This is a genomic window from Sulfuricurvum sp. (assembly GCF_049587615.1).
Taxonomy (GTDB): Bacteria; Campylobacterota; Campylobacteria; order Campylobacterales; family Sulfurimonadaceae; genus Sulfuricurvum.
In genome coordinates, this window is the sequence record NZ_JBAVEF010000016.1 from 1 (window position 1) to 57671 (window position 57671).

Annotated in this window: 60 protein-coding genes and 2 tRNA genes (1 of these 62 running past the window's edge); 43 read left to right on the plus strand and 19 right to left on the minus strand. The window is 45.9% G+C overall.

Annotation, left to right across the window (positions count from 1 at the left end; translation table 11 throughout):
* The coding region (locus WB308_RS02490) for a histidine kinase dimerization/phospho-acceptor domain-containing protein (protein WP_424188656.1) at nucleotides 1-564 on the minus strand (564 nt) is incomplete at its 3' end.
* Nucleotides 561-2837, minus strand: coding sequence for a PAS domain-containing protein (locus tag WB308_RS02495; RefSeq protein WP_424188658.1), 2277 nt, complete (start codon nucleotides 2835-2837; stop codon nucleotides 561-563). The genes WB308_RS02495 and WB308_RS02490, both read right to left, overlap by 4 nt.
* A 394-nt stretch (nucleotides 2838-3231) precedes the next feature.
* On the opposite strand from WB308_RS02495, the gene WB308_RS02500 reads away from it, so the two are divergent.
* A complete protein-coding gene (locus WB308_RS02500; RefSeq protein WP_424188660.1) occupies nucleotides 3232-5205 on the plus strand; it encodes an EAL domain-containing protein in 1974 nt (657 codons plus the stop codon).
* Here the strand turns inward: WB308_RS02500 and WB308_RS02505 are convergent.
* From WB308_RS02505 to WB308_RS02520, 4 genes are all read right to left on the minus strand, one after another.
* Complete coding sequence (locus tag WB308_RS02505; protein WP_424188662.1) at nucleotides 5186-5341, minus strand: hypothetical protein; 156 nt, start codon at nucleotides 5339-5341, stop codon at nucleotides 5186-5188. The genes WB308_RS02500 and WB308_RS02505 overlap by 20 nt on opposite strands.
* An 89-nt stretch (nucleotides 5342-5430) precedes the next feature.
* On the minus strand, nucleotides 5431-6879 hold the full coding sequence (locus tag WB308_RS02510) for a sensor domain-containing diguanylate cyclase (RefSeq protein WP_424188664.1): 1449 nt from the start codon (nucleotides 6877-6879) through the stop codon (nucleotides 5431-5433).
* 139 nt (nucleotides 6880-7018) lie between these two features.
* Nucleotides 7019-7093 (minus strand) — tRNA-Glu (locus WB308_RS02515).
* 21 nt (nucleotides 7094-7114) lie between these two features.
* A tRNA-Lys gene (locus tag WB308_RS02520) sits at nucleotides 7115-7190 on the minus strand.
* 204 nt (nucleotides 7191-7394) lie between these two features.
* On the opposite strand from WB308_RS02520, the gene WB308_RS02525 reads away from it, so the two are divergent.
* From WB308_RS02525 to WB308_RS02535, 3 genes are read left to right on the plus strand one after another with little or no spacing between them, the layout of a single operon-like run.
* The gene (locus WB308_RS02525; RefSeq protein WP_424188666.1) at nucleotides 7395-7784 is read left to right on the plus strand and encodes a thioredoxin family protein; all 390 of its coding nucleotides are present in this window, start codon (nucleotides 7395-7397) and stop codon (nucleotides 7782-7784) included.
* Nucleotides 7781-8383 (plus strand): pentapeptide repeat-containing protein, encoded by a 603-nt coding sequence (locus tag WB308_RS02530; protein ID WP_424188668.1) that lies wholly within the window; start codon nucleotides 7781-7783, stop codon nucleotides 8381-8383. The genes WB308_RS02525 and WB308_RS02530 overlap by 4 nt, the downstream gene beginning before the upstream one ends.
* Before the next feature lie 6 nt (nucleotides 8384-8389).
* Nucleotides 8390-8749, plus strand: a complete 360-nt coding sequence (locus WB308_RS02535) for a DUF3147 family protein (protein WP_424188670.1) — start codon at nucleotides 8390-8392, stop codon at nucleotides 8747-8749.
* A 51-nt stretch (nucleotides 8750-8800) separates the two neighbouring features.
* On the opposite strand, the gene WB308_RS02540 is transcribed toward WB308_RS02535, so the two are convergent.
* From WB308_RS02540 to WB308_RS02555, 4 genes are read right to left on the minus strand one after another with little or no spacing between them, the layout of a single operon-like run.
* Nucleotides 8801-10042, minus strand: coding sequence for an OprD family outer membrane porin (locus tag WB308_RS02540; protein ID WP_424188671.1), 1242 nt, complete (start codon nucleotides 10040-10042; stop codon nucleotides 8801-8803).
* A 3-nt stretch (nucleotides 10043-10045) separates the two neighbouring features.
* On the minus strand, nucleotides 10046-10438 hold the full coding sequence (locus WB308_RS02545) for a thioredoxin family protein (RefSeq protein ID WP_424188673.1): 393 nt from the start codon (nucleotides 10436-10438) through the stop codon (nucleotides 10046-10048).
* On the minus strand, nucleotides 10435-12219 hold the full coding sequence (gene dsbD, locus WB308_RS02550) for a protein-disulfide reductase DsbD (RefSeq protein ID WP_424188675.1): 1785 nt from the start codon (nucleotides 12217-12219) through the stop codon (nucleotides 10435-10437). Before dsbD ends, WB308_RS02545 begins: the two co-directional genes overlap by 4 nt.
* 41 nt (nucleotides 12220-12260) lie before the next feature.
* Complete coding sequence (locus tag WB308_RS02555) at nucleotides 12261-12722, minus strand: DsrE family protein (protein ID WP_424188677.1); 462 nt, start codon at nucleotides 12720-12722, stop codon at nucleotides 12261-12263.
* A 184-nt stretch (nucleotides 12723-12906) separates the two neighbouring features.
* Between WB308_RS02555 and WB308_RS02560 the strand changes: the two genes are divergently transcribed.
* From WB308_RS02560 to WB308_RS02600, 9 genes are all read left to right on the plus strand, one after another.
* Nucleotides 12907-13284 carry an ArsR/SmtB family transcription factor gene (locus WB308_RS02560; protein WP_424188679.1) on the plus strand — a complete coding sequence of 126 codons (378 nt, stop codon included), beginning with the start codon at nucleotides 12907-12909 and terminating at the stop codon, nucleotides 13282-13284.
* Nucleotides 13285-13306: 22 nt separating this feature from the next.
* Entirely contained in the window at nucleotides 13307-14218 is a 912-nt protein-coding gene (locus WB308_RS02565; RefSeq protein ID WP_424188681.1) for a vWA domain-containing protein, read from the plus strand.
* Nucleotides 14215-15738, plus strand: a complete 1524-nt coding sequence (locus tag WB308_RS02570) for a vWA domain-containing protein (RefSeq protein ID WP_424188683.1) — start codon at nucleotides 14215-14217, stop codon at nucleotides 15736-15738. The genes WB308_RS02565 and WB308_RS02570 overlap by 4 nt, the downstream gene beginning before the upstream one ends.
* Nucleotides 15719-16834: a hypothetical protein gene (locus tag WB308_RS02575; protein WP_424188685.1), complete on the plus strand. Its 1116-nt coding sequence runs from the start codon at nucleotides 15719-15721 to the stop codon at nucleotides 16832-16834. Before WB308_RS02570 ends, WB308_RS02575 begins: the two co-directional genes overlap by 20 nt.
* Entirely contained in the window at nucleotides 16831-17778 is a 948-nt protein-coding gene (locus tag WB308_RS02580; RefSeq protein WP_424188687.1) for an AAA family ATPase, read from the plus strand. Before WB308_RS02575 ends, WB308_RS02580 begins: the two co-directional genes overlap by 4 nt.
* Nucleotides 17778-18611: a DUF58 domain-containing protein gene (locus tag WB308_RS02585; protein ID WP_424188689.1), complete on the plus strand. Its 834-nt coding sequence runs from the start codon at nucleotides 17778-17780 to the stop codon at nucleotides 18609-18611. Before WB308_RS02580 ends, WB308_RS02585 begins: the two co-directional genes overlap by 1 nt.
* 124 nt (nucleotides 18612-18735) lie before the next feature.
* A complete protein-coding gene (locus WB308_RS02590; RefSeq protein ID WP_424188691.1) occupies nucleotides 18736-19134 on the plus strand; it encodes a hypothetical protein in 399 nt (132 codons plus the stop codon).
* On the plus strand, nucleotides 19127-19867 hold the full coding sequence (locus WB308_RS02595) for a hypothetical protein (RefSeq protein ID WP_424188692.1): 741 nt from the start codon (nucleotides 19127-19129) through the stop codon (nucleotides 19865-19867). Before WB308_RS02590 ends, WB308_RS02595 begins: the two co-directional genes overlap by 8 nt.
* The gene (locus tag WB308_RS02600) at nucleotides 19864-21006 is read left to right on the plus strand and encodes a hypothetical protein (RefSeq protein ID WP_424188694.1); all 1143 of its coding nucleotides are present in this window, start codon (nucleotides 19864-19866) and stop codon (nucleotides 21004-21006) included. The genes WB308_RS02595 and WB308_RS02600 overlap by 4 nt, the downstream gene beginning before the upstream one ends.
* Here the strand turns inward: WB308_RS02600 and WB308_RS02605 are convergent, their stop codons facing one another.
* A complete protein-coding gene (locus WB308_RS02605) occupies nucleotides 21007-21843 on the minus strand; it encodes a prephenate dehydrogenase (RefSeq protein WP_424188696.1) in 837 nt (278 codons plus the stop codon). It abuts the gene before it with no gap.
* A 193-nt stretch (nucleotides 21844-22036) separates the two neighbouring features.
* On the opposite strand from WB308_RS02605, the gene bamA reads away from it, so the two are divergent.
* The gene (bamA, locus tag WB308_RS02610) at nucleotides 22037-24283 is read left to right on the plus strand and encodes an outer membrane protein assembly factor BamA (RefSeq protein WP_424188698.1); all 2247 of its coding nucleotides are present in this window, start codon (nucleotides 22037-22039) and stop codon (nucleotides 24281-24283) included.
* Nucleotides 24284-24394: 111 nt separating this feature from the next.
* On the opposite strand, the gene WB308_RS02615 is transcribed toward bamA, so the two are convergent.
* The 8 genes from WB308_RS02615 to plsY all read right to left on the minus strand — a co-directional run bounded on the left by WB308_RS02615 (nucleotide 24395) and on the right by plsY (nucleotide 30922).
* On the minus strand, nucleotides 24395-25342 hold the full coding sequence (locus WB308_RS02615) for a DUF808 domain-containing protein (RefSeq protein ID WP_424188700.1): 948 nt from the start codon (nucleotides 25340-25342) through the stop codon (nucleotides 24395-24397).
* A gap of 3 nt (nucleotides 25343-25345) precedes the next feature.
* Nucleotides 25346-26818 (minus strand): Ppx/GppA family phosphatase, encoded by a 1473-nt coding sequence (locus WB308_RS02620; protein ID WP_424188702.1) that lies wholly within the window; start codon nucleotides 26816-26818, stop codon nucleotides 25346-25348.
* A complete protein-coding gene (locus WB308_RS02625) occupies nucleotides 26819-27073 on the minus strand; it encodes a YfhL family 4Fe-4S dicluster ferredoxin (protein ID WP_013459298.1) in 255 nt (84 codons plus the stop codon).
* 81 nt (nucleotides 27074-27154) lie between these two features.
* The gene (locus tag WB308_RS02630; RefSeq protein WP_424188705.1) at nucleotides 27155-28456 is read right to left on the minus strand and encodes a sensor histidine kinase; all 1302 of its coding nucleotides are present in this window, start codon (nucleotides 28454-28456) and stop codon (nucleotides 27155-27157) included.
* Nucleotides 28435-29106: a homeostatic response regulator transcription factor HsrA gene (gene hsrA / locus WB308_RS02635; RefSeq protein WP_422557396.1), complete on the minus strand. Its 672-nt coding sequence runs from the start codon at nucleotides 29104-29106 to the stop codon at nucleotides 28435-28437. The genes WB308_RS02630 and hsrA overlap by 22 nt, the downstream gene beginning before the upstream one ends.
* 156 nt (nucleotides 29107-29262) lie before the next feature.
* Entirely contained in the window at nucleotides 29263-29904 is a 642-nt protein-coding gene (locus WB308_RS02640; protein WP_424188708.1) for an OmpA family protein, read from the minus strand.
* Nucleotides 29905-29984: 80 nt separating this feature from the next.
* Nucleotides 29985-30311 carry a dihydroneopterin aldolase gene (locus tag WB308_RS02645; protein WP_424188710.1) on the minus strand — a complete coding sequence of 109 codons (327 nt, stop codon included), beginning with the start codon at nucleotides 30309-30311 and terminating at the stop codon, nucleotides 29985-29987.
* On the minus strand, nucleotides 30308-30922 hold the full coding sequence (plsY, locus tag WB308_RS02650; protein ID WP_424188712.1) for a glycerol-3-phosphate 1-O-acyltransferase PlsY: 615 nt from the start codon (nucleotides 30920-30922) through the stop codon (nucleotides 30308-30310). The genes WB308_RS02645 and plsY overlap by 4 nt, the downstream gene beginning before the upstream one ends.
* A 154-nt stretch (nucleotides 30923-31076) precedes the next feature.
* Between plsY and nadA the strand changes: the two genes are divergently transcribed.
* The 29 genes from nadA to WB308_RS02795 form a co-directional block, all read left to right on the plus strand.
* Nucleotides 31077-32069 carry a quinolinate synthase NadA gene (nadA, locus tag WB308_RS02655; protein ID WP_424188714.1) on the plus strand — a complete coding sequence of 331 codons (993 nt, stop codon included), beginning with the start codon at nucleotides 31077-31079 and terminating at the stop codon, nucleotides 32067-32069.
* Nucleotides 32066-32881, plus strand: a complete 816-nt coding sequence (gene nadC / locus WB308_RS02660) for a carboxylating nicotinate-nucleotide diphosphorylase (RefSeq protein WP_424188716.1) — start codon at nucleotides 32066-32068, stop codon at nucleotides 32879-32881. The genes nadA and nadC overlap by 4 nt, the downstream gene beginning before the upstream one ends.
* Before the next feature lie 114 nt (nucleotides 32882-32995).
* Nucleotides 32996-34063: a flagellar biosynthesis protein FlhB gene (gene flhB / locus WB308_RS02665; protein WP_424188718.1), complete on the plus strand. Its 1068-nt coding sequence runs from the start codon at nucleotides 32996-32998 to the stop codon at nucleotides 34061-34063.
* A complete protein-coding gene (locus WB308_RS02670) occupies nucleotides 34063-35190 on the plus strand; it encodes a cache domain-containing protein (protein ID WP_424188720.1) in 1128 nt (375 codons plus the stop codon). Before flhB ends, WB308_RS02670 begins: the two co-directional genes overlap by 1 nt.
* Nucleotides 35187-35840 (plus strand): response regulator transcription factor, encoded by a 654-nt coding sequence (locus WB308_RS02675; protein ID WP_424188722.1) that lies wholly within the window; start codon nucleotides 35187-35189, stop codon nucleotides 35838-35840. The genes WB308_RS02670 and WB308_RS02675 overlap by 4 nt, the downstream gene beginning before the upstream one ends.
* On the plus strand, nucleotides 35830-36996 hold the full coding sequence (locus tag WB308_RS02680) for a sensor histidine kinase (protein ID WP_424188725.1): 1167 nt from the start codon (nucleotides 35830-35832) through the stop codon (nucleotides 36994-36996). The genes WB308_RS02675 and WB308_RS02680 overlap by 11 nt, the downstream gene beginning before the upstream one ends.
* A 75-nt stretch (nucleotides 36997-37071) precedes the next feature.
* A complete protein-coding gene (soxX, locus tag WB308_RS02685; RefSeq protein ID WP_424188727.1) occupies nucleotides 37072-37593 on the plus strand; it encodes a sulfur oxidation c-type cytochrome SoxX in 522 nt (173 codons plus the stop codon).
* 16 nt (nucleotides 37594-37609) lie between these two features.
* A complete protein-coding gene (gene soxY / locus WB308_RS02690; RefSeq protein WP_424188729.1) occupies nucleotides 37610-38080 on the plus strand; it encodes a thiosulfate oxidation carrier protein SoxY in 471 nt (156 codons plus the stop codon).
* 110 nt (nucleotides 38081-38190) lie between these two features.
* On the plus strand, nucleotides 38191-38517 hold the full coding sequence (gene soxZ / locus WB308_RS02695) for a thiosulfate oxidation carrier complex protein SoxZ (RefSeq protein ID WP_424188731.1): 327 nt from the start codon (nucleotides 38191-38193) through the stop codon (nucleotides 38515-38517).
* Nucleotides 38518-38520: 3 nt separating this feature from the next.
* Nucleotides 38521-39294 carry a sulfur oxidation c-type cytochrome SoxA gene (gene soxA, locus WB308_RS02700; protein WP_424188733.1) on the plus strand — a complete coding sequence of 258 codons (774 nt, stop codon included), beginning with the start codon at nucleotides 38521-38523 and terminating at the stop codon, nucleotides 39292-39294.
* A gap of 10 nt (nucleotides 39295-39304) precedes the next feature.
* Entirely contained in the window at nucleotides 39305-41071 is a 1767-nt protein-coding gene (soxB, locus tag WB308_RS02705) for a thiosulfohydrolase SoxB (protein ID WP_424188735.1), read from the plus strand.
* A gap of 37 nt (nucleotides 41072-41108) precedes the next feature.
* Nucleotides 41109-42593, plus strand: coding sequence for an OprD family outer membrane porin (locus tag WB308_RS02710; protein WP_424188737.1), 1485 nt, complete (start codon nucleotides 41109-41111; stop codon nucleotides 42591-42593).
* A gap of 10 nt (nucleotides 42594-42603) precedes the next feature.
* Entirely contained in the window at nucleotides 42604-43509 is a 906-nt protein-coding gene (locus tag WB308_RS02715; RefSeq protein WP_424188739.1) for an MBL fold metallo-hydrolase, read from the plus strand.
* Entirely contained in the window at nucleotides 43509-43946 is a 438-nt protein-coding gene (locus tag WB308_RS02720; protein WP_424188741.1) for a DsrE family protein, read from the plus strand. The genes WB308_RS02715 and WB308_RS02720 overlap by 1 nt, the downstream gene beginning before the upstream one ends.
* A gap of 9 nt (nucleotides 43947-43955) precedes the next feature.
* Nucleotides 43956-44855, plus strand: a complete 900-nt coding sequence (locus WB308_RS02725) for a DUF302 domain-containing protein (protein WP_424188743.1) — start codon at nucleotides 43956-43958, stop codon at nucleotides 44853-44855.
* 110 nt (nucleotides 44856-44965) lie between these two features.
* Entirely contained in the window at nucleotides 44966-45898 is a 933-nt protein-coding gene (locus WB308_RS02730; RefSeq protein ID WP_424188745.1) for a DHH family phosphoesterase, read from the plus strand.
* On the plus strand, nucleotides 45895-47265 hold the full coding sequence (locus WB308_RS02735; protein WP_424188747.1) for a M23 family metallopeptidase: 1371 nt from the start codon (nucleotides 45895-45897) through the stop codon (nucleotides 47263-47265). The genes WB308_RS02730 and WB308_RS02735 overlap by 4 nt, the downstream gene beginning before the upstream one ends.
* Nucleotides 47266-47312: 47 nt before the next feature.
* On the plus strand, nucleotides 47313-48197 hold the full coding sequence (gene lpxC / locus WB308_RS02740) for a UDP-3-O-acyl-N-acetylglucosamine deacetylase (RefSeq protein WP_424188749.1): 885 nt from the start codon (nucleotides 47313-47315) through the stop codon (nucleotides 48195-48197).
* The gene (locus tag WB308_RS02745) at nucleotides 48190-48642 is read left to right on the plus strand and encodes a hypothetical protein (RefSeq protein ID WP_424188751.1); all 453 of its coding nucleotides are present in this window, start codon (nucleotides 48190-48192) and stop codon (nucleotides 48640-48642) included. Before lpxC ends, WB308_RS02745 begins: the two co-directional genes overlap by 8 nt.
* A 9-nt stretch (nucleotides 48643-48651) precedes the next feature.
* Nucleotides 48652-49533 (plus strand): homoserine kinase, encoded by an 882-nt coding sequence (thrB, locus tag WB308_RS02750; protein WP_424188753.1) that lies wholly within the window; start codon nucleotides 48652-48654, stop codon nucleotides 49531-49533.
* 109 nt (nucleotides 49534-49642) lie between these two features.
* Nucleotides 49643-49897: a DUF448 domain-containing protein gene (locus WB308_RS02755; protein ID WP_424188755.1), complete on the plus strand. Its 255-nt coding sequence runs from the start codon at nucleotides 49643-49645 to the stop codon at nucleotides 49895-49897.
* Nucleotides 49887-52424 (plus strand): translation initiation factor IF-2, encoded by a 2538-nt coding sequence (gene infB, locus WB308_RS02760; RefSeq protein ID WP_424188757.1) that lies wholly within the window; start codon nucleotides 49887-49889, stop codon nucleotides 52422-52424. Before WB308_RS02755 ends, infB begins: the two co-directional genes overlap by 11 nt.
* The gene (gene rbfA / locus WB308_RS02765; RefSeq protein WP_424188758.1) at nucleotides 52421-52786 is read left to right on the plus strand and encodes a 30S ribosome-binding factor RbfA; all 366 of its coding nucleotides are present in this window, start codon (nucleotides 52421-52423) and stop codon (nucleotides 52784-52786) included. The genes infB and rbfA overlap by 4 nt, the downstream gene beginning before the upstream one ends.
* Entirely contained in the window at nucleotides 52776-53207 is a 432-nt protein-coding gene (locus WB308_RS02770; protein ID WP_424188760.1) for a ribosome maturation factor RimP, read from the plus strand. The genes rbfA and WB308_RS02770 overlap by 11 nt, the downstream gene beginning before the upstream one ends.
* The gene (gene ribD / locus WB308_RS02775) at nucleotides 53207-54214 is read left to right on the plus strand and encodes a bifunctional diaminohydroxyphosphoribosylaminopyrimidine deaminase/5-amino-6-(5-phosphoribosylamino)uracil reductase RibD (protein WP_424188762.1); all 1008 of its coding nucleotides are present in this window, start codon (nucleotides 53207-53209) and stop codon (nucleotides 54212-54214) included. Before WB308_RS02770 ends, ribD begins: the two co-directional genes overlap by 1 nt.
* A 7-nt stretch (nucleotides 54215-54221) precedes the next feature.
* Nucleotides 54222-54932: a bifunctional demethylmenaquinone methyltransferase/2-methoxy-6-polyprenyl-1,4-benzoquinol methylase UbiE gene (gene ubiE / locus WB308_RS02780; protein WP_424189031.1), complete on the plus strand. Its 711-nt coding sequence runs from the start codon at nucleotides 54222-54224 to the stop codon at nucleotides 54930-54932.
* Between the two features lie 98 nt (nucleotides 54933-55030).
* Nucleotides 55031-56293 (plus strand): exodeoxyribonuclease VII large subunit, encoded by a 1263-nt coding sequence (xseA, locus tag WB308_RS02785; protein ID WP_424188764.1) that lies wholly within the window; start codon nucleotides 55031-55033, stop codon nucleotides 56291-56293.
* A 66-nt stretch (nucleotides 56294-56359) separates the two neighbouring features.
* Nucleotides 56360-57073, plus strand: coding sequence for a hypothetical protein (locus WB308_RS02790; protein WP_424188766.1), 714 nt, complete (start codon nucleotides 56360-56362; stop codon nucleotides 57071-57073).
* 73 nt (nucleotides 57074-57146) lie between these two features.
* A protein-coding gene (locus WB308_RS02795) for a hypothetical protein (RefSeq protein ID WP_424188768.1) crosses the window boundary here: on the plus strand, nucleotides 57147-57671 show its 5' portion. It continues 486 nt past the right edge of the window; only the first 525 of its 1011 coding nucleotides appear in the window; its start codon is at nucleotides 57147-57149; the stop codon falls past the right edge of the window.

Consider the following 57671-nt stretch of genomic DNA (forward strand, 5'->3'; position numbering starts at 1 on the left):
TGCGACACCTACGGCTTCCGGTTGCGGCGGCTTGGTACGGACCGAATCGAGCAGATCGGAGACGATCCTCTCGGAACCGGTTATCTCGCTCTTGATGATATCGAGATATTCCTTGACGCTTTCATCAACATCAGGGAGGACGGTTTGGAGAAAATAGACAGCGTTGCTCATCACCCCCAAAGGATTACGCAGCTCATGCCCCACACTGCCGGCTACCTGTCCCAGTACCGAGAGCTTCTCTTTGCGTACCAGCTCTTCCTCTATTCGCCGTAGGTCAGCAGCCGTTTGCAGCGAAAGCGCTATCGTCAGCCACACAAATATGGCTCCGAATAAAAATATACCGGGGATGATGAGTTCGTACCACTCGCTTTGTTGGCCCCAAAATACTACTATGTAGCCAAAATAACCCGCGATGAAGATAAAAATAAGTCCACTCATAACAAGCCACTTTTTGCGCAACGCTCCGACTGGGAGCATCGCTATCAGTCGGAGCAGCGGAATAAGAGTTGCCACTTGAATAACCAAACCGATTAGGACGAGCGATGCAGAGAGTTGGGAAATCATGGTAGGATCTCCGCTGAGGGAAGCGTGAGCGTAAATACGGTTCCCTTGCCCACTTCGCTCTCTACCTTGATTGTCCCCCCGTTGGCCTCGGTCATGTTTTTTACGACTACGAGCCCCAGTCCGATACCGCGGGCTTTGGTGGTGAACAGCGGCTGAAACAGCTTGTCCAGATGCTCCGGCGTTATGCCGATCCCGCTGTCGTGCACGCTGAGGGTGATTTTCTTGGTCACTTCGTCTGATAGTGCACGGATATCCAGCGTCCCCCCCTCCGGCATCGCCTCAATGCCGTTGCTGATCAGGTTGCGGAGCACCTGATGGATTTGCTGGGCATCCACCCATAAAGGGGGGAGTGTTTCAGGGATTTCGAGTTTGACTGTGACGGTGGAAGGGATAGTGAGTTTGCCCAATATCTGCTCAATCAATTCCCGCACCCCCGCTGTCTCAGTGTACGGCGGATTGGTGTGCGCCGAATCCAGAAGATCGGAGATGATCCGCTCGGAACCGGCTATTTCGTTCTTGATAATCTTCAGGTAGTCCTTGACTTTCTCATCGGCATCGGGGAGGACAGATTGGAGGAAATAGACGGCGTTGTTCATGACTCCCAGCGGATTGCGCAGCTCTTGCCCCATACTGACGGCTACCTGCCCCAGTATCGCCATTTTTTCCTTGCGCACCAATTCCTCCTGCGCCTCCAGCAGCTGCAGCGTCCGTTCTTTTACTTTCGCATCAAGGTTTTCGTTCAGCTGCCGGATGTTCTCTTCCGTTTGCTTGTGTACAGTGATGTCCTGCCACATCCCCACCATATAAATCGGTGTGCCGTCCTCAGGCCGTATCAGCTTTATGGAATCTTGTATCCAGACGTAGGTTCCATCAGCGTTCAGCCAGCGGTATTCATAGGTGTGCGTCCCTTGTTCAAACAGAAGAGCTATCTCGGCACCCACTTTAGGAGCATCATCGGGGTGGATGTGCGTGAACCATAAATCGGTTTTTTCCATGAAATCTTTGGGCTCATACCCCGTAAAAGCGACAACATTAGAGGAGATATACATCACCGCAAAATCTCCTTCCGCCAAACAGCGGTAAACTGCGATCGGCAGCGAATTTAGCAGGAGCGATAATTGTTCGTTAGCGTCTTTGAGTTTCTCTTCTGCCGCCTTTTCTTCGGTGATGTCCTGCACGGTTCCCAACATCTTGATCGGCTGACCCTCTTCATTACGGGTGATCTTGCCATGTTCATGGACATGCCGCACTGTGCCATCGGGGAGCAGAATACGGTGGTTGATGTTGTAGGGATGTCCTTCAAGGGCCTCGCGAATAGCGGTTTCTATGGATTGCCGGTCTTCGGGATGGACCGATTGCATAAAAGATTCATAGGTGGCGTCAAATTGCTGCGGGGTGAAGCCGAAGATGCGGTAGATTTCATCCGACCAACTTAACGTGTTGTTGCGTATATCCCATTCCCAGTTACCGAGGTGGGCAATGCTATGTGCTTCGGTCAGTCTGTCGGTGCGCAGCGTAATCTCTTCTTGCAGGTGTTCCCGATACCGTTCTAGCTCTCCATCGCGAGACTGGATTTGGGCCAGCATGGTGTTAAACCCGTCTGCCAGCGTCCCTATCTCATCGTTGCTGTGCAGTGTTGAGCGGAGGGTAAAGTCATTATCCCGCGATACCCTCTTCATGACTCCGATCAGGGAGTGCAGTGGATTAGTAATGGCCGGAAGCAAGCGAAAAATCATCATGACTGCCGCCAAAAATGCCCCTGCGGCAGCGCTCAAGGTTACGAGGATATTCCATCCCAACTGCACGTACACCGGGGCCATACTGGCACGGACATGGATCATGCCGATATACTCTTGGTTTAATACAACGGGAATGACGATTTCGATGTAGCGGGCTGTGTGAATATGGCGTTTTTTCTTTTCTGCATGATGATGGTGGATCGGCATCGTCAGTCCCGGACGCAGATAGAGGGCAAAATCTTTTCCTTGTTTATCGAGTATCCCTGCAAACTCGATGTTATCGATATTTGCGAAGGCCTTCACAATTTTCTCTGCTTTTGCATGGTCATTGGATACGATTGCCTCCGTACTGTTGGCCGCGATAATGGAGGCTTGGACGGAAACGCTCTCCACCAGGTCTTCGCGCAGCATAAACCAATGAATGAAGGTCGATAGCAGTATGGCAAACACCATAGCCGATCCGGTGGCGAGGAAGGCGATGAATATAAATTTTTGGCGGATGGAGGAATCGTTGAACCACGCCGGAAATCTCATTTTAACTCTCCCTCTTGTACCACGATACCCGCCACTAAAAAAAGTATTGACGATAAAAATAATATCTTATCCATTTAATGAAATCCTCAATATTACAATAATTGATTGTAGCATAGGTTTTTATGAATTGATGTGATATAGGGTTAGCATTGTTGTAAAAATGGGTTATTGCGGAACAGCTATTCGCTCTGGTAAAGTGAAAAAACGGTTTTGCCTCGAGCTGAAGTAACGCAAGGGGAATATCACATTTTTTAAGATATCTTTCACCGCCTCTTTGATATGATCAATTCGGTTAATATAAATTTTTTTATTCATAAGTATTTAATAATCAAATGCCTTTTACCCACCCGTTTCTGTTTCCATGAATTTCATTTAATAAGGTAGTTGTATCACGATGTCCCAGAAAACAACTTACACGAAAATCGCAGCGAAGATCATTTTTATCACCATGTTTTTTACCCTTCTTGCCGCATATATCTACGGCGAATACATGAAAAGGGATGCCATTTCAAATCTCGCCCATGTGGATGCTAAAAAAACGAGTATGCTTGTCTTTGAAGCCCTTTATTCCGCGATGCAAAGAGGGTGGAATAAAGATGATCTGGAAGAGATCATCACCCGATTGAACCATGTTGACGAACATATGAAAGTGAATGTCTACCGAAGCGAAGCCGTCGTTCAGCTTTTCGGAGAAATTCAGAAGGATAAAGTCGCCAGAGAGACGAATAAAGATATTGCCAGGGCGATAAAAGGGGAAGAGGTACTCAATATTTCCGATTCTAAATTCATAGAGTATTATTATCCGGTAGTAGCAAAAGAGAGTTGTTTGAAATGTCATACCAATGTTTCTTCAGGGGATGTTCTGGGGGTTATCGACGTTTCGTACCCGATTGATGATTTGAAGGTTTCTCTGACCGAGATGATTAATTTTTTCATCCTGTTTATTATTATCTCTTCGATTATTGTCTATTTGGCCATATTTATTGAACTCAATCAGTATCTGATCAAACCGATTAAAAATTTCTCTAACGTGATTAAAAATATAACGGCTTCCCGTGATATGAAAAAGCGGGTGGAGGTCAATGACAACATTGAAGAGATCGATTCGATCAAAGATGTATTTAACAGTATGCTCGATTCCATAGAACACCAATTCTATTTTGACAGTTTGACGGGGCTGGAAAACAGAAGAATGCTGACTGAAAAGCTTGAAGAGGGGAAAAATGTATTTTTGATGATCATCAACATCGACGCCTTTCAAGAGATAAATGACCTCTATGGAGACCAGTCCGGGGACTTCATTTTGAAAGAGTTTGCCCTCTTTTTGGAAGAGATTATCCCCAATAAAGAGGGGCTCTATCGCCTCCATTCGGATGAATTTGCCCATGTATGCGGCAGAGGGATGAATGTGCACGACTTTAAGATTTTTGCCGCTTATATTAGTGAAAAAATTGCACAAAAAAGTTTTCCGATAGACGATAAAAGCGAGGTGAGTTTAAGTGCTACCATCGGGATTTCATACGGTTCGGAACAGTTACTGGTTAATGCCGATATTGCTCTAAAACTCGCTAAAAAAAGTAAAAAGAATTTTTTGATTTACGATGACTCTATGGCAATGGTCAAACAGTATGAGAAAAACTTTGAGTGGACAAAGCGTCTTAAAAAAGCGATAGAAGAGGATAAAATCGTCCCCGTTTTTCAGCCGATCGTTGATACGAAGAGCGAAAAAATCGTTAAATATGAAGCGCTTATGCGGATGGTGGATGATCAAGGTTTGTACATAGCTCCGGTACATTTTTTAGAGCTTGCTAAAAAGAATAAGCTCTATCACCAATTGACCAAGATCATGATAGAGAAAACATTTAAAATATTTAAGAATTTACCGTATCTCGTCTCTATCAATATTTCAGTGGAAGATATTTTAAACAAAGAGATATACAACTTTATTATCAATACATTACAAGAGACCGCTATAGGGAAAAAAATAGTATTTGAAATTATAGAATCCGAAGGGATTGAAAATTTTGATCAGGTTTTGGAGTTTATCGAAAGTGTTAAACAATATGGGGTTAAAATTTCTATTGATGATTTCGGGACCGGATATTCGAATTTCGAATATCTGATGAAGTTAAAGGTCGATTATATCAAGATAGACGGCTCAATGATTAAAAACATCGATAGCGATAAAAACTCTCAAATGATTACCGCATCAATCGTTAGTTTTGCTAAAAATATGAATATTAAAACGGTTGCCGAATTTGTTCATTCCAAAAATGTTTTTGAAAAAGTAAAAGAGCTGGATGTCGATTACTCTCAAGGGTATTATTTCGGAGAGCCAACCGATACGATTACTCCGTTTTCTCTTTGACGAAATCCGCCCCCTGATTCACTTTTCCTTTTGTCCAATCCGCCGCATTTGAGGTATCTTCTTTGAAACCGCTCCATGTTGCGGAACACCCGGAAAGTGCAATGATAGATAGAAGTGTAATAATCAACGGTTTCATAAATATCCCCTTTGAAAAATTGAATTTCAATAATTGTAGCAAAGGAAAGGTTAACAGAGAAATAAGGATTTGATTCTTCTGAGAGAAGTTTAATGTTCTAATGCTGTTTCTATGCGGTTTTTTCCTAGCTCTTTTGCACGGTACATTGCTGAATCGACCCGTGTGAGCAGAGTGTCTATCGTATCCCCGGTATGGGCAGTGACAATTCCGAAGCTAGCAGTCACAGGAGAGGAGGTGAGATGGATGAGGAGTGAGTCTTCTTCGAATGCTTTACGCAGTGTTTCGGCAATCACCTCGGCATTTTTAGGATCAGTATCAACCAGTCCGATAATAAATTCTTCTCCTCCCCAGCGGCCGACGATATCGGTGCGGCGGAGACGGGTTTTAAGGAGTTCGGCAATTCGGATGAGGACGTTGTCTCCCGCCTGATGGCCGAGCGTATCGTTAATGCTTTTAAAGTTGTCGATGTCGAAAAAGATAAGGCTTAGAGGATGGCCGTTTCGTTTGCAGAGGTGGAGAAAATCATTAAAAGAATCATTGAACGCACTTCGGTTCATCAATCCTGTTAAGGTGTCGTTGCGTGCCATAAATTCGAGTTTTTGGTTGTATCCACGGATCATTAAGAGGATGATAAAGGTAATAATGACGGTAACCAGCAGTGAAGTAGCAAGGTTCAGATAAAACGTCTGGCGTACATTTTCGGTAAAATCATCCAGTTTTGCTTCGACAAGGAGGTACAGCTCGAGTTCGGGGATGTATTTTGTTTTGAGTAGATAGTTTTCGCCGTTTTTTTGGTATTCGAGAATTTTGGAGTCTTTGACGATGATCTGGTCACTGAGTTTGTGAAGCTCGGGGACATCGGAGAGGTTTTGGATTTTGGCGTCTGTTCGTTCGGATAAAATGATTTGACCCTCATCGTTAACGAACATGACGGTGAAATTGTACTCCTGCCGAAACCGTTTGAGCATATCGTTGATATACGAAATTTTCAGTCCGATTCCGGTGGCTCCGACAAAATGGTAATCGTTGTCGTAGATTTTATGGTTGATAAACATGATCAGCGAATTGTCCAGATTGTTATTGAAATCGAGGTTGATCTCATTGTCCCCCTGTATCTTTTTGAAATTGAAATACCATGCGTTATCAGGTTTTGAGCTGCTGAGATGTTCGAGGAAACCGTTTTGGGTGTAGTAGCTTTGGGTTTTTTCGGAAACTAAAAATGTGACGAACATGCCGTATTTATTTTTGATCGTTTCGAGATAGCGGATGATTTTCTCTCTGTTTTGCTCATCGTTAATGAGCCAGTCTTTGAGAAACGTATCGTGGGCCATCATCGATGCGACGAGGTTCGGCTCGATGACGTGTTTTTGGATTTCGGTGTAGATATTATCCACCGTCAACGGGAGAGAACGTGTTTTGAGATCGGTTTCGGTGGAGTGGAGAGAAACCATAAAGTTGATAAGTGAAATGCTGATCGAGAGGGCAATCATCAATACCGATATGGTGATGACGATATAAAAATTGTTTTTACTTTTCATAGGACTCTTTTAAGACGTTTTAAAAAAGAGGAAAGTGTAGCATGATTTCGATGATAAAAATTAGGTAGGTTGAGAAAACTTAAAACTGAAATGTGGTTACTTCTAAACTGCTTGTAAAAATTATGTAGGAGAGATAAAATGGTGACCCCAACGAGATTCGAACTCGTATGGCCAGAATGAAAATCTGGAATCCTAACCATTAGATGATGGGGCCACATAAATGCGGTTGAAAAAGTGGTGTCTCGTGATGGATTCGAACCATCGGCCCCCTCATTAAAAGTGAGATGCTCTACCGGCTGAGCTAACGAGACGTAAATAACAATAAACTGTTCCAGCACAATTTATGGACGGGAATTATAGCGGTTGTACCCTTTTTTGTCAATAGTATTTTGAATAAAATGGAAAAAATATCGTTTTTTATCTTTTAACATGGCCAAAAAAGGAATTTATTCCTTTTATTAGGGAAAATATCATGATACTATTGTAATGAAAAGAACACGACAAAGGTTGTTATGATGAAATTTTTAATCTTGATGGGGATGATGGTCTGGAGTCTCTCTGCGGCACCGATCCAAAACGATATGCAATTTAAAGAAGCGGTTGCCGAGATGGGGCAAGAAAATAAACTGGTGTTGATGATCTATACCACTGAGGATTGCCCCGAATGTGCCTACATGAAACAGAAAGTATTTCATGATAAAGGAGTCGAACCCTATTTGGGACGCAATTTTGTTGTGATCGAAAAAAATGTCCATAAAAGTAAACTTCCGGACGGATATGATTTTTTCGGAATTCCGACGATGTTTTTTATCGATAAAGCCGGAAACAAAAAAGAGACGATGATCGGGAGCAAACGCCCGCGTGAGTTTTTGGCGGAGCTTCGTCGGATTCGAGGTCAAAAATGAAAAAGACGGCAGCGTTGATGATGTTCATAGGGTATGTGTCCCTTTTGGCGTACGATCCGGTTCATCTTAAAAAAGCGCTGGAAGAGAAAGAGTGTATCGGATGTGATTTGCGCGGTGCGAATCTCAGCAAAAGCGATTTCAGCGGGTGCGATTTTCACGGCAGTAATTTGAGCGGTGCCGATTTACGCGGCAGTGTGTTTGAGATGGGCGATTTCAACGACTGTAATTTAAGCAGAGCCTATGCATCGGGGGCAATATTCTGGAAAGCGTCGATGGAGCGTTCTGACATGCGCGGTATTTCTGCACGGGGATCAAATTTCAAAGGGGCTCATCTGAATCAAAGCGATCTGAGCCGTGCCGATATGCGGGGGGCGAAAATCTGGAAAGCCGATTTTACCGATGCGATCCTCTCCCAAACCGATTTCCGGGGCTCTGAGATCGGGGGAGCCACTTTTCTCCGTAACGATCTACGAACGGCCAATTTGAAAAATACGCTGTTGTGGCAGAGCCGTTTTCGTGAGGTGAAAATGACAAAAGCCCAATGCGAGCATGCCAAAAAAGAGGAAGCGATTTTAGAACCCCAGAAGCAGTGCCGATAAATGGAGATGAACTCTGTGGTTTATTATGGGATTAAAGTAGCGATTACGACGGTCTTGATCGTTCTTATTTCTGAAATCGCCAAACGAAGCACGTTTTGGGGAGCAGTGCTCGCTTCGATTCCAATCGTGTCGGTTTTGGCAATGATATGGATATACACCGAGACGAAAGATATTGAAAAAATATCCCAATTTTCGATAGCTGTTTTTTGGCTCGTTATCCCTTCTTTGGTGCTCTTTATCCTCTTGCCCCTTTTACTGAAAAAGGGGATAGGTTTTTATATGAGTTTGGGAGTTTCGTCGCTTATGACCCTCATCGTGTATTATCTCATGATATCGGTGTTTGACAAAATAGGGATGAAATTATGAGGGGAAATCATGGGGGAACAGGAAAATATTCCTCTTCTCATAGACGAATGTTTAAAACAGATAATCGGCGATAATCCGTACATTGGTCTCATCATACGCTTTGCTCTGATAAAGTGACGTACTGCCGCTGTTGTAATCGATTCGTGCTAAACGGGTTCGTAGGCGAAACTCTTTACGCGGCTGATAGGTCGCATCGATGTTGACTTCGTCCGAATCGGGGCGGGGGTTTTGGGTGAGCGATGCGCTATTGGATTGGATATCATCGTTTTGATCGATCTTCATGTACTTGGCGGAAATCTCGAACGTCGATGCGGGGCGATAGGTGAGGACTCCGCCGTAGGCTTCTGCACCAGCGTTTTCACTCTCTCCGTCGATCTGCAGATCGGTGTAGGTGATAAAGGCCCCCCATCCCATCTTCTCATACCGTCCCCCGCTCCCCAGCAGGCTCTGATCGCCGATACGGGTGTATAGAGCGCTCAAACTCCATGCACCCTTCGTTAGAGTCCCTCGTAGCCCTAGAAGATAGGTATCGACCTCTCCTGCGGCATTGTCTCCGATACTCTGTTCGTTCAGATATTGTAATGCTCCCGAAAAAGTTGTTCCATCGGCCGATTTCCAAATAGCATTGTCGATGATTTGCAGATAAGGGGCGTTCATCACATCGCGCACGTAGGTGTCGTAGAGTTCGATTTTCCATGGTGATGCCGGAGAATAGATCGCTCCGAGGACGGCGATGTCGCGGTCAATCCCCAGCGAGTAGGTGGGTGAGACGAAGGTATCGGACCCTTTGTATTTCCACCCCGTGATATAAGCACCTTTGAGGGTGACATGGTCGATGGAACGATTTTCGATACTGAGCGCTTCGAAACTGTTGGGGAGCATTCGGTTGTAGTAGTCGTTTGAGAGCGGCAGATCGAGACGTTGTCGTCCGTATTTCACAACGGTATCGTATCCGTTGTATTGGAGATACGCTTCGCCGAGGGTGTTGATGGAGCTTCCGTCAAGATTGAGGTTATGGGTCTGTCCCGATTCGGGCATTTCGGTCAAAGAGGTAATTCCATTGCTCGAAAAGAACGATATGCCGCCGCTGAATCCTGCGTAAGGAGCCGTTTTGTAGCTCAAAATTCCCCCGACGGTAAGGGCGGTTCGATCTATCCGAAGCTCGCGGTCACCGTCGTACCAAAAAGCGCGGAGCTGACCGCTTGCCTTCCCCTCTTTGAATATCTCTTCAAGACTTTGCGCGGAGGATGAAACGGTGAGGAGCAAGGAAAGCAGGAGTGAACGCTTGAGCATCGCTTATTTGCCTTGCTTTACATCTTTGAGCTTTTGCAAAAATCCTTCTGCACTCGCTCCTCCTACCATCATCCGTCCGATTTGCTTGCCGTTGGAGTCGAGAAAATAATAGGTCGGGGTTCCGAAAACCGCATAGCCGTATTTGTCGGGGTGGAGTTCGATGTCGATCTCGACGGGGATAAAAAAGTTTTTCACGTATTCGGCAACTTCGTCGTTTTCATAGACTTTTGTTTTCATCACATTACACATGTTGCATGTTTTTTTCGAGAACATCAGCATCACGATTTTGTGCTCTTTTTTGGCTTGTGCCAATCCCTGCTCATACGAAGGGGCCCAATCAAGTTCGGCGAACAGTGAGCTGCTGATTACTAGGAGGACTAAGAGGATTTTTTTCATGGTTTCTCCAAGGTTTGAATGTGGGTGATAAAGCTTTGCGGATCTTTGTAGCCGATCAGCTCGGCACCTTTGATCGAATCTCCGCTCTCATCAAAAAATATCATCGCCGGAGGGCCGAACAGTCCGAACCGCTTGGTCAGCGCTTTTTCGGCATCGCTGTCTGCTGTCACATCGGCACGAACCAAGACGTAATCTTTGAGCGATTCGATCACAACGGGGTCTTTAAAGGTGATTTCATCGAACTCTTTACACGAGGTACACCAGTCGGCGTAAAAATCGAGCATCACTTTTTTCCCTTTGCTCTGGGCTAAAACGGCGTCGAGCTCTTCGGAGGAGTGGATGGTTTTAAAGGCTAAAGCGGCCGTTGTTTTTTCGGTAGAGGGGGTTTGTGTCTGTAGCTCTGCCGCGAGGGGAGAAAGAGGGTTTGTCTCCCCTTTGATCCCACCATAAAAGAGGACCAGGCCGTAGGCAAGCATCATAATCCCCACCCCTTTGAGAAACGGTTTTATCCCTTTGTGATGCCCCTGCAGCGATTCCAATGCACCGAGGTATACGGAAACGATAATCAGCAATGCCGCCCAAAGCAGCATGGTGAGGGAAGGGGCGATAATTCGGCTTAGCATCCAGATTGCAATAACGAGCATCACGACACCGAAGATGTGCGACACCGTATCCATCCATCCGCCGGGGCGCGGCATGTATTTGCCCGCACCCGTTCCGATGAGCAGCAGAGGTATACCCATCCCGATACTGAGGACGAACAATGCCGCACCGCCGAGGAGAGCATCCCCGCTTTGACCGATGTAGACGAGGGCTCCGGCGAGCGGCGGTGCAACACACGGTCCTACGATCAATGCCGACAAAAAGCCCATAAGGGCGACACCGAGGTATCCCCCTTTGGAACTTGCCTCTTCGGAGGATTTCGTGAGCTTGGTCTGCCATGATGAGGGGAGACCGATTTTAAAGTATCCGAACATGGAGACGGCGAGACCTACAAAGAGGAGGGCAAACGTCGAAATAACCCACGGATTTTGCATCGCGATTTGGATGTTTCCTCCAAAAAGTCCCGCTAATACCCCCGCAATCGTATAGGCGATCGACATGGAGAGGACATAAACGAGGGAGAGGAGAAATCCCCGCCGTGCATCCATATTTTTACCCTGTGCGACAATAATCGAAGAGAGGATCGGGATCATCGGAAAAATACACGGGGTAAGAGACAATAAGAGTCCGAAAGTAAAGAACGTCAGCAGAATGAGCGGTACGTTCCCCTCAATAAAGGTTTGGGTGATACGGTCGGTTTCGGAAACAGCAATAGGAGTTTTTTTCGCTGCGACAGGGGTATCGCTTTTCTGAAGGAGAGCGGATGTTTCAATATCGAAATTAAACGTTGTCTCCATCGGTTCATAACACAATCCTTGCTCAGAACACCCCTGATAGCTGAGAACCACGGTTATGGGGACGATTTCGTCCAGTTCTCTTGTTTTAGCCAGTGCGATGTCGATCGAAGGGGAACTTAGATAGACTTTTTCACCGTCATGATCTACCCCTTCGGGAAGGATGAGACGATCAATAACGATACCGCTGTTTTTCTCAACGATTTTTGCACTCACTTTGGATTGGTAGAGATAGATATCCTCTCCCAGCTCGATGGTAGCACCGATGGTGCATCTTTTTTTTAAATGGGCAGAGGCTTTAAAGGCCTCTTCGGGCATTAGAAATTTGGGTTCGGCAAACGCAAAACTGTTTAAAATCAATAAAAGCATCACTATAAATTTCATTCATTTACTCCTTTGAATAGCATAATAATTTCGAAAATACTCTAATGAATCGGGATATAGGCAAAATGTTCGTTTTGTTTGTCGATCAATCCGATAGTCGAGTTGGGGGTCAGTTTAACGAAATCATACACATTGCTTTGATCGATTTTGAGGGTTTTCATGGTCGCTTCGCACATCAAAAACTCCACTTCGTAGGTATTTGCCATGGTAGCGATCCGTTTTTCAAGCTGATCATGAGCAGCGGCAAGCTTTTGATCACCCTTGAACGGTGAGTTTTTCAAATCTTTGACGAAAAATTTGTAGGCATCACCATGAATGACGACGGCAACATCGAGTTTTTCAAGTTTTCCCTCATAATGCCCTTTATGATACGCAATCCCTTGCAGCACTTTTTTCTCGAAGGTACCGATATCTCCTGTTTTTAAATCAAATACAACCTGTTTGACCCCCTCTTCGGCGAATAAAATTCCGCAGAGAGCGAGGATAAGCAACCATTTTTTCATAGACGAACCTTTTAAAGATAGAGTGGTGTATTATAGTGAAGAAATGTAAAAATAATATAAATAACTAATTAGCTAAATACTAAAATATTATGCTGATCTATTTAGCTAATTTGCTAATATGTCCTCTTATGCTATAATCAAATGACTGCTTAATGGGCGATAACCATTGGGAAAAAGGCGATAAATGTTAGACATGGAACAAAAGCTCAAAATCTTTAAAGCGCTCAGTAATGAGACCCGCTTTTTGATTTTTAAAAATGTTTTTACGGGGGGATATGCCTGCTCTCTCGATAAAAAACAGCCCGGTGTGGAGGTAAACCCCATCGCTACTTGTGTCAGTACGATCGCGGAGCATTTTAACTTTTCCCTTCCGACGATCTCAAACCATATCAAAGAGCTGAAAGAGGCAAAGATCATCACGGTCGAGAAAAAAGGGAACAAGGTTTACATCGAACCCAACATCGAGACAATACGTGAAATGGCGGGATGTTTTCAAACCCTGGTTACCAATTTCGATGAGAATCGGGAACTGTTTTTTGGTGATACCCTCGCGGTGAAATAAGTTTTTGGACAATTTATAAACGATGAATATTTGGTCATTTGATTTTCCCTGGGCATTTTTAGCCATTCCCCCTCTATTGTATTGTCTCTATCGATGCAAAATTACCCCTAATCCCCGCTATTTTCCCCATCTCCATTTTTTCGGTACCGTAGCCAAATGGCGTAACCTCGAATGGCTCCTCAAAGCGCTGGCGGTGAGTCTGATGGTGGGGGCATTGGCAACCCCTGTCGTCGTTGATTATTCCGATCCGCGCAATCGTAATGGGATCGATATGGTTCTCTCGATCGATGGGAGCGGTTCGATGAACGCTTCGGGATTCGGCGATGAGAATGAACGGCTGAGCCGCTTTGAGATCGTCCAGAAAATCGCATCTGATTTTGTCATGAAGCGGATCGAAGATAACGTCGGGGTGGTACTGTTCGGGGATTTTGCCTTTATCGCAACCCCCGTAACCTATGAAAAAGAGATTGTAGCCGAGATGATCGGGTATTTGAATCACGGGATGGCGGGACAGAACACCGCTATCGGCGAGGGGATTGCGATGAGTGTCCGTGCCTTGCGTGATTCGAAAGCGAAAAGCAAAGTGATCATCCTCCTCACCGACGGGGAGCATAACAGCGGTTCGATTTCCCCGAAAGAGGCGGTAGAGATGGTGCAAAAAGAAGGTATCAAACTCTACACGATCGGGATCGGAAAACCCGGAGAATTTGACAATGCTCTTCTTTCCAAGCTCGCAGTCGATGGGGGCGGGAAATTTTTCGCCGCGACGAATCAAACAGAGCTCCAGGCGGTTTATGATTCCATCGATGGACTGGAACGTTCATCGATCAAAAGCGAGCACCATACCTTTTTCGAGCACTATTATCAGTGGCTTCTTGCGATGGCATTGTTGATCGTATTCGTATTCATGTGGCGCAGGAGGGTGAAGGTATGAGTTTTCTTTCCCCTATTTGGCTCATCGTACTCCTTTTTATCCCCTTGTATCTTTGGAGTGCACGTCGCAGAAGATGGCATTCGAATGGGTGGCTGTTGGTCGCGGTTGCGATGCTGACTCTTGCTCTGGCATGCCCGGTTATCTCGCAAAAACCGATCACGGTGGAACAAGCGGGATCGGATGTGATTCTTGCCGTCGATTTGTCGTATTCGATGCGGGGAACGGACATTTCTCCCAGCCGTTTGGAAGCGGCCAAAAAGCTGTTGCGCTCCGTCGTACGAAGCAATCCGAGGGAACGTTTCGGGGTGATCGGATTCACGACCAGCGCTATCGTCCTCTCGCCGCTGACCAAAGATACGGAACTTCTCGAGCACCTTTTCGAGGGGTTGGATGAATCGCAGATCATTACCAAAGGGACGCACGTCATGAGTGCGTTGGAGTTGGCACGCAAAATGTCCCATGCGACGCAGCCTCTCGTCATCCTCCTCACCGACGGAGGAGATGAAGCCTCGTACACGAAAGAGGCCTCTTTTATCCGTGAAAAGGGTTTGGCGGTCAGTGTCGTGATGCTGGCTTCCAGTGAGGGGTCTACCTTGCCGACGCCCGAGGGGGGCTCGCTCAAAGATGATAACGGTCATATCGTCGTCAGTGCCCGAAATGATGCGATTGAGGAGATTATCCATGAAGGGCGGATGATCGAGGGGGCTGATATCGGGGCTGTCCGCTCTTTGATCGAGGAGTCGCGTCATGAGGATTTTGCGGGGAGCAGTTCCGTGATGCGGTATCAGGAGCTTTTTTATTTTCCGCTGGTGATGGCGTTAGTCGCTTTTATCGCGGCATTTACCTCTATCGGGAAAAAACTCTCGCGTGCACTGATCCCTTTGGCGGCATTGATCGGGTTGTCTGCTGAGGGAGGGGTGTTGGATTTTGGGTATTTGTATCTGGCAAAAAGCAATTATGAGGAGGGGAATTACGAGCGTTCGGCACAGTTGTACGGTTCCCTCGCCTCTCCCTATGCCCGCTACAATCAAGCCTCCGCCCTCTATAAAGCGGGCAAATACCAAGAAGCGTTGGCCCTCTACCGTTCTCTTAGGAGTGATGATCCCGCTTTTAAAGCCAATATTTTTTATAACATCGGGAATTGTCATATTCGGCTTCAAGCCTTTGCAGAAGCGCGAGAAGCGTTTCTAAAATCATTAACCTTGCGTTACACAAAAGCCGCCGATCAAAACCTCAGAGCCATCGAGGGGGTCAAAGAGCAGCAAACCCTCAGTGTCCGCAAAGAGAAGAAAGATCAGTTTGCCCAGGAAGAGAACAAACCGACCGGCGAATCAAAACCCTCCAAAGCGGGGGGGGGATCGAACATGCAAACCGATATGGCATCCGGCGGTGGAGGAGACGAGGGGAAGAAGGCCCAAAGCGATCCTCGCCTCTCGATGTCACAGGGGAAAGCAAAACTCAGTTCGCGCCAATACGAGCTGATCAATCAAAGGAGTGTCCATGAAACGAAGCCTTGGTAGGCTCATCGTCGTGAGTAGTTTCTTCGCGTTCACGGCGTGGGGAGCAACTTTTCAATGGCGGGTGCTGGAGTCGCCGAAAAGTCTTTATGTCCACCAAAGCGGCGTGATACGCTATGAGTGCGGATTCTCAGACAGTGCAGCCGAATATACGGTTGCTTTCAAACCGCAAAGTAGTGCGGAGTATAACGTTGAAATACTAACCCAGCGCGACCGAGTGAGCGAAGGCAAACGTTTCCAAACGTTTGATGTGTTGATTACCCCCAAACGGGAGGGAGCCATACGGGTGAATCTCGATGCGTTGGTACGGCATACGACGTTCGCCTCGATTGAAAATGCTACGATCGGGCGCGACAATGTTAAAAAATACGATTTTAACGATGAAAAGGCGGTATTGCCCCCTGTCACGATTGAGGCCAAAGGCAACAGTGCCGCATTAACGGGGAATATTGCGTTGAGTCTCCATGTCGATCACCAAAGCGTCCGAGCGCATGAACCGGTTCACCTAAGTCTGTATGTGAAAGGATCGGGAAATCTCGATCAGTTTGTCCCGTATGAACTGAATATCAGCGGGGTAAAAGTGTTCGCCGAACCGCCCCAAAAAAACTTGACCCCCTCAGCTGATGGGTTCGAAGGGGAGATACGGCAGGAATTTGCCCTCGTTGCGGAGAAAAGCTTTGTCGTTCCTCCGCTCTCTTTGAGTGTTTTGGATACTGCTTCGGGAGAGGTAAAAACACTCTCTACCGAGACGATGCGAATCGAAGTGGGTGAGGGGTATGCCATCGGAAATCTCCTCGATCCCCCTGATTTGAGTGATACGGCAACGCTTAAACGGTACGGGTTTTATGCAGTTCTGGTCATTTTCGGAATGGCTCTGGGAGAAGGATTCCGATGGTTTTGGAAACACCGTCCTCGCCGGAAAATAAACCATTTTTGGGAGAGGGCTAAGAGTACGAAAGAGCTTGTGATGCTATTGGCTTTGAGTGGTGATAAACGCTATGAAAGTATTGTTGCCGAACTTGAAAAAGGATCGATGAGTTTAAGGGAAGCAAAAAATAAATTGAGTACACTCACATCAGTAAAAGAGGTAAAAGCATGATAGATATAATTAATCAAATCCGCAATGAAGTAGCCAAAGTCGTCGTCGGCCAGGAGAAGATGATTGACGGATTGCTGATCGGACTGCTATGCGAAGGGCATATCCTGATCGAAGGGATTCCCGGACTGGCAAAAACGACGACCGTTAAAGCCCTTTCTCAAACATTGGGGCTGGGTTTTAAACGGGTACAGTTTACCCCGGATCTTCTCCCCAGCGATATTCTGGGTGCTGAGGTATACGATCCGAAAGAGAATGGATTTAAAATCAAAAAAGGGCCGATTTTTACCAATCTTCTCCTCGCCGATGAGATCAACCGTGCCCCTGCAAAAGTGCAGTCCGCACTCCTTGAAGTGATGCAGGAACGTCAGGTGACGCTGGGGGATGAGAGCTTTAAACTCTCTCCGCCGTTTCTCGTTATGGCGACCCAGAATCCGATTGAAAATGAGGGAGTTTATCCCCTTCCCGAAGCGCAGCTGGACCGTTTTATGCTCAAAATCACCGTAGGGTATAACACTCCTGAGGAAGAGCTCTCGATTGCCCGCCGTGTTGCTTCCGCGAGTGCTGAAGCGATACACGCGGTGATTGATACCGATACTCTTTTACGTTTGAAAGAGGCGGTGAAAGAAGTTCACATCGATGAAGAGGTGGAGAAGTATATGATCAGCCTCGTTACGGCGACCCGTGAACCGGAGAGGTACGGACTGGAAAGTATCAAACGTTATCTTCAGTTCGGGGCGAGTCCGCGTGTCAGTATCGATATGTTCAAAGCGGTGCGCGCCGTAGCCTTTTTGCGCGGGAAAACATTTGTTACCCCGAGCGATATTGCCTCCATCGTCAAAGAGTTGATGCGTCATCGGATTGTCCTGACGTATGAAGCTGAAGCGGAAGAGATAAAAATTGATGATTTGATCGAAAAAATCATAAAAGCCGTACCGATTCCATAATGAAAAACAGCGCGCATATTCTCCTAAAGGCCCGCCGCCAGATCATCGGTGACCGTATCGGCAACAATCCTTCGATGTTTCGGGGGGAAGGGTATGACTTTATCGAGCTGCGTGAATACGTCAGCGGCGATGATACCCGCCATATCGATTGGAATATCACCGCCAAAATGCAGCGTCCTTTTGTCAAAGTGTTTCGCGAAGAGCGTGAACTCTCTGTTGTGAGCGTAGCGATGTTGTCGGGAAGTTTGCATTTTGGAACGGAGAAATTCAAGATAGAGGCTCTCGCTGAAGCGGTAGCGCTGATCGGCTATTCGGCCCTCTCAAACGGGGATCTGTTTACCCATTTTAATTTTTCGGAAACCCTGCGCGATGAGGTGCGCTCCAGCAAAAAACGGTTCGCCGTGGCCCAAAGCGTCGAGGGGATTATGGGGGCTGAACTGCTCCATCATCGTGCCGATATCAACGCCATGGCGCAGAACCTCTACCGGCGGCTCAAACGCCGCTCCTTGATTGTGGTACTGGGGGATTTTTTTGAGATTCCCGATTTGCGGCTGCTCGCCAAAAAGCATGAAGTGGTTGCGATCGTCGTACGGGATCGCTTCGAGGAAAAACCTGAACCCATGGGATTTTCGGCATTGATCGATCCGGAGAGCGGAGCGGTTTTGGAAGGGGATTTCAATGCTCGGAGTGTCCGCAAATACCACGAGAAGGTTCGTGAACATGATGCGGCATTGTTTGAGCGGTTACGACGTGACGGAATTCGTGCAACAAAACTCTATACCGACGCTCCGGCTTCGGTTGCGTTACGAAGATTGTTCGAGGGGAGAATATGATTTATTTATTCTGCTCGCTTAGCGAGCTAGCGTTTGCCTGCACTGCGTTAGGCTTTTCGTTATCACTACATGCGCCTCAGCGGCTAGCGAAGCCGATTGGGCTTTGCTCAATGGGTGTACAATAATGGCTCAAATGGCCGATATTCCGGTTAACGATATCGCACCGCTTGTAGAGGTTCACGATTATTCGATTTATCTCTTCGCCGGAGCGGTTACAGCGCTCATTGTCTTTACCCTTGGTCTCCTTTTTTTCCTCCTTAAAAAATGGCGGAGCCGTCGTTTGAGTGAGCGTGCGATCGCGTACAAAACACTCCAGACAGTCGATTTTTCCGATCCCAAAAATGCAGCCTATCGTATCAGCGAAATCGGGCGTCTGTTTGCCCAGGATAATGAGCGTACCGAGCGGGCGTATCATAATCTTTTCGAACGGTTGGACCCCTATAAATATGCTCCGAGCGTTGAGCCGATTGATGAGGAGACGTTGGGGTATTATCGCTTGTACCTCGAGATTATCGATGTTTGAGGGGATCTATTTTCAGTTTCCCAAACTCGGATTCCTCCTCTTTTTCTTTTTAGCGTGTGAAGCGCTTTGTCCTCTACGTAGAAATGCCCTTTATTTTCCCAGAACACCGATGTTCGGTGATGTGGGAGTCAAATCGCCGTTATGGCTGTGGATTGCCAAATGGGCGATGATTACTTTTTTGATCGTTGCGCTGATGTCGCCGGTACGTGATCGGGACATCCCGCGTCACGGTAACGGATGGGATATCCTCCTTATCCTCGATCCCTCCGTGATCCAGCCCCAAACCCTCACCCAAATTACCTCTTTGATCGATCAGCGTCCGAATGAGCGGCTGGCATTCTGGATACCCGATACGGCAATCGTCCCTCTGACGTACGATCATGAGGCCCTCAAATCGATTGTGATGCAGAGTGAACCAAGAGAAGCAACCCAAAAGGTTGATCGTAGAATCAGCCGTTTCTTCGCCACCTCGGAGAAAGAAAAGCGTCTGGCCGTCATCCTCTCCAATAACCCGAAATCACTGGTCTATGCGTTGCCGGTAGGGGTTCAAACCTTTATCGCAGCTCCCCGGAATGAGCCGGACTGGAGTATCAAATTAAGAGGTGAGTATCCGCCGTTTGGGGTCCAACCCAGTCGTCGTTCGTTTGACTTTTACTATGTTTACCCGCTGTTTTTAGGATTTTTGGCGATGCTGGCATATCTGTACGGACGGAATCAAAAGGGGATTCAATGACCTTTTTGCACCCTGAGTTTTTTTTCTGGATGGTTCCTTCGGTAGCGGTACTTTTTTATTTTTGGTTGACGCAAAAACCGCCCCGGTATCCTTTTTTTAATGAAGCGGTTTTGGAACGGTTGCGCGCTCCGAAGATGACCATGGGATTAAAGAGGCGCAATATCCTCTTTCTCATGGCAGCCCTTTTACTGATAGCCGCGATGGCACAACCGGTGATACTGCAAAAGGATCCATCCGCCGAAGGAACGGTAGATGTCCTCATTGCATTGGACCTGTCAAAAAAATCATTAGAGGCGTTTGAAGCGGAAAAAAGGAGTGCTATCGATCTGATCCGGACACTGGAAGGGGAGAATATTGCCCTTTACGGTTATGACGAACGCCTATACCGAATTTCCCCTCTCACCACCGATTCGGAAATGGAAGTGGAATTGATAGAGGGACTCTCACCTGAGGTGATGCAAAATAGCGTGAGTGATGTCAAAAAGGTCTATGCCCTGCATCAAGGCAATACCGTGAGCGTGATTATCGGTAACCCGCATCCGGAGGATAATACAGAGCTTTCTGCATTTAAAGAGGGGATCGAAAAGCTCAAAGCATCACAAGCCCTTTATCTCCATATCCCCTTGTTTTATTATCCTCTGGGATTGGCGATGCTCCTGATCTGGATGGCCCTCTCCTCAATGAGCAAACGGCGCACTGTACCGCTCGCCGCGGTAATGGCACTACTGTGCACGGGCTATGTTCCCGGGTTTGCCGGAATATTGGATTTTCAAGAACTTCATAAAGGGAATAGGGCGTATGCAGAGGGGGAGTACCTTCAGAGCATAAAATATTTTAAACGTTATCAACAAACGCATGATTCCCCCGAAATTCGTTATAACCTCGGCAATGCGTATTACAAAGCGAAAGAGTACGAGAAGGCATGCTATTGGTATGAACGTGTGTACACGAATGATATCGTCTTAGCGCAAAAAAAAGATTATAATCTTGGGCTTACCTACCGAAAATTGGGGAAAAATCAAGGAGAAACCAAGGAGAAAAATCCAGAAATTTTAAAGGAGAGCAGAACTCTTCTTTCTCCTCAAAAACGGCCAAAGCGGATAGAGGAAACAGGGAAAACGCGGCTCTATCCGATATGATTAGGTAAAAATTTCATAGAGTTTATTCGCCGCTTTCATTTCGCGGCGCAATTCGGGATAATCTTCATTCTGAAGAGCAGTTTTAAGGGTTTGAAGCTCTCTTTCGAAGAGCTCTACCGCATTAAGAACATTCTCGCGGTTTTGGCGAAAAATGTCTTCCCACATCGCCGGAGAACTTTTCGCCAGCCGACTCATGGAGCGAAATCCCCCCGCTGCGAGGGTGAGAATATTCTCTTTCTCTTCTTGGGCTAACACGGTATTGGCCAGCGCATAAGAGATGATGTGAGGCATATGGCTGATAAAGGCGGCATGACGGTCATGCTGCGCCGCACCCATCGTCCGTATCTGCATCCCGATAGAACGAAAGATACGCAGTGCCGTGTCACGCTGGGTATCCCCGCTGTGTTCCAAATCACACAAGACGACAACTTTATCGGCGTAAAGCCCCTCTAACGCGGCACTCGGGCCGAACTGCTCTGTCCCCGTCATCGGGTGGGCGGCAACAATATTGGCACGTATGGAGGGGGGGATAGCTTCGACGATAAGGGCCTTGGTACTGCCCAAATCGATCAGAGTTTTATCACTTCCGGCTAAATCGGTAGAGCTTTGAAGAAATTCGATTACCCCATCAACGGGGATAGCCAAAAAGATAACATCGCATTGGTGTTTGAGCTCTTCAAAACTCATAAAGGATTCGACCAATCCCCGTTTTAGGGCGACCACCTGATGCTCTTCGTTGTGATCGCATCCGATGATGGAGGAGATAAAGGAGAGATGTTTGAGGGCAAGCGCCATCGATCCCCCCATCAGTCCCAACCCTACTATACCGATTTTCATGATTTCCCTTTGGAGAATAGTGTGAACGTCAACGGGAAAGAATCCTTTTGACTCTAGCATGGCGCAATGGCGCTCATGTTTGCCTCTGTATGGCAGAATGATGACATTTTAGCCCTTTTAAGTTTAATTTACAGAACAATTAATCGTTAGAGTGCTAGAATGGGAGACTATTTTAACGCAACGGAAATTAGGCTTGAAAACAATAACCCTCTCATTGTTAGTGGCGAGTGCATTGGCACACGCATCGACACAAAACGTCCAATCGATTCAGTATGATGGTATGGTCCATATTTCCGAGACTGTTGCCAAGCGGCTTAATGAAGTCAAAATCGGCGAGCCTTTAGATGCTGCGGCAGTGGACAAAACGATTAAAAATTTCTTTGACCAAGGGTATTTTGAGGATATATGGGCAGAAGAGAGTGAAGGAAAAGTGACCTTTCACTTCAAAGAAAAGCCGATCATCTCTAAAATTGAGCTCAAAGGGTACAAAGAGAACGACGAAGAGGCCAAAAAAACATTGTTGCAGATTGACAAAGGGGCTTTGTATGACGAAAAGCGGCTCGAAAGTGCCAAAAAACGTATAGTCGATGCCCTGAGTCAAGACGGAAAGATTGACTCGGTTGTTGAAATCGATACCGAAAAGCTTGAAAACGGCAGTATGCAGGTCACGTTTATCGTCAACGAAGGGGAAGAGATTATTATCAAAAAACTCCGTTATACCGGAGTCAATACCCTTGATAGTAGTGACTTTGACAGTATGATCGCGAACAAAGAGCAGCAATTTATGGGATGGCTCTGGGGACGGAATGACGGCAAGATGAAAGTAGCCGAATTGCAGTACGATCCGTTGCGTATCCGTGATTTTTACATGCAAAACGGCTATCTCGATGCGAAAGTCGATGAGCCGTTTGTAGCGGTTGATTTTGATCGCTATGAAGCCCAGATGAGTTACAATGTTTTCGAAGGGGATGTTTACCGCGTGAGCGATATTCTGATTTTTCAGGATACCGCGGTTATCGAAGATAAAGAACTTTTGAAAGTAATCGCACTAGAGAAAAATAAACCTTTCAATATCAAAACCTTCCGCGAGGATGCGGATCGAATTAAAACCAAAATTGCCGACTTGGGATACGCGTATGTGCAAGTGCAGCCCGATTTGAAAAAAGACAAAGAGGGGAAAAGTGTTGATGTCGTCTATCGGATCAATCCGGGTAAAAAAGTACGCATCCGCAATGTTGTCGTCGCGGGGAACAACCGCACCTTAGACCGTGTCGTGCGCCGTGAACTTTTCTTGGCCCCGGGGGATGTGTACAGTCTCACTAACCTCAAAGACTCCCGTAATGCGATCGGACGGACCGGTTATTTTGAGAGCAATACGATTGAAGAGAAGCGCATCGATGATGAGAGTATGGATTTGATCGTTCAAACCAAAGAGGCGCCGACCGGGAATATTCAGCTCGGTGGGGGATATGGAAGCTTCGGCGGCATTTTGCTGAGCGTTGCGGTGAGTGACCGTAATATTTTCGGCTCCGGAATCAATGTAGCGCTGAATTTGGAGCGGTCACAGCGTACCAGCAATTATTCGTTCAATATCTCAAATCCCCGTCTCAACGACAGTGACTTTAGCGGAAACTTCTCGATTTTTAACAGTTCAACCGAGTATACCAGTTATTCGGTTGATTCGACGGGCTTGAGTTTGGGAACGGGGCACCGTTTTAACCGCTATCTGAGCGGATATGTCGGTTACAACTATTCGAAAAACAACTACAGCGATTTTGATGCAAACCTGACGACGACGCTTGATCCCCGCTATTATGAGAACTATGATAAAAGTTCAGTGATCGTTTCGGCTACGTTTGACAACACGGATGACTATTATATTCCGCGTGAAGGGATGGCCATCTCGCAAAGTTTCGAGAAAGCAGGTCTTGGGGGGAGTGCTGATTTTTGGAAAAGCCGCACGACTTTCGGTGTCTATCAGGGATTGCAAAAATGGACCGATTTCGATTTGATTCTCCGCTATAAGGCCCGCTTCAATTATGCGGATGAGAGCGGTTACTTACCTTTGGGTGAAAAGTTTTATATGGGGGGGATCGGTTCGGTTCGAGGATACCGAAGCTATTCTCTTGCTCCCAACAGCGGTATTGATGCGAACAACGACGGGAAATTGGACTTGATCGGCGGAACTCAGACCTTCTCAAACAGTGTTGAGCTCAGTTTTCCGCTGGTGCCCGAAGCGCGCATGCGTGCTACGACCTTTTTCGACTACGGTATGATCGGCGATCAGAGTATCAATGAGATTAAACGGGGCGGTTATGGGGTATCACTGGAGTGGTTCAGTCCGGTAGGTCCGTTGCAGCTGGTGTTTGCCAATGCTCTTGGAGCTGAGAGCACGGATGATCTTGCCCATTTTGAGTTTACGATAGGACAGCGATTTTAGCATATTATGTTATACACTTTTATAGGCAAAGCCCATAAAAGTGGCAGAGACAAATGTCCCTACAACCCCCTAAAGCTACCCGTATCTTTCGGATACGGGAGAAAAACTGTTTTACTTCTTAAACGCACTTACGATTTTTGAAACCACGCCGACAGCGCCCATTACAATCCCACCCGCAACGACTCCCGCCAGCGCATCCAATACAACCGGTGTTACCCAGCCTAACGCTTTTCCGACGGTGGGAATACTCTCTACACTGTGTACGGTACTCTCTACGAGATGGTGGGCATCGGGGATGCCGTGGAGCAAGATACTTCCTCCGACGAGAAACATCGCTGCCGTTCCGACTACGGTGAGTATTTTCATCAATTTAGGGGCAAAACTGAGCAGCCCTTGACCGAGGGTGCGGTTAAAGGCTCCTCTTCTCCCCTGGGGTGCGTTTTGAAGCATATGAAGCCCTACATCATCCATTTTTACGATAGCGGCCACAATTCCGTAAACCCCGATCGTAATGGCGATCGCAATCCCTGAAACGACCATCGTCTGGGTCATAATATCTTTATCCGCAACGGCACCCAAGGCGATTGCAATGATTTCGGCGGAGAGGATGAAATCGGTTCGGATGGCCCCCTCGATTTTTTCTTTTTCAAAAGCTTCTAAATCCACCTCGGGGTTGTGAAACGCTTCGATCAGCTCATGTTGATGTACTTCCTCTGCTTTATCATGTAAAAAAGGGTGGGCTATTTTCTCGAACCCTTCATAACACAGGTATCCCCCCCCAACCATCAGAATGGGGGTAATCGACCACGGAGCAAAAGCACTGAGAGCTAACGCGACAGGAACGAGGATCAGTTTGTTTTTAAATGATCCTTTGGCGACTCCCCATACGACGGGAAGCTCACGTTCAGCCCGTATCCCGGCAACTTGTTGAGCGTTGAGAGCGAGATCGTCTCCTAAAACACCGGCCGTTTTTTTAGCGGCTATTTTACTCATTGCCGCGACGTCATCCAGCAAAAGGGTGATATCGTCGATCAGGATGAGCAGACTGGTACCTGCCATACGTTAGTCCTTTAGAATAAGGGTGAGGTTTTTGGGGAGGATGATATTTTTGAGCTGTTCGCGTGCGAGATAGAGGTGCTTTCCGCTGATCACCAACGCACCGCTCTGCGGGTCCATATCCAGCGTCAGCGCAGAAGCATCAACGCGTGCGGCTAAAAGGATGTGGGAGAGCCACAGAAGGGCACTCAGGGCATCCAGAGTTGCATCATCCGGCAACAGTGCCCCGTATCCCCCTTTAGGAATTAAAGCAGAGGCGCTATGCCCTTTTTTAAAGAGTAAAAGATGAGAGATCAACGCAATCTGGGGATGAGTGAGGGCGTAGTCCAGTGCACTCATTGCCAGATAATGGCTATGGCGCTGATACGCGTAGTAGCGGATATCTACCCCGATTGAGAGGAGTTTTGCGGCAATAACCAGTTCGCGTTGATACTCAGGCCTAATCCCGAGGGGAACATGGAGAAGCTCAAAAAGACGTTTGGAGAGATGGGCGCATTGCTGTGCATGATTGCTGTGGAGTCCATAAGTATCAAGCAGATAGCGGACACTCGGGTTGTAGTTGGCAGGAAAGGTATCTCCGGCATTGCGAAGCAAATCGTTCAAGAATACCCCTTCTCGGACACCGACCCCGCTGCACATCAGAGTTTTGGTCCGGGTATAGCGGATGATACGCTCTAAAATAAGGGTCCCGGGCTTAATGGTGTCGAAACGATCGGGTTTAATAAAAAGGGAACGGAGTTTTTTAGGGCCGGCCTCTTGTATTTGATCGGTAAAACGGGAAAACGTGACGGTGTCGGTCGTATAAGCGTGAAGTTTTTTAAGGGGGTAGTTCTCTTTTTTCATCAAAGCCCGGGTGAGGGCACGAAAGGTCCCGCCGATTCCGATAAGGGTAGTCGTATTGAATTCCGGGAGTTGTTTGAGGGCTTCGTCGATATACGCAATCGCTCCGGATATATCGTTCGTATCAAAGAAAAGCTCTTTGATACGAACGGTTCCGATATTGAGTGAAAAGAGTTGTTCTACTTTCCCGTTGCGAAGGAGGGTAAACTCACTGGAACCTCCCCCTACATCTACGGTAACGGCTTCTGAAATGGCCGGGAGGAGGTTGGCACATGCCATCCCCCCTAAATAGGCTTCCCGCTCTCCTGTAATGACTTTAATGGCCAAATTATGTTCACGTCGAATGCGCGAAAGAAAGGCTGCGCTATTAGGAGCGTCCCGAAGGGCGGACGTTGCCACACACAAAACTTTGCGAGCGTTAAAAGAGCGGGCGATGGATAGAAATTCTCCCAGTGCGAGGGCCGTACGATCCATCGCCTCGTTTTGGAGATATCCGTTATTTTTATAAGCATGTTCGCTTAGACGGACGGAACTTTTGACCTCATGGAGGATATGAAAAGCAAAACGGCTGGTTTTTTGAAATACCGCCAGGCGCATCGAATTGCTTCCGATGTCGATAACGGCGGTACATTTTGCCATTTACTCCTCTTCCTCCATCAATTGTTTGTGTTTGTAGAGAAGTTCTTGCATCGTCTCGACATTGTCTTTATCCGGGATGATACAATCAACCGGACAAACGGCGATACAAGCGGGTTCATCATAGGTTCCAACACATTCGGTACAACGGTCCGGATCGATAATATAAATCGGATCACCCTCTTCAATCGCATCCATAGGGCACTCTTCACGGCATGCGTCGCATGCGATACATTCATCGACTATTAATAGTGGCATAGGTTGAACCTCGGTTTTTTTATTGGTTATTGCGCGATTTATAGCGAAAGGAACCTTTGAGCACTTTTAAACGCTTTGGATTTAGCGTATTGGAAGGACGCAACACAGTTTGGAAGGGAGAACCATTCGGGCACAGGTACCTTCCTTTCCATCTTCTCGATTGGTCAGGGTGATAACCGCGCCGATCGCTTCTGCGGCACTTTTTGCTAAAAAGAGCCCCAATCCAACCCCCGATTTATTCCCCTGACGTTTGAAGGGGGCGAAAAGATCGACACTTTCATCGATTCCGCACCCCTCATCAATCACTTCGATGACGATTCCGACCCCGTTGAGGCGGCTTTGGAAGGTAATCGTTTTCCCCTCCGGGGTAAATTTCAGGGCATTTTGCAAGAAATTTTGGAGGATTTGGTTGAGCAGGGTCACTTGCAGGACGGCGCTAAAAGCGTCGGGCTCAAAATGAGTGATGAGCGTTTTGTTTTCGCTGTTCGCCAAAAGTTTGAAATCCCCCTCCCACTTTTTTAGGATTTGGATGATATCGGTTTGAATCGGAATTTCGAGTTGCGCCCCCTCCTGTCGACCGATATTGAGGATGTTGGCGACGATCTTATTCATCTCATCGACACTTTGGTTGGTAATTTTAATTGCTTCGATGTACTCTTCGGGAGTCCGTTTTTTGATCAGAGTGACTTGGTTTTTAAGCTTGATTACGGCCAACGGAGTTTTGAGCTCATGCGCTGCGCCGATGAAGAGCTCTTTTTGGTATTTGACGAAGTTTTGGATGCGGGCCATGAGACGATTGAGGGTCTCACCCAAAGGCTCGAATTCATCCGGGAGCTGTTCGACTTTGATAGGACGGATAAGATGCTCGTTCATGTTCGCCAAACGGCGGCTGAGGGCACTGATAGGAGCAATCAGCATTTTTGAAAAGGCGATAGCGTAGAGGATAATGACCACAAATCCTACGGCATTGATGAGAAAAATAGAATTTAAAATTTTCCCAAGCAGACGTTTGGTCGGGGTGATGTCACGGCTCACTTTAAGATACGAGGAGCGTTCAAAATCAAACGGGTAGATGAGGGTGAGTGTGGTTGTTTTGTCTTTGTGAACGGTCTCATAAAAATCAAGATGTTCTTCATTTGCTGAAAGTTTCAGAAGTTCGATGTTGAGTCCCATGAGAGTCTCAGTATTGTTTTGCTGGGCCGATAAAAGCGATTTGTAGGAGGATATATTTTCAGCGTAACCGATCAGTTCAGCTTGTTTTTCGTCGTAAATGGATTGCTTGATAAAAAGGTACAAAAAAGAGGAGAAGAGGATCACCAATGCCGCCGAAGCGACAATGAGTTGAAAAAGAAAGCGTCGTCTTATACTTCTTTTGGAAAACAAAAGCGGTATCCACGGCGACGTACCGTCTCGATGGTTGTAATACCGAGAGGTTTGTCCATTTTTTGACGGATTTGGTTGATTGCAACCTCGATAACGTTCGGTGTAACGAGCTCAGGCTCTTCCCAGATCGCATCAAGAAGCTGCTCTTTCGAGACGATTTGATCACGATGACGTGCAAGGTGAGTCAATACTTCGAAAGGTTTCCCTTTAAGTTCGATCTCTTTTTCTTTGTAGATGATTTTTTCCTCTTCAGGATTAATCGTCAAATCATCGATCTCGATGATATTGCTGCCGCCGAAACGGAGACGTGCTTCGATACGTGCGACCAATACGTCGAAATCAAACGGTTTGCGGATATAATCATCCGCACCGGCGCGGAGCGCTTCGATTTCACTTTCATTGTCATCACGAGCAGAGAGAACGACGACTACTGTTTTAGGGGTGTTGGTTTTGATGTCCGGGATAATATCAACGCTGTTCCCATCGGGAAGCATCCAATCCATCAAAATCAGGTCATAGTTACGGATGTCAAGATAGTACTCACCATCTTTTAGGGTTTCAACGACATCGCTTTGGTAACCGAACTCTTTAAGCCCTTCTGCAAGGGTTTTATTGAGGGTTACTTCATCTTCAATGATCAGAATACGCATTCAGATTCCTCATATAACGGAAATTTTGCCGAAATGATACCACAGTTTTAGAAAATTTTAAACTTTTTTTCAATTTTTTTTAAAAAATGGAATGAGATTAAACAATAACAGTGCATAAAAGGCATGAGGGTTTTCCCCCGATGGGGAAAAGGAGAGCTATTGTGCAGGGTTAGGGATGATTTTGATTTCCACGCGTCGATTGGCTTCACGACCTGCGGGTGTATCATTTGAAGCAATCGGCATGCTTTCGCCAAATCCTACCGATTTGATACGATTGCTATCAACACCCTGATTGGTAAGGTATGAAGTGACACTTTGGGCGCGTAATTGTGAAAGGGTCAGGTTGTCCGTATTGCTTCCGACGCTGTCCGTGTGTCCTTGCACTTCGATTTTTGTTTCCGGATATTTACTCATGATATTGGCAATATCGTTCAAGACAGGGGTAAAGTTGGGCTTGATATTTGCTTTGCCGGTATCAAAGGTGATTCCTCCGGGCATATTGAGATTGATGGTATCCCCTTGCCGTTGTACTTCAACACCGCTCCCTTTGAGCTCTTGGTTCAGTTCCGCTTCTTGTTTGTCCATATACGTACCGATACCATACCCGGCGAGTGCACCGACGGCACCTCCGATGACGGCACGTTTGGTACTGTGGGTACTGGTGCTTTTACCGATAACGGCTCCTGTGATACCGCCGATAAGGGCTCCTGTTTGGGCTTTTGTCAGAGTGTTTTCCGTTCCGGCACATCCTACGAGTAAAAATCCCGCAGTTAAAAGAGATAGGGCTGTATGTTTCATAATTTTTCCTTTATTCGGGTGAGTTTGCTTGGGATTATTATATCTTTTAATCGTGAACAAATCGTTGATGTTTCGGTGATTTAAAAAAGGGTTTTGTGTTCTACTCCGACGCTGCATTGGGGGAGGATGTCGGGTTTACGGATGGATAAAGAAAGTTCCCGGATTAAAGGGAAATGGTTTTTCAGCGTAGCGGTAAGTACTTCAAGTGCCGTTTCGATGAGTTCGAATCGTTCCCGATCCATCGTCATCTGAATGGTTTGGGCTACTTCGGCATAGTTGATAAAATGACCGCTGGAATAAGGGTAATCAATGGTGCAATCGATCCGTATCTTCTGCGGGGTGGTCCGTTCAAAATCGAGAATTCCGATGATCGTATCAAAAGTGAGATTCTCGATTAAAATTTTCATGCAACCCGTTTCTCTTCCCCTTTGACAAGGCGGACAAAGTTAGGGATGTGCTTATAAAAAAGGATAAAGGCAATAAACAGTACCGGCGCATGAAACATTGTCGGATAGAGGACAAATGAGGCAATGACGAGAGCGAGAAGCCCGAGCATGGAGGAGAGCGATGAGATACGGATGGTTTTGGCTGCAACTCCCCATACGAGAAGTGCGATCGCTGTGGGGATAGGGAGCATAACCGCCATAACGCCCATCCCGGTTGCAACCCCTTTACCCCCCTCAAACCACATATACGGACTAAAGCAATGGCCGATAACGGCGAGAACGGCAACCATCCATTGAACCGAATCACTCATTTCAAAATATTTTGCGGCAAGGACAACAATGATCCCTTTTAAGGCATCAAGGGCCAGTGTTGCGGCTCCCAGTTTTTTAGCCAGTTTGGGATTCGTCTCTTTAACGACACGCAATACATTGGTTGCACCGATACTTCCTGAGCCTGAATCGGTGATGTTGACCCCGGCAAATACTTTTGCCAAAATCAGCCCGAACGGGATACCGCCGAGGAGATAAGCCGCAAGATAAAACTGGACATTGAGGTTAAATAAAAAATCCATTGGGTTCCTTTTGTGGATAAACGAGGACGCTATTATAAATCACCGATCGTTACATCCAACTAAAAAAACGAAAAACGGCTTTAAACTTCAAGAAGGGTACGCTATGGGTAGGTTATAATAACCCTCTTATCCGTATGAAGAAGGAAATGTGAGTTTGAACACCGAAGAATTAAAACAAAAAATTATTGATCTCAAAAGCCGTCTCAGCGTCACCGTCGTTGCCCACTTCTATCAGCGTGATGAAGTGTTTGAGATGGGGGACATTACGGGCGATTCCCTCGAACTCGCCAAGCGTACGATGGCGGATGACAAAGAGTTCGTCGTGTTTTGCGGTGTCGGGTTTATGGGACAAAGTGTCAAAATTCTCAGCCCGCACAAACGGGTTGTGATGCCCAAAGTGGCCTGCTGTGCGATGGCGAAAATGATCGATGGACTTTACTATGACCAATCGATTCAAAAACTCGAAGATGCGGGGATCAAACAGGAAGATATCCTCCCGATCACCTATATCAACTCCGATGCGGCGGTAAAAGCGCGCGTCGGGAAAATGGGAGGGATGGTGTGTACCAGCTCCAATGCCAAGACGATCATCACCAAAGCACTTGCCGAGGGGAAAAAAATCCTCTTCGTCCCCGACCGCTGTCTGGGACAGAATATCGCCCGCCAAATGGGTCTCAAATCGTGCGTCATCGGAGACGGACATGATCCCAAAGAGGCCGATATCATCTGTTACGACGGATTTTGCTCCGTCCATCAGCTCTTTAGCGTCGAAGATATCGAGTTTTACCGTGCCAAATATCCGGGGATTCTGATCGCTGTCCACCCCGAGTGCGACCCCTCCGTCTGCGAAAAAGCCGATTTTGTCGGATCGACCTCACAGCTGATCACCTATATCAAAGAACTTCCCGAAGATCAAAAGGTAGCCGTCGGAACAGAGTTCAACATGGTCAATCGTCTCCGACCTAAAAATACCTATATCCTCTCCTCTACGAAACCTGAATGTCCGACGATGAACGAGACGACGTTGGAAGATTTGTATAACACCCTCAAAGCGATCGAGGACGGTACACCGATTAATGAGATCGAGGTGGACGACGAGACTGCCTACTGGGCGAAAATTGCCCTTGAACGGATGATGGCGTTATGATTGAACAATTTATACGTGAAGTGTTGGCCGAAGATGTGGGGCGTGGGGATTTGTATGCGCGGGTTTCCGATCCTGTTCCCGCCTCTGCTAAAATCATCGCCAAAAGTGACGGTGTCGTAGCGGGTGAAGCGTACTTAAGCGTATTGTCTCATATTGAAGGTTTTGTTATCGCATGGCATAAACATGACGGTGAACGGTTTGTAAAAGGGGAGGTGTTAATGGAACTCAGCGGCGATTCGCATACCCTTTTGCGGATTGAGCGGACGTTGCTGAACATGTTGCTGCATGCCAGTTCTATCGCAACACTGACGCGTCAATATGTTGATCTTGTAGCTCCCTATGGTACTAAACTCCTCGATACCCGTAAAACCCGTCCTCTTCTCCGCAATTTTGAGAAATACGCGACCCGTATCGGGGGGGCGACGAACCATCGGATGGGACTCGATGATGCCCTGATGCTCAAAGATACTCACCTCAAAACCATCGATAATTTGGAAAGCTTTATGGCCGAGGCACGAAAAAAAATCCCGTTTACCTCGAAAATCGAGATCGAAGCCGAAGATTTCGAGATGGCGAAAAAAGCGATGGAGGTGGGTGCCGATATCGTTATGTGTGACAATATGTCTCCGGAACAACTGGGTGAGGTTGTTGCGTTTAAACGCGAAAACTATCCCTCGGTTTTGCTCGAAGCGAGCGGGAACATAACGCTCGATACGATTGAATCGTATGCTAAGACTGGTGTCGATGCCATCAGTACCGGTTCGATGATCCATCAGGCTAATTGGATCGATCTTTCTATGAAGATGGACTAACTCCATCTTCGTTTGATACGAGAGACGGAACAAAGTCCCGACTCTCTACGCTAGCCGCTTTGGCTCTAAAGGATCGCAATGCAAAGCATTGCAGAGGATAAGGATAAATAATCAATGGCAGACGATCAAGAAAAAACTGAAGAACCTACGGCCAAGAAGATCGAAGATGCCAGGCTTGAAGGGAATGTTGCCAAAAGTCAGGATATCGTCGGTGTCGTAGTCCTCTTCGTCGCGATCCTAGCCCTTTTGATGATGTTCACGTTTATCGCCGATCGGCTGCTCAACCTTTCCCGCTACTATTTTTCTCTGATGAATCAGCCTCTGGATCGCGAATTAATGTTGGATATGGCCGTTGTTACCTTTCGAGAATTTCTTATTATGGCACTCCCCATCTCGGTCGTCGTAGCGATTGCGGGAGTTTTTGGGACGGTAGCGCAGATGGGATTTAATTTTACCACGAAACCGCTGATGCCGAATTTCTCAAAACTCGATCCGATCAAAGGGTTTGGAAACCTTTTCAGCTTTCAAAAAATGATTGAATCTATTAAAATCACGTTGAAATCATTGACGGCGCTGGGGATAGGTTTTTTATTTTTTTGGTATTACATTGAAGAGCTTCCCACGGTGGCGTTGTTTGCCCTCGAAGATCAGATGGGGTGGTTACGCGATAAGGCAATCGTGTTGGCTTCGGTCATGCTCATCATTATTTTTATTTACGCGATTTTCGATCTTTTTATAACCCGGAAACAGTATTTTGACAAATTGAAAATGTCGAAGCAAGAGATTAAAGACGAGATGAAAAACATGGAGGGGGATCCTCATATCAAGGCGAAAATACGTCAGATTCAGATGCAGGCGGCGCGGAAACGGATGATGTCTTCGGTTCCGACGGCCGATGTGGTGATTACCAATCCGACCCACTATGCGGTGGCGATTGTATACGATGAAACCAAGCATAATGCTCCCGTTGTAGTCGCCAAAGGGGTGGATAACATAGCGATCCAGATTAAAAAAATAGCACGTGAAAACGGCGTTCACATCGTCCAGAATCCTCCGCTTGCACGGTCGCTTTATAAAGAGGTTGAGATTGATAGGGCGATTCCCGATATGTTGTTTGCTGCCGTGGCCGAAGTGTTGGCGTATGTTTATAAAATGGGTAAAAAACGGAAGGGAAATTTTTAATGGATCGCTGGCTGCACCTTTTTGCCGATAAAAAAATACTGGCCGGAGTATTTTTGGTTATTGTGGCCATCCTTGGGGGTACACTGTGGTACCTGGAACAAAAAGTGACCTCCCAAACGCTCCAACGTCTCAGTGACCAGCTTTCGCTTGGATTGAACAATCAACTGGATAAAGAGCGCTCTACCGCGCTGCGATACGCTTTGATCCTGGGGCAAAACAGTGCTTTGATTGACACACTGGAGGAAGAAGATGAGGATAAGGGGTTTGAGATTCTCTCGGAGGTGATGGAATCGATCAAGCTGCATACCGATTCTTTAATACGGGCGCAAATCATTACGGCAGATTATGTTATTTTTGCCCGAAGCTGGGACAACTCGTATGCGGGGATGCCGCTGGATTTTCATCGTCCCGATCTTCTCTATTTTCAAACCCATAAGAAGCCTCGTGCTGCTATCGAAGTAGGGCGCAAAATCGGGGTTAAAGCGACGGTGCCCGTTTACAGTAAAGAGACGATGATCGGATTTGTGGAAGTGGTCTCTTTTTTTGAGTCGACACAGGAGTATTTTGACCGTTTGGGGATTGATTTGTATGTTTTAATGGAGGAACGGTTTTATGAAACCGCAGTATTTATGCAGGAAAATCCTGTCATCGGGAAAGAGTACATTCTGGCCAATCCCAAATATACCCAAAGTGATTTAAAGCTCTTAAACGGAGTCGATTTTAAAACACTCAAAACTGCCCGTGTCATTTTTAGCGGGGGGCGATATCTGTTTTACGAGCCGATGACGAACGGTGAGGGGGAGACGATTGGCGCATTTGTCTTTTCACTCTCCCCGCAGCAGATCAGTACGTATGCCCATTCCGATGAAGAGGATCTTTCGTTTCTTATCCACCTCTCCCGCAGTGAACTCTATGACATCATGGCCAAAAAAACGCTGGGTAACGCCCAGTTTCAAAGTGTATACGATAAAGAGCTGTTGTATCTCAAAGACACTGTTCCCCCTGAAGATCGGGAACTCTATCTCGAAGAGGCGCGTGAACGGCTGAATGCCTATTCGAAAGAAGAGTTGATTGGGATATTGTTGGATTACAAAGTGAGCAAAGAGATCAAGGGGGAGATTCGATGAAGGTATTGTTGCTCGAGGATGAGTATATGTTACGGGTGAGTATCACCGAATTTTTGGAAGATATGGGGTTTGACGTATGTGGATTTTCGAATGGGGAAAAAGCGTTTGATGCAATTTACGAGACCCATTTTGATCTTTATTTGCTCGATGTGAACGTTCCGGGGATGAACGGATTCGATTTGCTCCGTACTCTGCGCAAAGAGGGGAACAAAACGCCGGCGATTTTTTTGACCTCCATGGTTAACATCAGCGATTTGCAAGAGGGATACAAATCGGGGTGCTGTGACTATATTCGAAAGCCCTTCGATCTTACCGAGTTGCAAATACGGATCATGCATGCGCTGAAAAGCCACTATCATGATGGAGAAAACAAAATCGATTTTGGTTCGGAACTGATTTACGATACCGAAAATTTCACCTTGACCCATAGGGGGCAGAATATCGCATTGAGTAAAACCGAAAAAGAAATTTTTACCGTATTGCTTAAACATACCAATCAAGTGGTGTCGGTTGAGATGTTTCAAGATGAGATTTGGGGTGAGTACGTCGATCCTGCCAACATACGGGTACAGATTAACAATTTGCGTAAAAAGCTCCCCATAGAGATCATCCAAAATCGACGCGGGTTGGGATACATCATTGAACGATAATCGCTACGCCTTTAAAAACGCTTTTCTCTATACGATGCTGGTCGCGGTATTGTTGCTTGCCCCTACCTATCTTTATGTCACCTATATGAAATACGTTACTGAAATACAATATGAGTTTAAACTCAAGCGGCAATCGCATTTGATTATTCGTGCGATGGAGGAGTTTGATGCGAAAGAGAAGCAGGCTTTCGATTATCCGCGGTTTCGCTCATTTGAATCGGGTCTGTATGATGTCCATTTTAACCCTGTGTTTACCGTGATTCAACCCGAGCTCACTTTTCAAAAGGCTGGGTACTATATTCAAGACGGTTATGCGTATCTGGTAGTGGCACTTCCTGAGAGGCGTTATTTTGACGCGTCTTATTTGGTTATAGGAGGAAATGTATCCTATACCCGTATTTATCAGGACGTTGTTATTATCCTTCTCTCGATTACGGCGTTGATCTTTATCCTCTCTCTTTTTTTTCTGGATCGTTTTGCTTTGCCGTTTCAGCGAATCAATCAACGTCTTGATCAATTCATCAAAGATTCAATGCACGAGATTAACACCCCCCTTTCCATCATCAATGTCAATATTGACCTTTATCATCGCTCCAGCCCGAGCAATAAATATCTTCAACGGATTAAAGCGGCAACCAAGACGCTCGCGACACTCTACAACGATATGGATTATCTGATAAAAAATGAGCGGTTATCGTTTGACTATGAGCCTATCCATCTGAGTCACTATCTGCAAGAGAGGATTGATTATTTTTCCGAAGTTGCCGCGCTGAAAAACATCACCATCGTTCCTCTGATTGCACCGGATATTACGATTGTCTTTAATCCGACCCAGCTGCAGCGGATCATTGACAACAATATTTCAAATGCCATTAAGTACTCTCACGAGGAGGGGCAGATTGAGGTGATATTGGAGCGTTTGAAAGATCGCTGTGTGATCCATTTTCGGGATAATGGTCTCGGAATTGAAGATGTGGAACGTATTTTTGAACGGTATTACCGTGAGAATAGGGATAAGGGGGGATTCGGGATCGGTCTCAACATCGTTAAATCGATTATCGATAAAGCAGGCATAGAACTCCATATCGAATCGGTTTATGGAAAAGGAAGTACCTTTTCGTATACATTTTACCCGCCTATTTATACTACGGCGTAATTTTTTACTTTTTTTACATAAATTTTACACTCCTTCTCTACAATACCTCTCGAAATATTGAAATAAGGAGAGCCAATGCGAAAAGTGATCATGCTGGGACTTGCTACTTTTTTAAGTGCAGCCGATTTATCGCAGGTAATTGAAACCCCGGATGCGACGGCGATTTTGAAAAAAGATGCCCTCCCGGCAGCGAAAGCCTATGTGATGCCGGAAGGGTGTGTGAGCAATGACCCTAAAGCGATTGCCCGTGGAAGCTATATCTTTCATAACTTAAACGGTAAAGATGCCAAAGAGAATCCGCCTGAAGGGCTCACTCGACTCCTTCCCGATGGAAAAGAGAAACAAATGGGTAACTGCGTTGCCTGTCACAACATCGAAGGGGCAAAAGGGTATGGCAATATCGGTCCCGATTTGACGAAGTATAAAGAACTCTACATGGATAGCGGTGTTCGTAATGCTCAGTTTATGTACCAAAAAATCGCCGATCCACGGTTGGACAATCCTAAATCGGCGATGACGGTTAATCTTGCGAACGGTCTTATGAACGAGCGCGAAGTGTGCGATTTGGTATCGTATATCACGGCAGTTAAAAAGTAATTCAAGGAGAAACACTATGGAAAGAAGATCATTTTTAAAAAGTTTTGGAGCAGTAGCCGCGTGTGCGGTAGCTTTGCCTCATGTAGCCAGCGCGGCAGAAGAGAAAAAATCGGGCGGTCCGAATGAGATGAATTTTGAGACGGCAGTAGCGGCTATTACCGGCGGTAAAGCGTTGACACCTTCTGCAAAAGTAAAGATGGAAGCTCCTGAGATTGCTGAAAACGGTGCGGTTGTACCGGTCAAAGTTACGGTTGACAGTCCTATGAGCGGTAAAGATTACGTCAAAGCGATTCATGTTCTTGCTTCTAAAAACGGAAATGTCCGTTGTGCGAATATTTATTTGACCCCTTCTAACGGCGAAGCATTTTTCGGTACCCGTATTAAACTGGGTGGAACCCAAGATGTTGTAGCGATTGCAGAGATGAGTGACGGTACGTTCCTCACCGCAAAACAAAACGTAAAAGTAACCATCGGGGGATGCGGTTGATAAGAGTCAACGTCATTCCCGCGTAGGCGGGAATCCAGCTGGATCCCCGGATCAAGTCCGAGGATGACGGCTATTTTCAGTTGTAAAAAAGAAGATTAAAGGAAAACACTATGAAAACATTGATCAAAATTAAACCGAAAACATATGCCGCAGGCGATATTGTCAAAATCGATTTTATGGCAATGCACCCGATGGAAACAGGGATGCGCAAAGATAAAGATACGGGTGCGTTGATCCCGGCGAATTACATCGATGAAGTGAAATTCATGTTCAACGATACGTTGATTACCAAAATGGTTATTTGGGAATCCCTTTCGGTGAATCCTCTTATGTCTATCAGCTTTAAAGTACCGGGTGCCGGAACACTCAAAGTTATCGCCAAAGATAACAAAGGGCAAAGCGTCGAGAGTACGACACCCATTACTCCAAAAGGATAAAGCATGCGTACCTTATCAATAACGGCAGCATTGGTGTGTTTGGCACTTTTAAACCCGGCTGTTGCCGAAGAAAAACTCAGTATGTCCGATGCCGATAAAGCGATGTATGCGGAGCTTTTGGAGAGCAATCCTGCCGAGATGGAGGTAGCTGAGGGGGAACAACTCTTCGGTGATCTTATCGGCACAGCCGGCTATGCAAAAATGCTCGGAGTTAAAGAGAAAGATCTTCCGAAGTATATCGCGGGATTCCCTCGCTACGTCGAACCGGCGAAAAAAGTAGTGACGTTGGCACAAACGATCCAAATGGCGGCTGCGGCAAACGAAAAACCGGTACCAAAGCTTGAGAGTAAAGAGATGGTTAAAATGTCTGCGTATGTGAAATCAATCGCCAACGGACAAAAAACCAATATCGATGTAAAAGCAAATAAGCATATGGTTGAGATGATGAAGCTCGGGCAGCAAGTGTTTGAAGAGCGTCGCGGCGGTCGCGGTCTCTCATGTAACAACTGTCACAGTGCCGATATCGTCGGTCAGCGTCTTCGTATGCAGCCGCTTCCTGATTTGGGAGCTAAAGAGACGGCAGCAGCGGGAACATGGCCGGCATACCGTATGACGCAAAGTCAAATGGTGACGCTCGATAAACGGATGCAGCAATGTATGAAAAATGCCCTCCTTGCAGAAATCCCATTGGGTTCTAAAGAGATCGTAGCATTGGAAGTATACGTTACGAACAAAACCAAAGGGAACCCGATCAGTGTTCCTAGTGTGAAACGTTAAGGATTAGATTATGGATTTATCACGAAGAGATTTTTTCCATATCGCTGCGGCACTGGGAATCGGATTACCGACCCTTTCGTCAGCGGTGTCAGCACCTAAACGTGCCGATGAGGTAAGCCTTAAAGATATTTACGGATTCAATGCAAAGGGAAATGTGACGCTGCTTCATATCTGTGACATGCACGCCCACATCAAACCATTGTATTGGAGAGAACCTTCAACATTGATCTCCGCTCCCAATTTGACCGGAACTCCGGGCTTTTTGTGCGGTGAATCGTTTTTGAAACACTACGGGATGAAGGGGAAAACCCTTGATGCCTATTTCGATACGTTTATGAACTTTGACGCGTTAGCTAATAAGTTTGGAAAAATGGGGGGAATTTCGCATATGAAAACCCTCATCAACCATATCAAAAAAGAGCGCGGTGCGGATAATGTCATGCTTCTCGACTCAGGGGATACGTGGCAAGGTACCGGTGTGGCATTGAAAACCGGCGGTGAAGCGATCGTCAAAGCGCAAAACTATTTGGGTGTAGATGTCATGGTCGGTCACTGGGAATTTACCTACGGTAAAACACGGGTTAAAGAACTGATTGAAATGCTCAACGCAAAATTCGTTTCCCAAAATATTATCGGGGACGATTCGTTTGCCGATGATTTTGAAGAGTTGATTTTTGAACCGTACACGATTATGGAACGGGGCGGTGCGAAGATCGGTATTATCGGTCAGTCGTTTCCGTTTACCTCTACGGCTAACCCGAAAGAGTTTACGCAGGGATGGAGTTTCGGTCTGCGTCTGGATACCCTTCAGACCTATGTGGACAAACTTCGCAAAGAGGAAAAAGTAGATTGTGTCGTCGTCCTTTCACATGACGGGTTCAGTGTTGACCAAGAGGTTGCCCGTCAGGTTAAGGGGATTGACTTTATTTTGAGCGGACATACGCATGATCCATCGCCTCGTCCGACGGTTATCAACGGTACGGTGATCGTGATCGCGGGAAGCCACGGTAAATACATCGGACGTCTTGACATCGACATCCAAAACCACAAAGTCAAAGGGTATGAGTACAAACTGATCCCGGTTGCATCCAACCTGATCCCTGCCGATCCTGAGGGTGAAGCGCTGGTCAAAGAGTTGTATTCACCGTACGATTCGGAACTCTCCGAAGTATTGGGGATTACGAAATCGACCTTGTTTAAACGCGATACGTTTCATTCGACGTTCGATCAGCTGATCAATGATTCGATTATCGATGCGATGGATTCGGATATTTCGTTTACTCCGGGATACCGATGGGGGACTACGGTTCTCGGCGGCGATAAAATCACGATGGATGATGTCTACGATATGACGGCGATCACCTATCCGAACGTTTATACCTTTGAGTTGACCGGAAAACATATCCGCTCGCTTCTCGAAGATATTGCCGATAACGTTTTTAACGCCAATCCGCTTTACCAGCAAGGGGGCGATATGAGCCGCCTCGGCGGAGTGACCTATGAGATTCGTGTCGGTGCCGCCAGCGGTAAACGGATCACGAATATCATGGTCGGAGGGAAACCTCTCAATGATACCAAAGTGTATAAAGTCTCTTCATGGGGCGGCAACCTGCAAAATGCGGGGGCTAACCTGAAAGAGCAACTGACCCGTCCGGTATACGAGGTGACATCAGCGTATATCCGCCGTCAAAAAAATGTGAACATCAGTGGTAACAGCAATGTCCGTATTATGGATTATGACTGCGGATGTCCGAAAAAAGGGGCGAAAGGGTGCTAAACCCTTTTGTGAAACAATTAAACTTAAGGAAGAAATGATGAAATTAGTCAATCTTAGTATCGCAGCCGCAGCGGCGTGCGTACTGGCAACGTCGGCGCATGCACTTAAAACCGAAGATCGTATCGTCAAAGACAACTATCAAGTAGAATATACAAAAGCACCGGGTGCCGTAAACTCAATCGGTGAGATGTTCACCGAGGGTGAAGTATATGGACGTCTCCGCTCGAACTCATTCTGGTGGGATTGGGATAATGAAAACAGTGCAGTTCAAGATAACAATATGTGGGGTCTTGGCGGGAGTTTGGTTTATAAAACAGGCTTTTATCACGGTTTAGGAGCTACGGTAGGATTCTATGGTACGGTTCCAATGCATGATGAGAACACAATTGATGGCAGTATCGTTAACTTTGGTAAAGCCGGTAAAGATACGTACCATACGCGTGCCGATGGTAGCGAAGGAGCGATGGGGAATTTTGCGGAAGCGTACGGTGAATACAAAAACGGTAAAACGAATGTAAAAGTGGGCCGCCAAGGGATAGACAGTATTATGTTGGCAACGAATGACACGAAAATGATCCCAAACACGTTTGAAGCAGCAGTCATCGAAAACAAAGATATTCCCAATACTTCTGTGCGTGCCGGTTATATCATGTCTCAAAAACTTCGTGACCACCAAAGCTTTCACAGTGTCATTGCATTTGAAAAATACAACGAAAATGATGACTCGGGTGTTCACAAAGGATTGACGCCTACGTTAATCAGTGCCGCAGGTGAAGATGTAAATCCTGAGATGGTATTGATAACAGCACAAAATACATCCATCCCTAATTTGAAATTGAATGCAGAATATGTAGGATTGAACGGTTTTTTCAATACGGCAATCGCTGAAGCGAATTATCAAATCAAAGTGAGCGATGCATGGACGTTGACTCCTGGTGTAAGATATCTTCGTCAAATGGATGACGGTGCGGGTGCAATCGGCGGTGCTTCATTGAGTGGAGCATTTAAAGGGAATACTGTATGGACCGGAGCAAATGGGGGTTATACCGATCCAAATAGTGCTGATGGTAGCATCATTATGGCGCGTTTGGTAGCCGCTAATGGTCCTTTGGAACTTTCTGCAGGTTATTCGAAAGTGGCTGATGAAGCCGATATTATCGCTCCGTGGCGCGGATTCCCGACGGGTGGATATACCCGTTCAATGGCACAAGTAGACTGGATTGCCAATACGAAAAACTGGGCAGTGAAAGCGGTCTATGATTTCGGAAAAGCAGGAGTCGTTTCGGGATTCAAAGTAGCAGCCGATTATGAAAACATGAATTTCGACGATGCAAAAGCAGCTACCAGTGGTTTTACCGATCGCGATATTTTCCACGTCGATATGTGGAAAACATTTAAAGAAGTGCCAAATACTGAGTTTAAATTCCGTTTTGCAACCATCGATGCTGATCCTGCTGTAGGTGCTACAACCGATTACAATTCGTATGATGAGTACCGTTTCGAAATTAACTACCTCTTCTAAAGGCTGAAAGATGCGTCGATTGTTGGGAACTTTATTTTTAGCGGCAACGAGTTTGAGTGCGTATGAATACGCACTCAAACCGGTGCGGGTAACTTCGGATGTCCACTGCTTTTTTGGAAAACCGGAAATTATGGATAAAACCAACAACGGCAACATCGTCAACAGCTGTTACATCGATGCGGGAGAGGGGTACGTCGTCGTCGACACCGGTCCCTCTTATGCGTATGCAGAATCGGCGTACAAAGCAATGAAAAAAATCAAATCCCTTCCCGTTAAACTCGTTATCAACACCCATATCCATGATGATCATTGGCTGGGAAACAACTATTTTACCGAGCAGGGAATTCGTGTTTTAGGAACTGATGATTTCAAGGTTAGTGCCGATATGAGCGAGCCTACCCGGATGCAAACCTATATCACTCCGCAAGCCTATGCCAAAACCAAACCGACCTTACCGACCGAGATGATCAGCGACGATATGAATCTCACGATCGGCAATCAAAAGCTTGAACTCAAAATTGCAAAACATAAAGCCCATACCGCCAAAGATATGATGGTTTATCTTCCAAAATCCAACGTAGTGATTGCCGCTGATTTGGTGTTCAATGATCGTCTCCCCTCGGTGCGGGGGGGAGATATTAACGGCTGGATTGCCGCTTTGGATGATGTGGATGGGTTAAAAGCCGCGCATGTGGTTGGCGGTCATGGAAACCGTACCGATAAAGATGCGGCCCGTATGACGCGTGAGTATTTCACGCAGATGCGTTCGGAAATCCGAGCGGCAATTGCCGAGGGGCTTAGCATCGATGAGACAACCAAAAAAGTGACGATGGATCAGTATAAAAAGTATAAACTTTATGAGGGGACCCATCGACAGAATGTTGAAGCCTCCTATCGGGTATTGGAATGGGAATAATGAAGAAGAAGCTGCTGTTTTTGGGGTGTCTGTTTTCCACCCTTGCCTTTGGGGATGTCCGTTTTGCCGAACCGGCCCCTTCCATCGACAAGCCTCGCGAAGTGGTAATGGGGATCAGTAAAGGGGATGATGAATCGATCCATCACGGTCTCAGCACGGCGAACAATGTCCTTAAATTCTACGGTCCTGAAAAAATTCATTTGCGTATCGTTGCTTATTATCACGGTATTCGTACCCTTTTGAAAAGTGAAAAAGAGATTGCTCTGCGTGTGCGGGCGCTGCAGCAATATGGTGTCGAATTCGTCGCATGCGGCAATACGATGGAGACCAAAAAAATCCCCGCATCGGCATTGATTGACGATGTTGAGATCGTCAGTGCGGGTATTGCCGAAGTGATCGAGCGCGCCACTGAAGGCGCATTTTACATTCAACCTTAGGAGTTAACGATGAAAATTCTTTTCATATCAATAATGGCGGGACTTTTATCCCTTTTTGGCGGTGACCTGCACCTTTTTAGTGTTCCCAATGCAAATGGAAAATTAAATGCATCGGTCATTGAAAAAGCACTTGAAGCAAACGGTTTTGTTATTTCGGCGAATACGGAAATGAACGAGCCTTTTAAAAAACAGTTCGGTCAGAGTGATTTTGCCGTCTTTAATCTGTTGACCGCTTTTCATAAAAATTATTCCGCTGCCTTGGTAAAAGCCCATCCTGATGCCGGGATTTTTGTTCCCATGGGTTTTGGCGTTTATCAACGCAGCAATGAAAAAGAGTTGCATGTTTCTGTATTGACCGCTTCTGCTATGGCAAAAATCGCCGGTTTTAAATCAAAGGAATTCTGTTTAATCGAGAAAGAGATTCTATCAACCCTTAAAAAAGCATTACCGGGTGCCAAACTGACGCAAAGTGAAACGTCTCTCCCTTCAACAGGTCCGTTACTTAGCCGTTATGTCAAAGCAAGCAGTAAAGCGAGCTGGTCTGCGGATAAAGAGGAGACCGAGATGATGATTGAAGACGGTCTCAAACCGGCCGGATTTGTGATGTCCAATTTTACCGATTACAATTTTGTATTGGGAGAAGAGAGTCCGTTCGATTTTTACGATACCTATTCCATTTGTAAACTTAAAGTGATTTATACGGCGGCAAAAAGCCGTCCCGAAGCGGCAGCGTTTGCGCCGTGCACGTTGATGGTCTACAAGAAAAAAGATACGGATGAAATCGTGATGGGCTTTCCGGGAGTGTACAACTGGATGAGCAGTGCACGTGTGAGTGATCCTGAAGCCAAAGCTGCTCTGAACCAAGCTCAGAGTGATTTCGAAGCGGTGCTTCAAAGTACCGTCGAATAAAGAATGTAACAAAGTGATTAAAAATTAATCACTTTGTTTTATCAAATAGCCGTAATAAATGCTATAATCGAGGTATTTCCGCCTAAAATTAGGCTTTTACAGAGTATCCAATGCCCTCAACCCTGATCGATGCGTCTCAGCATATTGTTTTAATAGCCCATAAAAATCCTGATGCTGATTCACTGGGTGCGGCGTGTGCTTTTTATTCCTATCTCCTCCGAAGCCAAAAAAAAATAACCCTCTTTTGCGTCTCTTCTGAAATTAACCCAAATCTCGCTTTTCTCCCATGGTTTGATAAAATTACCGCTTCCTTTCCCGAAGATGCCGATTGTATGATCAGTTTTGACTGCGGCAGTTACGGGCGGCTGGGGATTGAGAAAGAATTGCCCTTAATTAACATCGATCACCATATCAGCAACGATTTCTACGGTACCTATAACCTTTTAAATACCTCTGCTATCAGTACGACCGAGGTTGTTTATGATTATTTTGTTGCCAACGGTATAAAAATCAATGGTAAAATGGCACTTTCGCTTTATGCGGGACTTATCGAGGATTCTAAATGCTTTAGTGCGGCCGAATGCAATGCCAAAACGTTTGCGCTGGCCCATTCTTTACTGGAATCGGGAGCCGATCATGCGATGTGTATTGAGTGGCTTTATCGCCGTCGGTCGCTTGCATCGCTTCGGATACGGGGGATACTGCTCAAGCAGATGAAGCTTTTGGTCGATGGGAAACTTGCTCTGTTTGAGGTTCCCCTCTCCTTATTGGAGGAGACGGGAGCTATTGTTGCCGAATGCAAGAGGGTATTGGACGAAGCGCTGGGAATGCGAAGCGTAGAAGCCGCTATTATGGTGCTCGAACATCCGCGCGGAGGAGCGAAACTCTCCTTACGTACGGATGGGGGGATCGATGCTGCAAAAATTATGGGTGAGTTCGGTGGCGGCGGACATGTACGTCGTGCCGGAACACGCTTAAAGCATGAAAATTATGATGAGCTCGTTAAAAATATAATGATGATGATAACAAAGGAGTTGGTGTGAGAAGAGGCCGAAACGGTTCGGGAATTATGGGATGGATAGTGGTACTTTTGGTTTTGGGTGCCCTCGGATTTATGGCATTTTCGCCGACATTTGAGAGGGAAGATCCTAAAGTCATCCTGTCCCATGAGGGATATTGGAATTTTAAAGATCCTATTCATGTCAACATAGAAGATATGAGCGGCCTAAAATCTTACAAAGCAACGATAGCAACGCCGCACGATGAATGGGTAGTGGTAGATGAGAACACTCCATCGAAAGTAACTAAAAAAAGTTTTGACATTCTTCCTCCTAAGGGAGTCCGTCGGGTAGAAGCCGCTTCGATTACTCTCAAAATCGAAGCAACCGATAACAGTTTATGGGGCCTTTTTATGGGGAATACCTACAAAGAAGAGATCACCCTTGTTATTGATCAGCGCCGTCCGGTAGTCGCTGTTATCGCCAACTCTTATAAAATCCAAAAAGGGGGATCGGCGATTGTCATTTTCAAAGCGGATGATCCTCACATGAAAAGTTTGAAAATTGAGACGAATTACGGGAAAACGTTTATTGCGCAGCCGTTTATGAAAGAGGGATATTACGCTTCTTTGGTAGCATGGCCGGTGCAAGAGGAAACTTTCAGTGCAATGGTCGTAGCCCGTGACCATGCCGGAAATGAGACCAAAAGCGCGGTCCCTCTGCGTTTGAAAGATCATGCGTACCGCGTTTCGAATATTGAACTCAGCGATGCATTTTTGGACGGTAAAATCGCAGAGTTGGCAAATGTTTATGAACAAACAGCCGGGGTAGATGATCGGTTAGAACAATTCCGTATTATCAACGAAAAAGTGCGTGCCGATAATGAGAAAGTTATCCACGAGATCACTTCGAAAGTATCCAAAAATATGATTACCGATTTCAATCCCGCACCGTTTTATCCGCTTGTGAACGGACAAAAAGTAGCGGACTTCGGGGATCACCGTATTTACAGCTACAAAGGGCAGGAAAATATCTCGAATGCGTATCACATGGGACTTGACTTGGCGAGTGTTGCGATGGGACCGATTACGTCGTCCAATGGAGGGAAAGTGGTTTTCTCTCAAGAGAACGGAATCTATGGCAACTTGCCGATTATTGATCATGGATTCGGCCTTTACACCCTGTATGGACACTGTTCGGACGTTCATGTCCAAGAGGGGGATGTCGCTTCTATCGGACAGCAGATTGCAAAAACAGGTCTGAGCGGATACGCGATGGGGGATCACCTCCATTTCGGTATCTTGGTTCAAGGGATTGAAGTGCGCCCCGAAGAGTGGATGGATACCAAATGGATTGTCGACAACATCACCAGCGTGATTGAGAACGCGAAGGTGATTATTAATCAACGCTGAAACACGCTATAATTATGATAATCAGTTAACGAAAAGGGAAACCAGCCATGATGCAATCAACGATCGGTAAAAGTGTCGAACTCGTAGGTATCGGTTTGCACCGAGGTTCGCCGGTCAAATTGCGGCTTGAACCGCTCGGGGTTAACAGCGGGATTGTTTTTTACCGCAGCGATGCCGGTGTTTCTATCCCTTTAATCCCTGCAAATGTTGTCGATACCAAAATGGCGACAGTGATTGGACGTGAGGGGGTGACGATTTCGACGATTGAGCATATGCTCTCGGCAATCTATGCCTATGGCATTGACAACCTTCGTGTCATCGTCGATGCCGATGAAGTGCCGGTGATGGACGGTTCGTCGATGAGCTTTTGTATGCTCCTCGAAGAGGCAGGAATCGTCTCCCAAGATACCCCTAAAAAAATTATGCGGATCAAAAAAGAGGTGACGGTACAAGAGGGGGATAAATACGTAAAATTGATCCCTTCCAATGACATGAACTACGATTTTACGATCAAATTTTCCCACCCCGTCATCGATAAACAAAGCTATGTTCTGGCATTTACCAAAGAAAATTACAAAAAAGAGATCGCACGTGCCCGAACCTTCGGATTCGTCCATGAGGTGCAGTATCTCAGATCCAAAGGTCTCGCACTCGGGGGAAGTTTGGAAAATGCCGTCGTGTTGGATGACAAAAAAGTACTCAATCCGGAAGGGCTCCGTTTCGGCGATGAGTTCGTCCGCCATAAAATTTTGGATGCCATCGGCGATATGTCGTTGATCGGTATGAACTTTATCGGGAATTACGAAGCGTACGCCGGGAGTCATGACCTGAACCACAAATTGACACTTGAACTCCTCAAAGATCCTGCAAATTACGAAATCGTTGAGCTTGCAACGGCTGAGTCCAAAGAGTTGGCCAAAGCGTATGCATGATGTTCTCGTCATCGCTTTAGGCTCACCTGTTCTGATCGGTGTTTATGAGAATGGGAACTTAGTCGAAGAGATTCGCAGTGAAGGGATGAGTTCGGACGTTTTAGCGGAGATTTTTGATCCACTGTTAAAACGGTACACTTTTTCGAATTTGATATACGCCAAGGGCCCTGGAAGTTTTATGGGGATCAAGGTCACCTACCTTTTTCTAAAAACCCTCAGCATTACGAAAAAAATCCCACTTTTAGCAACAGATGCCTTCTTTTTCAACAAAAATAGCCCCATCAAAGCAGTTGGAAAGCTCTATTTTGTTAAAAATAGCACAACCATTGAGTTAGAACCGATAGCCTCACCTGAGATTATCGCATTTGAGCTCCCGAAAATCATCGATTTAGAAAAATTTGATTCGGATAATCTCCCTTATTATGGGATTGATGCCGTAGGATAAGGAAACTGTTTGTTCGTTAGTGTACCTGCAACGAGTGCCAATTTAGGACCCGGATTTGATTCATTAGGACTTGCCGTCGATTTGCGTAACCAAGTCGAATTGGTGCCATCGCGTTTTTTCGCCGTCTCTATCAAGGGGGAGGGGGAAAATAACCCCCGCCTCAAAGGAAATAATCTGTTCGTTAGTATCTTCAACGAACACTACCGACGGCTAACCCAAAAACGGCAAAACTTCAAGTTTACATTTTACAACCAAATTCCGATGTCACGAGGATTGGGGAGTTCATCTGCCGTGATCGTAAGCGCTATCAGCTGTGCCCATGAAGCGGCAGGGGTAAAAGTTTCCAAACGGCGTATCCTTAACCATGCATTGGTGTATGAAACCCATCCCGATAACATTACTCCGGCAGTCATGGGGGGATTTAACGCGGCAATGGTGGAGAAGCAAAAAGTCTTTTCACAGCAAAAACATCTCCCCGATTACCTCAAAGCGGTTGTCGTCATCCCGAATAAACCGATCTCAACCGCCAAATCGCGCACGACCCTCCCTAAATCGTACAGTAAAGAGAACGCTGTTTTTAACCTCTCCCACACGGCCGTAACGGTAGGGGCCTTTTTTAATGAGGATTGGGAGATGCTCCGCCTCGCTACACAGGATCGCTTTCACCAAAAAGTGCGGATGAAAATGTTACCGGAACTTTTTGCCGTGCAGAAAATGGCGTATGAGAACGGGGCATTGATGTCTACGCTCTCAGGGAGTGGATCTACGTTTTTCAATATGGTGTATGATCAGGATGCCCAAATGTTAGCCGATAAATTCAAATCAGAATTCACCGATTTTGAGGTTAAAATTTTAGGTTTTGACAATGACGGTTTAGTTGTCGAACGCTAAAAAAGCGAAGCGTGGGCACTCTGCCTAAGAGAACCCAGTGTTAACGTAGCCAATGGGGCTTTGCTCCTTTGGCGTCTAACAATGAAAATAAAAGAAAGTATTGGATATAATGGCGCAAAAGTTACATCAGCCTATACGTATGTGCGTGGTTTGTCGTGAACGTTTTGCGCAATCCATGTTATTACGTCTTCAATGCCGGGAAGGGTTATTAGAACCCTACAGCGGTGTGGGGAGAAGTTTTTACCTGTGTCTTGCGTGTGTCGAGCACAAAAAAACTGCGGGTCAGTTGTCCCGTCAATGCAAAAGCGGCGCTAGCGTAGAGCTGATGAATCGGTTAAAGGAGATCATCGTTAATGATGGATAAAGTTAGAGTTCATGAAATTGCCAAAGAGCTTGGTATCAATTCAAAAGAGGTAGTGGACAAAGCAGCTGCGATGGGGCTTAATGTAAAAACTGCCTCGAGTTCGGTTTCGATCGAAGAAGCTGAGCAAATCATGAACTATATCATGAGCGGAGCGTCTGCAGAGAATACAGCCGCCAAGTCTTCCCCTAAAACTGCTTCTGTAGAAGAAACTCCGGTCGTTACAGCGGCTGTAGAAGAGCAGGTACAAACTGCAGCACCCGTTACAGAAGTAAAAGATGAAAATCCGGAAGTAGTGCAGGTAGAACAAGAAGTTCCTAAGCGCTCAGGATTGAAAATCGTCAAGAAAAAACGTCCGGTAGAAGAAGAGTTTGTTGCACCGGTTCGTCAAGAGAGTGTTTCGGTATCCACGTATGGGAAATTGAGCGAGCAGGCTCAACGTGAGTTGGAAGCCAAAAAAGCCAAAAAAGCTCAAGGAAGCAATGCTCCGGTTCAAAAGAAAGATCAAGGGGTGCGTCTTGATATCTTCGGCGGCGGAATTTCGGATGTCTCGATGGATTACGAGCAAGACCAAATCGTCTTGATGGATTTCAATGATTTGGGCGCGAATGTACCTCCTGAAGAAGAAGCGCAAAAACCGAAAGAGAAAAAACCGATCGGTCGTAATGCCGGCAAAAAACAAGGGGCTAATCGTAATAAGCCTCGTCAAGTATCGCGTGAAGCGCGCAAAAAATATGCCAAAGATACTAAAGAAGACGAAGTCATTACACACGTCGAAATCGCCGAAGATGTTCGCGTATATGAGTTTGCCGAAAAAGTAGGTCAAAGTATTTCAGCGGTTATCAAAGTTCTTTTTGATCTTGGAATGATGGTTACTAAAAATGACTTTCTCGGAAAAGATGAGATCGAAATCTTAGCCAGTGAATTTGGTGTGGAAGTGACGACTGTCGATCCAAAAGATGCCTTTAATCTTGAAAACGCATATGATGAAGAACATGAATACAGTGAAGGTGCGGTTGAACGTCCTCCTGTTATCACTATCATGGGGCACGTTGACCACGGTAAAACATCCCTTTTGGATGCGATCCGTAACGCTAAAGTAGCACACGGCGAAGCAGGGGGGATTACTCAGCATATCGGTGCGTATTCGGTAGAACAAAAAGGGAAACTGATCACGTTCCTTGATACTCCGGGGCACGAAGCGTTTAGTGCGATGCGTTCACGCGGTGCGCAACTCACCGATATTATCGTTATTGTTGTAGCGGCGGACGATGGGGTAAAACCTCAAACGCGTGAATCGGTTAAGCATGCTCAAGATGCAAAAGTACCGGTAATCGTTGCGGTCAATAAAATGGATAAACCGGGTGCTAACCCTGATATGGTTAAAGCGCAAATGGCCGAGTTGGGATTGAATCCTACAGAGTGGGGTGGAGATGTTGAATTCGTCGGTGTTTCAGCTAAAGCGATGACCGGCATTGATGAGCTTCTAGAAGCAATCTTGCTCCAATCTGAAGTAATGGAACTCAAAGCAAACCCTGATGTTATGGCGAAAGCGGTTGTCGTCGAGAGTACGTTAGAAAAAGGGCGTGGACCGGTTGCTACCGTCATCGTACAAAACGGAACGTTACGTGTCGGTGACAATATCGTGTGCGGCGGTGCTTATGGACGCGTTCGTGCGTTGATCAGTGACCGCAAAGCGCAGCTTCAGGAAATCGGACCGAGTCAAACAGCGGTTGTCGTCGGTTTGAGTGACGTGCCGCCATCAGGTGAAGTGATGATGGCGATGGAGAGCGATCGTGAAGCCCGCGAAGTAGCACAAAAACGTGCTGAGTATGATCGCCACCGTGAACTCTCATTAAGTACAAAAGCATCTTTTGATGATTTGACGTCGTTGATTGCTGAGGGTCGTATTAAAGCCCTTAAAGTGGTTCTTAAAACGGACGTTCATGGTTCTCTTGAGGCGATTAAATCGGCTCTCGCAGAATTGCGCAACGAAGAGGTAAAAGTTGAAGTTATCTCCAGCGGTGTGGGTGGTATCACTGAAAATGACGTTGCATTGGTAAATAACAGTGAGAACTGTGCACTACTTGGGTTCAATGTTCGTCCTACGGGTAATGTCAATGCGATGGCAAAACAAATGGGGGTAGAGATCAAAACCTACTCTATTATTTATCAGCTTATCGACGATGTTAAATTATTGCTCGGTGGTATGATGGCACCGCAATTCCGTGAAGAGAATACCGGGCAAGCGGAAGTTCGTGATACGTTCCCAATCCCAAGAGGTACAGGAACCATTGCAGGATGTGTGGTTGTTGACGGTAAATTGGTACGTGGTGGAATGGTTCGTGTTATCCGCGACGGTGTTGTTATCCATGAGGGTGATCTTACTTCTCTTAGACGTTTCAAAGACGATGTCAAAGAAGTTGGTAAAGGGTTTGATTGTGGTGTTGTCCTGAGCGGTTACACCGATGTCAAAGTGGGTGACGTTATCGAAACCTTCAAAAAAATCGAGACTAAAGTAACCCTGTGACACCGGCACAAATAAAAATCAAACGGACGGAGTCGATTCTCAAAGAGTTGATCCCCGAAGCGATCAGCCAACTTTCCGATGCGCGTGTGCGTGAAGTGGATGTCATCGATGTCCACTGTTCTCGTGGACGCAGCGATGCAAAAGTCTATCTTGATCCTCATGATTATACGCCTCAAGAACAGGCTGTATTTTTAAAACTGCTCGAAAAAGCACGCCCGATTATCGAAGAGCATTGTATGAAAGATCAAGGGTGGTTTCGCAGTCCCCGTATGACTTTTGTGTTTGATGATACCCTCAAACGAAGTCAGAATATCGAGGCGTTATTCGCCAAAATCGCCAAGGAGAAAAAAGATGAGTCTTGAATCTGACATCAAAAAAATGGTTGAATCAATCGGCTTATCCCTCTACGATACCGCCATACTTAACGAAAATGAGAACACTATTTTCCGTGTTAGTGTTACAGCACCCGGGGGTGTAACGCTCAATCAATGTGCTGAACTCACCCATCTAATCAATCCGTTACTAGACGTTACCTCTCCAGTAAGCGGTGAATATCGTCTCGAAGTGAGCAGTCCGGGGATTGAGCGTAAACTCAAAACATTAGAGCACTTTGTTCAATCGGTAGGCGAAAAAGTTGCTTTGAGTACCATTACTAAAGAGAAATATGAAGGTGAAATGATCGGCGTTGAAAATGACGAAATCATCCTGAAAACAAAAGAAAACGGTGAACAAAGAATCCCTTTTCGCTCGATCAGCAAGGCAAAAACCTACTTCGAGTGGTAATGAATCCCACTCATGCCATGAACCTCGCCCTCAAAGCGGCTTGGGAATATCAACTTCTTACTTTTCCTAATCCTGCTGTCGGTGCTGTTTGCACCGGCATGCACGGAGAAATTCTCTCGGTGGGTGCCCACAAATACGCCGGAGGCCCTCATGCCGAGGTGTATGCTCTGCGCGATGCCTATATCCTTCTTACCGGCGATCTTACTCTATCCGGTTGCGATAATTCCCAACAGATACACGATTACCTAAAAACCCATCATAACGGGCTTTTTCATACCGTATCGATGGCGGTGACGCTGGAACCCTGTTCCCATAGCGGGAAAACCCCTTCATGCGCATTGTTGATACGTGACTTGGGGATCAAAAAACTTTATATCAGTGTAAAAGATCCTAACCCGGCCGCCGCGGGGGGTGCCGAAGTATTGAAAGTTGCAGGGGTCGAATGTATTTTTGGTGTTATGGAATCAGAGGGGAGAGCACTTTTGGAGCCTTTTATCCGATGGCAAAAAAATCCTTTTGTTTTTTTCAAATGGGCCCAGCGGCTTGATGGGACGATTGACGGCGGGACGATCAGCTCGGATTCTTCACGTACTCACGTCCATGCGCTGAGAGATCGCTGCGACTTGATCGTTATCGGGGGTAATACGGTACGCACTGATCGTCCAATACTGGATGCCCGGTTGGTGAACGGAAAAGCTCCGGACGTATTGATCTATTCGCATCATGATGATTTTGACCGAACGATTCCGCTCTTTGATGTTTTAAATCGCAACGTATTTGTAGAATCCTCGTTGGAGAGGATCGGACAATACTCCCTTGTAATGATTGAAGGGGGGGCGGCCATGATGGAAGCGTCTCTAAAAGTTACTGATTGGTATGTGAGTTACATTGCACCTAAAATCGGTGGCGGATCTTTTGGGCTTGGAAGCATTACAGAGGATTTTGAGGTAATGAACGCTAAAATAACTGACAATATCATCCTATGGATGAAAAAAAAGATAAAGTGATTTGTTGATGACCAAACAAGAGAAAATCGTATCGATGTTTAATGATATTGCCCCGACGTATGACCGTGCCAATCGGGTCCTCAGTATGGGTGTCGATACGTTTTGGCGGCGCAAGGCGTGCGATTTAGCGTTTGGTTATTGTTCAAGCAAAACGATTGATTCGATTGTCGATGTCGCATGCGGCACGGGCGATATGATGGGATATTGGAAACGACGAGCCGATAAAGCGGGAATTATGGTTAATGAGATTGTCGGTGTTGATCCGTCTGATGGGATGGTCAGTGTCGGTCGTGAGAAATTTCCGCAAATGACGTTTCATATCGCTCCGGCAACGGAACTTCCCAAGCCAGACACCTCTGCGGACATTATCAGTATCTCCTACGGCATTCGTAACGTTGTGGAACGACAAGCAGGACTCCGTGAGTTTAACCGTGTCCTCAAACCGGGTGGCTTAGTGGTTATCCTCGAATTTATGAAAAATGAAAATCCCTCGATGCTCGGAAAAGTACGTGACTGGTACATGAACAACGTCCTCCCCCGCATCGGCGGTTTGATTTCGAATAACTACGAAGCCTACCGCTATCTCCCCGATTCGATCGAAGGGTTTCTCACTGTCGGTAAAATGAAGCAGGAACTCGAAGAGGCCGGATTTGAAATGCTTTACACGAAAAGCTTTTCGATGGATATTTCGACCTTGATGATTGCCCGCAAACGATGAAAATAAAAAATAGTGCACAAGTGCACTGGGCCCTCTGCCGAAGAGAACTTAGCGTTAGCGTAGACATACGGGCTTTGCTCGGATGGCGGTGAAAAATAATGGCCTCTACTCTCAGTGTCTCTGCTCTGAACGAACAGATTAAGATACTTTTAGAAACCTCTTTTGAATTTGTCAGCGTCGAGGGGGAACTTTCCCGCGTCACCAAACACGGCAGCGGGCATATCTATTTCACCCTCAAAGACAACGATTCTACGATTAAATGTGTCATGTTCAAAGGGAACGCCGCACGGTTGAAGTTCTCTCTCGAAGAGGGGGCCCATATCATCTTGCACGGGGCATTAAGCCTCTACAAACCGCGCGGTGAATATCAGATCAATGCTTTTAGTGCCGAACCTTACGGGACGGGGGCGTTGGCAGTAGCGTTCGAGCAGCTCAAGCAAAAATTGGAAGCCAAACGGTATTTCGATCCGACTCGTAAAAAAACATTTCCTAAATTCCCCCACACGATTATTTTAGTTACTTCCGCGACAGGTGCCGCATTGCAAGATATGCAGAGAGTCGCATCGCATCGATGGCCGCTGGCCAAACTGATTGTATTGGATGTATTGGTTCAAGGCTCTAGTGCATCGGGACAGATTGCCGATGCTCTCCGCTATGCCGATACGCTGAACGCCTCTGCGGTCGTTGTCGGACGGGGTGGAGGAAGTATCGAGGATTTATGGGCGTTTAACGAGGAGATCGTAGCCGATGCGATTTTCGCCATGAACACCCCCGTTATGTCGGCAGTGGGACATGAGATCGACTGGGTCATCAGCGATTACGTGGCCGATATGCGCGCTCCGACACCGAGTGCGGCGATGCAGATGCTTCTCCCCGATCAAAACGAGCTATACCAGAGTATCGATGAAATTCGTACCCGTGCATTTGGGATGATAACTCAACGTCTTGAGCGCAAACGAGAACAGCTTCTCTCGATGCAAGATGCGTTCAAACGCCACGGGGTAGAGCATCGTTTAGAGGTGCAAAGTGAGTTGGTCAAAGAGCTGAGAGAGCGTTTGAGCCGACAGATGGCACAGCGGTTAGAGCAAAGTAAACGGGAGATTATTCCGTTAATGGAGCGGTTAACCCAAAGCATCGAATCAACACTGCGTCAAAAGCAGTTTATGATTAGTCAGCTCAGGGAAGGATTTACTGCCAATCATCCCAAAAATAAAAACAAAAGCGGATTTGCCCAAATTGCGAGGGATGGCAAAGTGATCGATTTGGATATGCTCAGTGTCGGGGATAGGTTTGATGCGATGAATGATACAACTACGGTGAAATCAGAGGTTGTGAGTATTACTCGTCATCCTCGGGCTTGACCCGGGGATCCATCTTTTACTTTTTTATTTTCAGAAGTAAGATCAAATAATGATATAAGGTAGTTTTTGGAATTTGTAATCCTGTATGTCTTAATTCATGGTGCAATAAAATTATATGTATTTCTAGGTTCAACAAAAACAGAATTAGGAACATTTGGAACAGTACGAGCACATCCTAAAGGCGATAAAACTTTCTATTATATAAAACTTTATAATCGTAAAAATCAAGTTAGATATAAAGTTGGTATTACAAAATACGATGTAAAGAAGAGGTATATTGATACTCATACAGGTTATTATGAAGATAAGGATTATGAAATAATTTATGAAAAAAGATTACTCAACGCAGAAAAAGTAGAGGCAAGAATAAAACAAAACTACAAATCTTCTTATGACTATTTATTAGGTACAGCAGGTACAGAAATTTTTGATACTGATATTCTAGGATTAGATAAAGATGCAAATATAGCTGATAAAGAACAGATAATGAGTATTCGTACAGAAGGTTCAGGTCGCATAAATATAAAATATCCTATACGAATTAGAGACGTAAATCGGCTATTAAAATATTCAAAAGAGCATGGGATTATTTATTTTGAAAATAAACGAGATTATGATAATTTTTTAATATACATAAAGAAGACATATGCAGATAAGTCAATAAAAAAAGATGATACCCATTATGTTTTTTCATCAAATGATGGGACAGAATTTAGACTTTTAAGTAAAGAAGGTGTAAACCAATTTTATATGATGCAATCTCGAAATGGAAGATGGTAATAAAATGGATATGAAAATATTTTAGCTACAATAGTAAGAATTGATAAGAGGATTTGTTATAGAAGGATGTGTTGTGAGTGATTATGAAACAATTTGTGACATTACAGGCAAAATGGGAGAAGAATCTATTGATGCAATGATAGATATTATCAATGGTGAAGAGAAAAGTAATGTTTTCGAATCTTCATACGGTTCAGCTCAAATAGCACAGGGAATTGAAAATATATCTACGGCGATAGAACTCAATAATTTACTAAAAAATATGAATATTCTATTAGAAAATAGGACATTAAACCCTCTGCTGAAAAATAACAATTTAGTCATATATTACAATGGAGTAGATAAAAAAGGTAATAAATATACTCAACTGCGGTGGACTAAAGTAGGAAGAGAATTCATATTAAAAGCTTTAAAAGCGTATACAACAATTGTAGAACCACTCCTCATCACAAATACTAAAATTCAAGAATATAAGCATCCAACGTATACGGGATGCTATGACTTAGAAGTAATGGATCAATACGGACGATGGTGGAGTTACAAAGGGGATAGCAGTAGCAATGAAAAATCAACTTTTGAAGATATGCAAAAGATAGCA

Bases quoted from the DNA above. Each gene is read 5' to 3' on its own strand.
- WB308_RS02495 (WP_424188658.1), bottom strand. From the start codon at position 2,837: ATGAGATTTCCGGCGTGGTTCAACGATTCCTCCATCCGCCAAAAATTT.
- WB308_RS02500 (WP_424188660.1), top strand. From the start codon at position 3,232: ATGTCCCAGAAAACAACTTACACGAAAATCGCAGCGAAGATCATTTTT.
- WB308_RS02505 (WP_424188662.1), bottom strand. From the start codon at position 5,341: ATGAAACCGTTGATTATTACACTTCTATCTATCATTGCACTTTCCGGG.
- WB308_RS02510 (WP_424188664.1), bottom strand. From the start codon at position 6,879: ATGAAAAGTAAAAACAATTTTTATATCGTCATCACCATATCGGTATTG.
- WB308_RS02525 (WP_424188666.1), top strand. From the start codon at position 7,395: ATGAAATTTTTAATCTTGATGGGGATGATGGTCTGGAGTCTCTCTGCG.
- WB308_RS02530 (WP_424188668.1), top strand. From the start codon at position 7,781: ATGAAAAAGACGGCAGCGTTGATGATGTTCATAGGGTATGTGTCCCTT.
- WB308_RS02535 (WP_424188670.1), top strand. From the start codon at position 8,390: ATGAACTCTGTGGTTTATTATGGGATTAAAGTAGCGATTACGACGGTC.
- WB308_RS02540 (WP_424188671.1), bottom strand. From the start codon at position 10,042: ATGCTCAAGCGTTCACTCCTGCTTTCCTTGCTCCTCACCGTTTCATCC.
- WB308_RS02545 (WP_424188673.1), bottom strand. From the start codon at position 10,438: ATGAAAAAAATCCTCTTAGTCCTCCTAGTAATCAGCAGCTCACTGTTC.
- dsbD (WP_424188675.1), bottom strand. From the start codon at position 12,219: ATGAAATTTATAGTGATGCTTTTATTGATTTTAAACAGTTTTGCGTTT.
- WB308_RS02555 (WP_424188677.1), bottom strand. From the start codon at position 12,722: ATGAAAAAATGGTTGCTTATCCTCGCTCTCTGCGGAATTTTATTCGCC.
- WB308_RS02560 (WP_424188679.1), top strand. From the start codon at position 12,907: ATGTTAGACATGGAACAAAAGCTCAAAATCTTTAAAGCGCTCAGTAAT.
- WB308_RS02565 (WP_424188681.1), top strand. From the start codon at position 13,307: ATGAATATTTGGTCATTTGATTTTCCCTGGGCATTTTTAGCCATTCCC.
- WB308_RS02570 (WP_424188683.1), top strand. From the start codon at position 14,215: ATGAGTTTTCTTTCCCCTATTTGGCTCATCGTACTCCTTTTTATCCCC.
- WB308_RS02575 (WP_424188685.1), top strand. From the start codon at position 15,719: ATGAAACGAAGCCTTGGTAGGCTCATCGTCGTGAGTAGTTTCTTCGCG.
- WB308_RS02580 (WP_424188687.1), top strand. From the start codon at position 16,831: ATGATAGATATAATTAATCAAATCCGCAATGAAGTAGCCAAAGTCGTC.
- WB308_RS02585 (WP_424188689.1), top strand. From the start codon at position 17,778: ATGAAAAACAGCGCGCATATTCTCCTAAAGGCCCGCCGCCAGATCATC.
- WB308_RS02590 (WP_424188691.1), top strand. From the start codon at position 18,736: ATGGCTCAAATGGCCGATATTCCGGTTAACGATATCGCACCGCTTGTA.
- WB308_RS02595 (WP_424188692.1), top strand. From the start codon at position 19,127: ATGTTTGAGGGGATCTATTTTCAGTTTCCCAAACTCGGATTCCTCCTC.
- WB308_RS02600 (WP_424188694.1), top strand. From the start codon at position 19,864: ATGACCTTTTTGCACCCTGAGTTTTTTTTCTGGATGGTTCCTTCGGTA.
- WB308_RS02605 (WP_424188696.1), bottom strand. From the start codon at position 21,843: ATGAAAATCGGTATAGTAGGGTTGGGACTGATGGGGGGATCGATGGCG.
- WB308_RS02615 (WP_424188700.1), bottom strand. From the start codon at position 25,342: ATGGCAGGTACCAGTCTGCTCATCCTGATCGACGATATCACCCTTTTG.
- WB308_RS02620 (WP_424188702.1), bottom strand. From the start codon at position 26,818: ATGGCAAAATGTACCGCCGTTATCGACATCGGAAGCAATTCGATGCGC.
- WB308_RS02625 (WP_013459298.1), bottom strand. From the start codon at position 27,073: ATGCCACTATTAATAGTCGATGAATGTATCGCATGCGACGCATGCCGT.
- hsrA (WP_422557396.1), bottom strand. From the start codon at position 29,106: ATGCGTATTCTGATCATTGAAGATGAAGTAACCCTCAATAAAACCCTT.
- WB308_RS02640 (WP_424188708.1), bottom strand. From the start codon at position 29,904: ATGAAACATACAGCCCTATCTCTTTTAACTGCGGGATTTTTACTCGTA.
- WB308_RS02645 (WP_424188710.1), bottom strand. From the start codon at position 30,311: ATGAAAATTTTAATCGAGAATCTCACTTTTGATACGATCATCGGAATT.
- plsY (WP_424188712.1), bottom strand. From the start codon at position 30,922: ATGGATTTTTTATTTAACCTCAATGTCCAGTTTTATCTTGCGGCTTAT.
- nadC (WP_424188716.1), top strand. From the start codon at position 32,066: ATGATTGAACAATTTATACGTGAAGTGTTGGCCGAAGATGTGGGGCGT.
- flhB (WP_424188718.1), top strand. From the start codon at position 32,996: ATGGCAGACGATCAAGAAAAAACTGAAGAACCTACGGCCAAGAAGATC.
- WB308_RS02670 (WP_424188720.1), top strand. From the start codon at position 34,063: ATGGATCGCTGGCTGCACCTTTTTGCCGATAAAAAAATACTGGCCGGA.
- WB308_RS02675 (WP_424188722.1), top strand. From the start codon at position 35,187: ATGAAGGTATTGTTGCTCGAGGATGAGTATATGTTACGGGTGAGTATC.
- soxX (WP_424188727.1), top strand. From the start codon at position 37,072: ATGCGAAAAGTGATCATGCTGGGACTTGCTACTTTTTTAAGTGCAGCC.
- soxY (WP_424188729.1), top strand. From the start codon at position 37,610: ATGGAAAGAAGATCATTTTTAAAAAGTTTTGGAGCAGTAGCCGCGTGT.
- soxZ (WP_424188731.1), top strand. From the start codon at position 38,191: ATGAAAACATTGATCAAAATTAAACCGAAAACATATGCCGCAGGCGAT.
- soxA (WP_424188733.1), top strand. From the start codon at position 38,521: ATGCGTACCTTATCAATAACGGCAGCATTGGTGTGTTTGGCACTTTTA.
- soxB (WP_424188735.1), top strand. From the start codon at position 39,305: ATGGATTTATCACGAAGAGATTTTTTCCATATCGCTGCGGCACTGGGA.
- WB308_RS02710 (WP_424188737.1), top strand. From the start codon at position 41,109: ATGAAATTAGTCAATCTTAGTATCGCAGCCGCAGCGGCGTGCGTACTG.
- WB308_RS02715 (WP_424188739.1), top strand. From the start codon at position 42,604: ATGCGTCGATTGTTGGGAACTTTATTTTTAGCGGCAACGAGTTTGAGT.
- WB308_RS02720 (WP_424188741.1), top strand. From the start codon at position 43,509: ATGAAGAAGAAGCTGCTGTTTTTGGGGTGTCTGTTTTCCACCCTTGCC.
- WB308_RS02725 (WP_424188743.1), top strand. From the start codon at position 43,956: ATGAAAATTCTTTTCATATCAATAATGGCGGGACTTTTATCCCTTTTT.
- WB308_RS02730 (WP_424188745.1), top strand. From the start codon at position 44,966: ATGCCCTCAACCCTGATCGATGCGTCTCAGCATATTGTTTTAATAGCC.
- lpxC (WP_424188749.1), top strand. From the start codon at position 47,313: ATGATGCAATCAACGATCGGTAAAAGTGTCGAACTCGTAGGTATCGGT.
- WB308_RS02745 (WP_424188751.1), top strand. From the start codon at position 48,190: ATGCATGATGTTCTCGTCATCGCTTTAGGCTCACCTGTTCTGATCGGT.
- WB308_RS02755 (WP_424188755.1), top strand. From the start codon at position 49,643: ATGGCGCAAAAGTTACATCAGCCTATACGTATGTGCGTGGTTTGTCGT.
- infB (WP_424188757.1), top strand. From the start codon at position 49,887: ATGATGGATAAAGTTAGAGTTCATGAAATTGCCAAAGAGCTTGGTATC.
- WB308_RS02770 (WP_424188760.1), top strand. From the start codon at position 52,776: ATGAGTCTTGAATCTGACATCAAAAAAATGGTTGAATCAATCGGCTTA.
- ribD (WP_424188762.1), top strand. From the start codon at position 53,207: ATGAATCCCACTCATGCCATGAACCTCGCCCTCAAAGCGGCTTGGGAA.
- ubiE (WP_424189031.1), top strand. From the start codon at position 54,222: ATGACCAAACAAGAGAAAATCGTATCGATGTTTAATGATATTGCCCCG.
- xseA (WP_424188764.1), top strand. From the start codon at position 55,031: ATGGCCTCTACTCTCAGTGTCTCTGCTCTGAACGAACAGATTAAGATA.